Origin of the sequence: Maribacter luteus (genome assembly GCF_009674825.1) — a bacterium.
GTDB lineage: Bacteria > Bacteroidota > Bacteroidia > Flavobacteriales > Flavobacteriaceae > Maribacter_A > Maribacter_A luteus.
Genome location: NZ_WKJH01000006.1, coordinates 115,344 through 173,014 on the forward strand (window position 1 = coordinate 115,344; position 57,671 = coordinate 173,014).

51 protein-coding genes (2 of these 51 cut by a window edge) are annotated in these 57,671 nt (G+C 39.1%); 33 read left to right on the forward strand and 18 right to left on the reverse strand.

Translation table 11 applies throughout. The features are described from left to right. From GJ691_RS09900 to GJ691_RS09935, 8 genes are all read right to left on the reverse strand, one after another. Positions 1-1,664: the 5' portion of an ATP-binding protein gene (locus tag GJ691_RS09900; RefSeq protein WP_154366398.1), read on the reverse strand. Its footprint begins 901 nt before the window's first position; the window shows 1,664 of its 2,565 coding nt (coding positions 1-1,664); its start codon is at positions 1,662-1,664; its stop codon lies beyond the left edge, outside the window. A gap of 155 nt (positions 1,665-1,819) precedes the next feature. Then, a complete protein-coding gene (locus GJ691_RS09905; RefSeq protein ID WP_154366401.1) occupies positions 1,820-2,266 on the reverse strand; it encodes a response regulator in 447 nt (148 codons plus the stop codon). A 15-nt stretch (positions 2,267-2,281) separates the two neighbouring features. After that, positions 2,282-2,842: a helix-turn-helix domain-containing protein gene (locus GJ691_RS09910; protein ID WP_154366403.1), complete on the reverse strand. Its 561-nt coding sequence runs from the start codon at positions 2,840-2,842 to the stop codon at positions 2,282-2,284. Between the two features lie 264 nt (positions 2,843-3,106). After that, positions 3,107-3,556 (reverse strand): ferritin-like domain-containing protein, encoded by a 450-nt coding sequence (locus GJ691_RS09915; RefSeq protein WP_154366405.1) that lies wholly within the window; start codon positions 3,554-3,556, stop codon positions 3,107-3,109. A 178-nt stretch (positions 3,557-3,734) separates the two neighbouring features. Beyond that, positions 3,735-4,610: a mechanosensitive ion channel family protein gene (locus GJ691_RS09920; protein WP_154366408.1), complete on the reverse strand. Its 876-nt coding sequence runs from the start codon at positions 4,608-4,610 to the stop codon at positions 3,735-3,737. A 97-nt stretch (positions 4,611-4,707) separates the two neighbouring features. Beyond that, the gene (locus GJ691_RS09925; protein WP_154366410.1) at positions 4,708-4,914 is read right to left on the reverse strand and encodes a DUF6327 family protein; all 207 of its coding nucleotides are present in this window, start codon (positions 4,912-4,914) and stop codon (positions 4,708-4,710) included. After that, entirely contained in the window at positions 4,914-5,261 is a 348-nt protein-coding gene (locus tag GJ691_RS09930; RefSeq protein WP_154366412.1) for a hypothetical protein, read from the reverse strand. Before GJ691_RS09930 ends, GJ691_RS09925 begins: the two co-directional genes overlap by 1 nt. Further along, a complete protein-coding gene (locus GJ691_RS09935; protein ID WP_154366414.1) occupies positions 5,261-5,593 on the reverse strand; it encodes a YtxH domain-containing protein in 333 nt (110 codons plus the stop codon). The genes GJ691_RS09930 and GJ691_RS09935 overlap by 1 nt, the downstream gene beginning before the upstream one ends. A gap of 241 nt (positions 5,594-5,834) precedes the next feature. On the opposite strand from GJ691_RS09935, the gene GJ691_RS09940 reads away from it, so the two are divergent. The 6 genes from GJ691_RS09940 (at position 5,835) to GJ691_RS09965 (ending at position 12,496) form a co-directional block, all read left to right on the forward strand. Continuing rightward, positions 5,835-6,707, forward strand: a complete 873-nt coding sequence (locus tag GJ691_RS09940; RefSeq protein WP_154366416.1) for a hypothetical protein — start codon at positions 5,835-5,837, stop codon at positions 6,705-6,707. Between the two features lie 103 nt (positions 6,708-6,810). Next, positions 6,811-7,827 (forward strand): S66 peptidase family protein, encoded by a 1,017-nt coding sequence (locus tag GJ691_RS09945; RefSeq protein WP_154366418.1) that lies wholly within the window; start codon positions 6,811-6,813, stop codon positions 7,825-7,827. Between the two features lie 220 nt (positions 7,828-8,047). Continuing rightward, entirely contained in the window at positions 8,048-8,533 is a 486-nt protein-coding gene (locus tag GJ691_RS09950) for a hypothetical protein (RefSeq protein WP_154366420.1), read from the forward strand. Between the two features lie 132 nt (positions 8,534-8,665). Then, positions 8,666-9,565, forward strand: a complete 900-nt coding sequence (locus GJ691_RS09955; protein ID WP_154366422.1) for a PIG-L deacetylase family protein — start codon at positions 8,666-8,668, stop codon at positions 9,563-9,565. 206 nt (positions 9,566-9,771) lie between these two features. Further along, the gene (locus tag GJ691_RS09960; protein WP_154366424.1) at positions 9,772-10,962 is read left to right on the forward strand and encodes a TlpA family protein disulfide reductase; all 1,191 of its coding nucleotides are present in this window, start codon (positions 9,772-9,774) and stop codon (positions 10,960-10,962) included. Between the two features lie 175 nt (positions 10,963-11,137). After that, a complete protein-coding gene (locus GJ691_RS09965) occupies positions 11,138-12,496 on the forward strand; it encodes a DEAD/DEAH box helicase (RefSeq protein ID WP_154366426.1) in 1,359 nt (452 codons plus the stop codon). A gap of 189 nt (positions 12,497-12,685) precedes the next feature. Here GJ691_RS09965 and GJ691_RS09970 read toward each other — a convergent pair whose 3' ends face one another. From GJ691_RS09970 to GJ691_RS09985, 4 genes are all read right to left on the reverse strand, one after another. Beyond that, entirely contained in the window at positions 12,686-13,411 is a 726-nt protein-coding gene (locus GJ691_RS09970; RefSeq protein ID WP_154366428.1) for a LytR/AlgR family response regulator transcription factor, read from the reverse strand. Between the two features lie 4 nt (positions 13,412-13,415). Continuing rightward, positions 13,416-14,450: a sensor histidine kinase gene (locus tag GJ691_RS09975; RefSeq protein ID WP_154366430.1), complete on the reverse strand. Its 1,035-nt coding sequence runs from the start codon at positions 14,448-14,450 to the stop codon at positions 13,416-13,418. Further along, entirely contained in the window at positions 14,447-14,797 is a 351-nt protein-coding gene (locus GJ691_RS09980; protein ID WP_154366432.1) for a DUF4907 domain-containing protein, read from the reverse strand. The genes GJ691_RS09975 and GJ691_RS09980 overlap by 4 nt, the downstream gene beginning before the upstream one ends. A gap of 81 nt (positions 14,798-14,878) precedes the next feature. Beyond that, positions 14,879-15,874 carry a Kelch repeat-containing protein gene (locus tag GJ691_RS09985; protein ID WP_154366434.1) on the reverse strand — a complete coding sequence of 332 codons (996 nt, stop codon included), beginning with the start codon at positions 15,872-15,874 and terminating at the stop codon, positions 14,879-14,881. A 248-nt stretch (positions 15,875-16,122) separates the two neighbouring features. Between GJ691_RS09985 and GJ691_RS09990 the strand changes: the two genes are divergently transcribed. The 4 genes from GJ691_RS09990 to GJ691_RS10005 all read left to right on the forward strand — a co-directional run bounded on the left by GJ691_RS09990 (position 16,123) and on the right by GJ691_RS10005 (position 20,069). After that, positions 16,123-17,418, forward strand: a complete 1,296-nt coding sequence (locus GJ691_RS09990; protein ID WP_154366436.1) for a DUF4270 family protein — start codon at positions 16,123-16,125, stop codon at positions 17,416-17,418. After that, positions 17,402-18,658: a BamG family beta-barrel-assembly machinery protein gene (gene bamG, locus GJ691_RS09995; protein ID WP_154366439.1), complete on the forward strand. Its 1,257-nt coding sequence runs from the start codon at positions 17,402-17,404 to the stop codon at positions 18,656-18,658. The genes GJ691_RS09990 and bamG overlap by 17 nt, the downstream gene beginning before the upstream one ends. Positions 18,659-18,780: 122 nt before the next feature. Beyond that, positions 18,781-19,344, forward strand: coding sequence for a DUF6515 family protein (locus GJ691_RS10000; protein WP_154366441.1), 564 nt, complete (start codon positions 18,781-18,783; stop codon positions 19,342-19,344). A gap of 293 nt (positions 19,345-19,637) precedes the next feature. Next, positions 19,638-20,069, forward strand: coding sequence for a fused DSP-PTPase phosphatase/NAD kinase-like protein (locus GJ691_RS10005; RefSeq protein WP_179955082.1), 432 nt, complete (start codon positions 19,638-19,640; stop codon positions 20,067-20,069). Between the two features lie 36 nt (positions 20,070-20,105). On the opposite strand, the gene GJ691_RS10010 is transcribed toward GJ691_RS10005, so the two are convergent. From GJ691_RS10010 to GJ691_RS10035, 6 genes are read right to left on the reverse strand one after another with little or no spacing between them, the layout of a single operon-like run. After that, positions 20,106-20,837: a LytR/AlgR family response regulator transcription factor gene (locus tag GJ691_RS10010; protein ID WP_154366445.1), complete on the reverse strand. Its 732-nt coding sequence runs from the start codon at positions 20,835-20,837 to the stop codon at positions 20,106-20,108. 5 nt (positions 20,838-20,842) lie between these two features. After that, the gene (locus GJ691_RS10015) at positions 20,843-21,883 is read right to left on the reverse strand and encodes a sensor histidine kinase (protein ID WP_154366447.1); all 1,041 of its coding nucleotides are present in this window, start codon (positions 21,881-21,883) and stop codon (positions 20,843-20,845) included. Between the two features lie 10 nt (positions 21,884-21,893). Beyond that, on the reverse strand, positions 21,894-23,114 hold the full coding sequence (locus GJ691_RS10020) for an ABC transporter permease (RefSeq protein WP_154366448.1): 1,221 nt from the start codon (positions 23,112-23,114) through the stop codon (positions 21,894-21,896). A 1-nt stretch (position 23,115) separates the two neighbouring features. Beyond that, the gene (locus GJ691_RS10025) at positions 23,116-23,859 is read right to left on the reverse strand and encodes an ABC transporter ATP-binding protein (protein WP_154366450.1); all 744 of its coding nucleotides are present in this window, start codon (positions 23,857-23,859) and stop codon (positions 23,116-23,118) included. Between the two features lie 6 nt (positions 23,860-23,865). After that, entirely contained in the window at positions 23,866-25,092 is a 1,227-nt protein-coding gene (locus GJ691_RS10030) for an efflux RND transporter periplasmic adaptor subunit (RefSeq protein ID WP_154366452.1), read from the reverse strand. A 4-nt stretch (positions 25,093-25,096) separates the two neighbouring features. Then, positions 25,097-26,419, reverse strand: a complete 1,323-nt coding sequence (locus tag GJ691_RS10035; RefSeq protein ID WP_154366454.1) for a TolC family protein — start codon at positions 26,417-26,419, stop codon at positions 25,097-25,099. 487 nt (positions 26,420-26,906) lie between these two features. Between GJ691_RS10035 and GJ691_RS10040 the strand changes: the two genes are divergently transcribed. The 23 genes from GJ691_RS10040 to GJ691_RS10150 form a co-directional block, all read left to right on the forward strand. Further along, entirely contained in the window at positions 26,907-28,679 is a 1,773-nt protein-coding gene (locus tag GJ691_RS10040; protein WP_154366456.1) for a CRTAC1 family protein, read from the forward strand. A gap of 7 nt (positions 28,680-28,686) precedes the next feature. Continuing rightward, positions 28,687-30,123 carry an HzsA-related protein gene (locus GJ691_RS10045; RefSeq protein ID WP_154366457.1) on the forward strand — a complete coding sequence of 479 codons (1,437 nt, stop codon included), beginning with the start codon at positions 28,687-28,689 and terminating at the stop codon, positions 30,121-30,123. A 3-nt stretch (positions 30,124-30,126) separates the two neighbouring features. Continuing rightward, entirely contained in the window at positions 30,127-32,154 is a 2,028-nt protein-coding gene (locus tag GJ691_RS10050; RefSeq protein WP_154366459.1) for a YncE family protein, read from the forward strand. A 21-nt stretch (positions 32,155-32,175) separates the two neighbouring features. Next, positions 32,176-33,321 (forward strand): ligand-binding sensor domain-containing protein, encoded by a 1,146-nt coding sequence (locus GJ691_RS10055; protein WP_154366461.1) that lies wholly within the window; start codon positions 32,176-32,178, stop codon positions 33,319-33,321. 49 nt (positions 33,322-33,370) lie between these two features. Further along, a complete protein-coding gene (locus GJ691_RS10060) occupies positions 33,371-33,955 on the forward strand; it encodes a Rid family hydrolase (protein ID WP_218944429.1) in 585 nt (194 codons plus the stop codon). 10 nt (positions 33,956-33,965) lie between these two features. After that, the gene (locus GJ691_RS10065; RefSeq protein WP_154366463.1) at positions 33,966-35,273 is read left to right on the forward strand and encodes an ABC transporter substrate-binding protein; all 1,308 of its coding nucleotides are present in this window, start codon (positions 33,966-33,968) and stop codon (positions 35,271-35,273) included. Between the two features lie 19 nt (positions 35,274-35,292). After that, positions 35,293-36,372 (forward strand): ABC transporter substrate-binding protein, encoded by a 1,080-nt coding sequence (locus GJ691_RS10070; RefSeq protein WP_154366466.1) that lies wholly within the window; start codon positions 35,293-35,295, stop codon positions 36,370-36,372. A gap of 60 nt (positions 36,373-36,432) precedes the next feature. Then, positions 36,433-39,996 (forward strand): CRTAC1 family protein, encoded by a 3,564-nt coding sequence (locus GJ691_RS10075; protein ID WP_154366468.1) that lies wholly within the window; start codon positions 36,433-36,435, stop codon positions 39,994-39,996. Positions 39,997-39,999: 3 nt separating this feature from the next. Beyond that, complete coding sequence (locus GJ691_RS10080; RefSeq protein WP_154366471.1) at positions 40,000-41,661, forward strand: CRTAC1 family protein; 1,662 nt, start codon at positions 40,000-40,002, stop codon at positions 41,659-41,661. A 35-nt stretch (positions 41,662-41,696) separates the two neighbouring features. Beyond that, a complete protein-coding gene (locus tag GJ691_RS10085) occupies positions 41,697-43,025 on the forward strand; it encodes an asparagine synthase-related protein (protein WP_154366473.1) in 1,329 nt (442 codons plus the stop codon). Continuing rightward, positions 43,018-43,962, forward strand: coding sequence for an archaeosine biosynthesis radical SAM protein RaSEA (locus GJ691_RS10090; RefSeq protein WP_154366475.1), 945 nt, complete (start codon positions 43,018-43,020; stop codon positions 43,960-43,962). The genes GJ691_RS10085 and GJ691_RS10090 overlap by 8 nt, the downstream gene beginning before the upstream one ends. Positions 43,963-44,344: 382 nt before the next feature. Beyond that, positions 44,345-47,653 (forward strand): VCBS repeat-containing protein, encoded by a 3,309-nt coding sequence (locus GJ691_RS10095; RefSeq protein WP_154366477.1) that lies wholly within the window; start codon positions 44,345-44,347, stop codon positions 47,651-47,653. Positions 47,654-48,077: 424 nt separating this feature from the next. Then, positions 48,078-48,803: a C-type lectin-like domain-containing protein gene (locus GJ691_RS10100; RefSeq protein ID WP_154366479.1), complete on the forward strand. Its 726-nt coding sequence runs from the start codon at positions 48,078-48,080 to the stop codon at positions 48,801-48,803. A gap of 104 nt (positions 48,804-48,907) precedes the next feature. Further along, on the forward strand, positions 48,908-49,252 hold the full coding sequence (locus GJ691_RS10105) for a hypothetical protein (protein ID WP_154366481.1): 345 nt from the start codon (positions 48,908-48,910) through the stop codon (positions 49,250-49,252). Between the two features lie 276 nt (positions 49,253-49,528). Further along, positions 49,529-49,921 carry a hypothetical protein gene (locus GJ691_RS10110; RefSeq protein ID WP_154366483.1) on the forward strand — a complete coding sequence of 131 codons (393 nt, stop codon included), beginning with the start codon at positions 49,529-49,531 and terminating at the stop codon, positions 49,919-49,921. A gap of 43 nt (positions 49,922-49,964) precedes the next feature. Next, positions 49,965-51,206: an Lcl C-terminal domain-containing protein gene (locus GJ691_RS10115; protein ID WP_179955083.1), complete on the forward strand. Its 1,242-nt coding sequence runs from the start codon at positions 49,965-49,967 to the stop codon at positions 51,204-51,206. A gap of 46 nt (positions 51,207-51,252) precedes the next feature. Beyond that, positions 51,253-52,884: a carbohydrate-binding domain-containing protein gene (locus GJ691_RS10120; protein WP_154366487.1), complete on the forward strand. Its 1,632-nt coding sequence runs from the start codon at positions 51,253-51,255 to the stop codon at positions 52,882-52,884. A 36-nt stretch (positions 52,885-52,920) separates the two neighbouring features. Then, complete coding sequence (locus tag GJ691_RS10125) at positions 52,921-54,159, forward strand: Lcl C-terminal domain-containing protein (RefSeq protein ID WP_154366489.1); 1,239 nt, start codon at positions 52,921-52,923, stop codon at positions 54,157-54,159. 146 nt (positions 54,160-54,305) lie between these two features. Next, complete coding sequence (locus GJ691_RS10130) at positions 54,306-55,016, forward strand: hypothetical protein (protein WP_154366491.1); 711 nt, start codon at positions 54,306-54,308, stop codon at positions 55,014-55,016. 503 nt (positions 55,017-55,519) lie between these two features. Next, positions 55,520-56,257: a polyphosphate polymerase domain-containing protein gene (locus tag GJ691_RS10135; RefSeq protein ID WP_154366493.1), complete on the forward strand. Its 738-nt coding sequence runs from the start codon at positions 55,520-55,522 to the stop codon at positions 56,255-56,257. Between the two features lie 6 nt (positions 56,258-56,263). Continuing rightward, positions 56,264-56,866: a DUF4956 domain-containing protein gene (locus GJ691_RS10140; protein WP_154366495.1), complete on the forward strand. Its 603-nt coding sequence runs from the start codon at positions 56,264-56,266 to the stop codon at positions 56,864-56,866. Between the two features lie 19 nt (positions 56,867-56,885). Further along, a complete protein-coding gene (locus GJ691_RS10145; RefSeq protein WP_154366497.1) occupies positions 56,886-57,608 on the forward strand; it encodes a DUF2490 domain-containing protein in 723 nt (240 codons plus the stop codon). Continuing rightward, positions 57,605-57,671 carry the beginning of a carbohydrate-binding domain-containing protein gene (locus GJ691_RS10150; protein WP_154366499.1) on the forward strand. It continues 1,673 nt past the right edge of the window, so only the first 67 of its 1,740 coding nucleotides appear in the window; it begins with the start codon at positions 57,605-57,607; the stop codon falls past the right edge of the window. Before GJ691_RS10145 ends, GJ691_RS10150 begins: the two co-directional genes overlap by 4 nt.

Consider the following 57,671-nt stretch of genomic DNA (forward strand, 5'->3'; position numbering starts at 1 on the left):
GTGGTTTCCGAACCTAACCGATCATAAGCTTCCAGGTCATCGGGATGAACAAAATCTCGATACCCTTTAAAAGTAACTTTGAACGAATCGGGTTCGTGGCCAAGAATACGATAAAAATTATCGGAAATTAACGCTTCTCCCGTGTCTAGATACCAGACATAACTACCGATGTCCGCCACACCTTCCGCATCTTTGAATATGGAGTTCTGAACGGATAGTTGATCGTTCAAAAACTGTAGTCGTTCCGATTTGGATTTTTCTTCTGTAATGTCCCGGGTAGTTACGGTAACCCCATCATTCAACTTCCTTGCGGTTGCTTGGAACCACTTGGTCGTTCCGTCTTTTTCAAAATGGGTCTCATAATCTACCTGTTCCCCTTTCTCGATACAGGCGACCAGATTTTCAAAGACCTTGTTCTTGAAGATAGTGGGGAATATTTCCGATGCCTTCTTATGTTTTATTTCAACAGGAATGTCCCCTGTAACATTGTTAATGGCATCATTTACGAACAAAAGCTCAAAATCTATGATGGCCCCTTTGTCATCACGTACAGATTTTAAGTGCATCACCACATTGGATATACTTTTTAAGATGTTACCCAAAAAGGCACGGTTCTCCATTAACTCAAGGTTTCGTTTTTCTAGAAGTTTTTTTGAAATGGATAGGTTGTCCAGAGCGATCTTTTCCGCTGTGGTATCGCGTGAGGTGATCAATATACCCTTGTTCAGTTTTGTTGTAGTGGTATCGTACCAAAACCTTTTATCCCCAAAATCGTACTGTTTTTCAAAATTTTGGTTCTCGTCTTTTTCTATACATGTAACAAAATGCTCAAAAACACCATTTTCAAAATGTTGGGGGAAAGCTTTTGATAACAATTCGGTATCTCTTGGGCGTGTTGATTTCTCTAACACATCTTTTATGTTCTTATGATGATAGGCCATATTAAAATCAATGATCTTGCCCGATTGATCACGAACAGGCTCAAAATAACTGATGACATTTTTTGAAGTCTCCAAAATACTCTCCAAAAAATTCTGTGTTCTTTGGGTTTCTTTACGTTCATTGTTTAGTCGCCAAAACGCGATTAAAAAGATGCATAGGGCGAAAATCCCTAATAAAAGAGACATTAAAGGGGTAAGGAAGGCATTTGATTCGTATGTTTCCTTATGTTTTTTCAATAAGAGTTCTTCTTCATTCAACATCATCATTTTAACCTTTCTCAGTTCTTTCATCCTTTTACTAAAATCGTTCACGAGTGAACTTTCTATGCTGAGGTTGTCCGGGGAGTATGTTATTTTAGGTAGAAGGTCGTACAGTTCTGTTTGGATCACTTTTACCTTTTGAAGGTTTTGTTGGTTGATCGGGCTTGCGGAAGTTAATTCGGTCAATCGCTCAAAAGTGTTCGCAATACTGTCTTTTTGATTATCAAGATAACCTTCGGCAAGAGGGGTTTTACGAAGGTTGGTCTCGTATGCCATGGACTGCATTGCCGTGTATTGGGAGAACAAGGTGTTTATCTCATTCTCAAGATCAAGGGTGCGGGCTACCATTTCGGAAGATTCCCCCAATTGAATTATTTGGCGATACGTAGTGCTCCCGATGAACGTAAGAATGGCCACGGAAAAAATTAAGAGTGCAATGAAAACTTTGGATGACTTGCCCAAACCTTGATGTATTTTTAATGATTCGATACCTTAACTGCTAAGTTACGTAATGTTAGGGGCTTCTGGTAAACATTGTCTTTCATCAAAAGCAATCGGGGTAAGGATTTAATCTTTAGCGTTAAAAATTGATGTGATTCTATAATTAAGGATAAGGTTTATAGGCGAAGTAGAAAATTATCCCTGTTCAAGGCAGAAGTATGGTATTGCCAATTTAATCGTAGTACTTTGTCCACGGCTTTTTTCAATGCCCCGAAACTATTCGGCTTATTGATATAAATATTGGCACCATTTATAAAAGTTTCCTCAATATCCTGTTCTGAGGATGAGGTTGAGTAAATAGCAACGCAAAGGTGTGAAAGTGCTTTGTGCTGGCGAATTTCCTGTAAACACTGCATACCGTTTTTAACCGGCATGTTCAAATCTAAAAAAATGATCTCAGGAAGTTTGGTACTTGGATGGCCAAGATAATCCATCAATTGTTTTCCATCGGGAAAAAGGGAAAGTTCGGTCTTTATTTCTATTTCGTTAATAGCCTCTTCAAAAAGCATTCTGTCATCGGCATCGTCATCGGCCAACACTATGTTCATTTTGTTCAACGCCATTTTAGCAATGCATGATTATGGTGTAATTCCCTTTTCTTTCCGTTTTTTTATTATTCTCTGAAAAGATGAAGGGGTTAGACCAGTTGTTTTTTTGAATTGTGCGGACAGATGGGCTACACTGCTGTAATTTAACCTATGCGCAATTTCGGTCAAGGTAAGGTTTTTATCCATAATCAAATGCTTTACCACATCGATTTTTTTAAGGATGATGAAATTCTCAATCGAGGAATGGGTTACCTCCGAAAAAACGGAGGATAAGTGTGCGTAAGAATAGTTCAAGGTCTCTGATAAATAGGTAGATATGTTATATTTTCCAGCCTTGTCACTATCGTTTACCAACGTGGTGATGGCGTCTTTGATTCGTTGTACTAGGACATTTTGGGGGTTGTCCAATATTTCAATACCGTATTTTTCCAAAGCCTTCCGAAGTTCGTTTTTATGGTCGGCGCTAAGGTTGTCGCTGAACTTTATCTCACCTAAGGAATGTATGGTATATGCTACGCCCAATTTATCCAATTGCTCTTTTAGAATGGTCTTACAGATCGTATGGTAGTCGAATTTTATATTCAGTGTCATAGCTCAACGATATTTCATTTCAATTTCCATAATGCTCCGAGCTTTATTTGTTGCAATTTCCGGTTTCTGATCAATAGGGGGCTTTTGACCTCGAATACCCGTAAAGAAATAAAAAATATAATATTTTCCGCAATTATAAGGTAATAAACGTAATATCAAAACACCAGATACAGTTCAAAAAGGTGAAAAGGATGGCTTGGGTGGATGTTTTGCATAAAAAAAGGATGCCAACAGGCATCCTTTTTCTTTATTCGCGGGGGAATCTTAACTTAAATCCTCCAAGGTTTTAATATTGTTCAGGTCAAAGATGATCTGACTCAATTGTTTTCTAAGCAATATGGCCGTGGTAGGCGGTAAGCTGGTGTCTTCCAAAACTTCCTTGTAATCGGATACAGCCGCTTTTTCGCCACGTATCGATTCTTCTAGCATGGCTTCGGCATCGTCTGTAGAAAAGAAGGCCTTAGTGTCCATCCACGCCCGGTGTATGGCTCCGGTGATACTTCCGCTATTTTCGGCATCTTCCCCGAATTGCTCTATTTCTGATTTTAAGGTAAGGCCAAAATCATGGCGCTCTTTACTCCTTTTTTGAAAATAAGGTTTAAGCAATGGATGGTTCGTGTTTTCTGCCGCTTTTTTATATCCTTTTTCGGCATCGTTTAATTTTTCTAAAAGATCGTTCAGTTTTTCTGAAATAGTTTCTGTGTAAGTACTCATATTTTGTTTTTTTAGATTATCAAGGTATTTTTTGAGATGGGTCCTATGTAACATCTTTGGTTTGCCATTGTTATAGTCTTGTTCTGGTAATGTGACTATAGTATTAAGATTCTTTTTCAATTAACTTCTTCTTGTTCCGTTATCCAGGAAGAAAGAAGAAATGAAGGATTTTAACCCTTTATTCGGCCGTGATTTCAATAGGTTTAGGGAAATCCAAAGTGCGAATGGGGAAAGGTATGTTTATATCGTTGGCATCAAAAGCCTTCTTAATTGCGATAATGGCATTAGTCTTCGCCTTAAGGACTTCAAGTCCGGAGGTGGAATTGATCCAAAACCGTGTTTGAAAGTTGATGGAACTGTCACCAAATCCGGTATACAGGAAAATAACCTCATTCGTGGTCTCAACCGCCTCAAAATTTTCAACTATTGTTTTGATAACAAGTTCCCGAACAAATTCAAGGTCTGAGGAATAGCCCACACCACACTCTAGTATAACCCTGGATTGTGCGGTGGAGGAAAAGTTCTTAATGGGGTTTTCCAATACCAATTTATTGGGAATATAGACCAGATTGTTATCGATTTCCTTAATGGTCACCGAGCGAAGGTCAATATCCACGATTTCACCAGAGTAGTTGTTGGTTTGTATCCAATCCCCGAATTTCAAGTGTTTTATATAGGATAAGACGATTCCGGAATAGGTGTTTGCCAAAGCACCTTGTAAAGCTAGTCCCACTGCTAACCCGGCCACTCCGGCACCGGTAAGGATGGTGTTCAAGGTTTTGCTCAGATCCAGGATTCCCAAAATCAAAAACAGCCCCAATAAAATTACGAATACCGAAACCAACCTCGATATAACCTGCCTCATAGAAGGTTGTAATTTGCTTTTGCCCAATAATTTGAGCGTTAGTTTGCTAATATATTTAGATAGGATTATGGCCATAATGAACACCATGATCGCGATGATGATATTCGGTAGATTAATTATCAATTGGTCTACCCATCCTTCAATACGGTCGATCATTTTTTTCCAGGCTTCACCTATTTTTAAATTCATGGGTTGTATTTGTTTGTTTTATTATGAAGTATTTTTTTTAATAGTAGGATGACATTATCCCATATTCATGGGCATTCCGGCAATTGGTAATCTATATTCAGCGCAACATCTTTTTCAGTAGTAATAGGGCTCCGTATTTTTTCACCCCCTTGAATAGGGTCGCGATCCAATTGATCGGTTGCAGGTCTTCTTTGATCTGATGTTTGGTCAGCTTCAACTCTTCCATTTGTATTTTTCGCTCTAGATTCAAAGTTTGGAGTTCCAATTTAATTTCCTTTAAGGAGTTGTAGGGTCTTTTGTCCATTAGTCAAAAAAGTTTTCTGAGAGTTTAACGATTATCAATTTTTCAATTCGTTTCCTTGCCAAGTAAATTATACCGATTAGGGCAAAGAACACTACGGAGACTACGAGGTATCCTAAGGCTGCGTTATCAAAATAATCACCGATCGCCGATGCGCCTGCAACCGCTAAGAAGATGAGGCCCAAGATGCAAAGGCCAAAATAGACGGCCAGTTTGCACCCTGTAACCGAAAGGAGCGCCAGTTGCTGAAATACTTTAAGTTCGTAGTATTTCTTGGTGGTCTTTATATAGGCCTCTCCTTTATCCACGGCGGCAGTACTGGTGTTGTCCAATGCTTCGATAATACCCATTACGATGTTTTCTGTAATTTTTTGTTCTTTGTTTTAAGGTCTGCCAATTTTTTTTCCAAGGTGGTAATGACATCCTCGGTCTTATGGCTTACGTCTGAGACGATGTTTTCCAATTGGTGGTCTAGGGTCTCGCGTTTAGAGGCCACCGTACTGGCTGCTTTGTCCCTAAGATCCATGGTAGATTCCGCGATAGAATCCCTAGTGGCTTCCGCTTGTTCCGCTATTCTTTTTCGTGTTACCGAGCCTTTGTCGGGAGCAAAAAGAATTCCTAATGCGGCTCCTATTGCTGTTCCGGCCAAGACGCCCAATAATGTATTTCCATTGTCGTTCATATGATAATTTTTAAAGGTTAATACTCGATTTTCTTACTGCAAATATCCCCCGACATGCTGGATTCGATTGACGCAATACGACAAATTGTTGCCGTGGAAAATTGAGGCCTGCTAAAAAAAGAAAGGAAGCGGGATGTTTTTTATGGGTTTTCGGAGTCGAAAATTTTAAGAACGGATTACTTCTAAAAGGGAATTGTAGTAACTTGTAGCAACATATAATTGTGGTTAAACATTTAGAAATTTGAGTTCTGCCGGACATATTTTAGACATGATTAAGCGTTTAGGGCAAAACAGGTCTTTACGCGCATCTAACCGGCTAAAATTTAAAGGAGATAATAGAGAAACCATCTATAGCGGAACTGACAAGCATAATAAAGCGATATTTAAAGAGTTTCCAAAAGAACAAGTTGAGCAAGCTGTCAATCAAATAAAACAAGATTCAAAAGTAAAACGTAGAAAGGAATTAACTTTCTTAATTTCCATCATTAGTGTTACAAGTATCTTAATGATTTATTGGATCATATCTTCAACGGATTATTCAAAAAAGCCACAAGTTAAAGATATTGTCTTAAGTCCACCAAAAATATGGAGTGGTAAACAGTCCGATCCACTCAAAGTGCCGTTTTCAAATTATTTTTATTCTCCATTTACAGTGAATATGGAATTTGAAGTTCAAATAGACAAAAGTTATACCATGTATGATAATGACATGGTGGTTGACAATACAATAAATATCCTTTTTTTTGATAACGAGTGTAATTTTATTGGAAAACTTCTTCCAAAAAATGGATATATTTCATGGATGTTCGTCGGGCCAACTAAAGAGGGCTTAGGTCCAAAAAAAGTTCTCTATTCTTTATCAGAAATGGACACTAACAATGATGGATTTATCAATGAAAATGACCGTCCTAATTTATATATGTCAGAATTGAACGGTAAGAACTTGACAAGAATAACGGAACTAGGATTGAGCAGCATTCAATGGGTGGGCAAAGGGAATGAGATTCAAATAAAATTCAACCACGCAAAAGAAAGTAATGATAGTCTGTATGGTATCTTTAACACGGAAACGAAGGAAATAAAATTTACTAATACCCCATTTCAATCGGAATAAATCGTAGCCTATTAAAACCCGAGTCCAGTTCATTATGGTAAATCCATATTTTTTTGTTTACTTGAATCATTTTTTAGGTTAACCGGTTTCAAAATATATCCTCATGAAAAGAAGACCCTTTATCAAAAGCATTGCAATAGGCACAACGGCCATTTTTGCTACTTCCAATCTTAAAGCCAATACAACAAATACAGATAGAAAAGAGAAAACGATCAAACCTGAAAGACTTACTAAAGGCGATACCGTAACCTTAATCGCCCCAGGAGGTCCGGTGAATGACGAAAAGATAGAATTATCAGTAAAGAATCTTGAGGCTTTAGGGCTTAAAGTAAAACTCGCGAAAAATGTTAGGGCCAAAAGAGGCTATATGGCCGGGACCGATGCACAAAGGCTTGCAGACCTGCACAATGCCTTTCGGGACACAGACACAAAGGCCATTTGGTGTGTTCGGGGAGGTGATGGTTGCAATAGGTTGTTACCTCTTATCGATTATGGCTTGGTTAAGGAAAACCCGAAAATCTTGATCGGTTTTAGTGATATTACGGCCTTATTGAACGCCATATACCGTAAAACCGGATTGGTTGGTCTTCATGGCCCTATCGGCGCCTGGGATTTTACCGATTTTAATAAAGAACATGTCAATGCGATCGTGTTCGATGGAGGGGCGGGCCATAGCATTGACGGTACCGAAAAAACGATAACCCTTGCTGAAGGGAAGGCAACCGGAAAATTAATCGGCGGTAACCTTAGTTTGTTGGCTGCCTTGGCCGGAACGGGTTATGATAACGACTTTAAGGATAAAATAGTTTTTATTGAGGATGTTGGAGAAAAACCACGCAAGGTCGATAGAATGTTGACCCAACTTCGGCAAGCGAATAACCTTAAAAAGGCGAGTGGTATCATTTTGGGTGAATTTGCCGATTGTAATCCAGGGGAAGGCGATGTTTCTCTGAGCTTGATAGAGACATTGAAAGATCGGTTGTTAGACTTGAACATTCCTATTTTATATGATTTTCCATTTGGTCACGACAATAATTTATGCACATTGCCCGTGGGTATCGAAATAGAACTCGATGCTTCCAATAAAAGGGTAACGCTGAAAGAAAACGCTACCCTATAATTTTTCCCATACGATTTAGGGCGTAGTTCCCCAACCTTTGATAACCTTTCGCTGTTTTGTTAAACTGTATGGTTTGTGAAGGGGTAAAGGGAATAATTGGTTATATTTAAGTACATGTTCTTTTTTGTGGCATGCAAAAGTAAAGCACATTCTTCCCCCATATGTTTGATAGGTTGGCATTGTACGTAATACGTCATACCCTAAATTTAAATTGCACATTATGAAAAATCTGATTTTTGTCATTATGTTGGTTTTAAGTAGTCATACATATGCACAAAGTGCTTCGGAAAACACAAATATTTATCTGCGGGTATTTGATATGGAAGGCAAAAAGATAGGAAAAGGGAAAATGCTTTCTATGTTGAAAACATCCCTAATATTGAGCCGGAACGGGGAACCTGTGGAAATTCCGGTCAGTAATATCGGGTCTATTAAGACGAAACGTTCAGGTGGGAACAATATGCTTATTGGGGCATCGGTCGGTGCAGGGGCAATGGCAATCATAGGTGCGGCTACCGCAGATCCAGATGCCGCATTATTTGCATATAACGCCGGAGAAGGTGCAGCGATTGGGACTCTTTTTGGAGGAACTGTAGGGGCAATGGTCGGTGGGGTCACTACCCTATTTAAAAAATCCAAATCTTATGAAATAAACGGGAATCAGGAAAAATGGAAAGCCTTTTCAGAAATAATTATAAATGATTGATTTTGTAAATCATCCCTTATATACCACCTCCTGTATCGTTCGCCACTCATGATTTTCCTCGGGAAAAACCCTTGTTCCGGAACACTATTTTTAACTTTATGTGTTAACTTGGTCTTTGCGTAAAAACCAACCATGAATACGTTCAGATTCCTATTGAACCTAAGGTTATTAGTGAAAATAACGCAATCAAAAATCGATAAATTGAAAAAGCCTTTATTAATTTTTACTGCTATTCTTTTGTTGTTTTCCTGCAAGGAGCAAAACGGCACAGAACAGGAGATCGGGTTGGCAAGTAATAAGGATAAGTCCTTAATGGTCATATTTGCCCATCCGGATGACGAGATCGTTATTTCTCCCATTCTGTCAAAATATGCCAACGAAGATGTAACTATCCACTCGGTCATTGTAACAGACGGTTCTAAGGGAGCAACCCCACATGCCAATATCCCTGCGGGGGATGCACTGGCTAAGGTGCGATCAAAAGAGGCCTTGTGCGTTACAAAAAACTTGGGTATTGCTCCCCCGATTTTTTTGAATTATATGGATGGCGATTTAGCACTAAAGGAAAACATCTATACGTTGGATGACAAAATCGATAGCTTGTTTACAAAATACCAGCCCGATGTTGTAATTACCTTTGGACCCGGAGGGCAATATGGACATCCGGACCATCGTATTGTCAGTAATATCGTTACCGAAGTTTTTCAGAGGAAAGCATCCGAGTCCTTGCAACAACTCCTTTATTATGGCTTTCCCAATGAGGCTGTGGACAAGGGGCTGGATTTGAAAACGGATTTGGTCAAGTGGATGAATGATAATCTGAAAACTACACAAAAGAGATTTCTTACTTATAGAATACCTTTTGATGCGCAAAATTTGAAATTGGGAAAGGAAGCATCAAGTTGTCATAAATCCCAATACACCCCAGATGATATCGACGATCTATTCGCTATCATGGGGCAAACAGGCGGATTGATCTATTTTAGGCCTTGGAATGGATCCAGTGCTATCAAAGACAATATTTTTGATTGATAAAAAGGGCATTTGGAGAATTGTTCTAAATGAGGTTTTGGTTGGTTATGTGCTAATTGTTTCATTGTTCGGTATATTGTATTTTCGGTGGAAGAAAATAGAGGTTATGTCCAAGTCCCATCTTTTTAAATTTCTATAATTTGTTAATTTAAATACCAAAAGGGGAGTCGTAACCTTATACCTTTGTGGGTGTTAATCGAACAAAAATGAGAACCGACCCTATTAAGAACATTGCTGGCCTTATAATCTTGGCCTATACTTTAATGGCTTGTAATTCCCCATCGTATATATCAGGGAAATTGGAAGGCGTTCCAGAAGGGGACGCGAAGATTTATCTTATTCAACCCAATAACCTACGGGAGGTCGCTGCTTCCTATTTTGGTAAGGTCATAGATTCGGCAGTGGTAAATCCTGATGGTACATTTGAATTTGAGAACTTGCCAGAAGATGAAGAGCCCGTATTGTTGGAAATGGCCATACAACAACCCGGGAAGTTCCCTAATTATTTAAATACCGATGACCCTACCAGGTCAAACTTCATGCCTGTATTATGGCAATCGGGAGAACCTCTTAAAATCACGGCCAGCTTTGATGAATTCCAGAAAAGCTTTGTAATTGAAAACCCTTCAGAAATCAATAGGGCTCTGATAAGACTTAGGGATGTAAACCTTAAGGCTTATAAGACCTATCTGGAAGGTAAACAATGGCATGTAGAGGATGGGAAACAATTGATGGATAAAGAACATGCTGTTTTACAATATAGGAAAGAACTGATGAAGTACGCCGATAGTGCAAGGGATCTTATTCCTGCATTGGTAGCGTTACGTTTGGTGAGCCCCGAAGATGATTATGAACGTGTACCTGAATTCTTGGTGGACCAATGCCGAACATGGAAAAAAGAACAACCCGGACACCCGTGGGTAGAACAACTTTGTAAACAAAGTGAACCCTCCAATTTACCCGTATTGGTTGGGGATGAATTTCCAGATTTACAGTTACCCATGATAACAAAGGATACACTTTTACTCAAAGACCAATTGGGCCACAAACTTACGATTGTAGACTTATGGGCATCTTGGTGTGCTCCCTGTAGATTGGAAAATCGCGAGGTTTTGGTCCCTATTTGGAACCAATACCATGACAAGGGATTGCAGATTATCGCCTACGGATTGGAGAGCAACGAGTCAGGATGGAAACGTGCCGTAGAACGTGACGGTGCAGATCGTTGGTTACAGGCATCGGATTTAAAAGGTGACGAAACCCCTTTCTTAAAAAGAATACGTATTAATACCATACCGGCCAATTTTATCCTGGATGAAAAAGGGGTTGTCCTTGCTAAGAACGTTCATGGAAAGGCTCTACAGGATTGGGTGAAAACTTATATGGCTAAACCATAATCCCCTTTATTCATATAAATCCTAAAATTTAACTTAGGGGTTTGGTCAAAATCCTCGAAAGTGCTGTTGGGTCAAATTTTTCGGTTTTTCGAATTTATTGCCCCCAAAATGAGACTTTTACGTTTATTTCGTGCAAAAGCACCTTTAGTACGATTTTTCTTGATTACTTTACAAAATGGACAATTTCGAAGATTATAAAATCAAAAAACAATTAAAAAAGGCCTTGGCCGGTTTAGGGTTTGAGGAGCCAACACCCATTCAGGAGGCGTCCTATAGCACTATTTTGGGTGGCTCCGATTTTGTGGGAATCGCACAGACCGGAACCGGGAAAACAATTGCCTACTTACTACCGATTTTACAGGATTTGAATTTTTCCGATCAAACTCACCCTAGGGTATTGATATTAGCGCCTACAAGGGAGCTGGTCATTCAAATAGTTGAACAAATAGAGGAATTGTCGGTTTACATGAGTGTTAGGGTAGTAGGGGTTTATGGTGGCAGTAATAATATTAACCGCCAAAAAAGGGCTGTTGCCGAAGGACAGGATATCGTTGTCGGTACTCCCAGAAGGTTGTACGACCTAGCCCTTTCCAATGTCTTAAGATTAAAATCAATAAAAAAACTTGTTATTGATGAGGTCGATATTATGTTGGATTTTGGTTATAAAACCCAGTTAAAGAACATTTTTGAATACTTACCGAAAAAACGTCAGAACATATTATTCTCTGCTACGATGACGACCTATGTTGATGAATTGATGAACGATTTTTTGGTTAACCCAAATAAGAAAACCATCGCTGTCAGTGGCACCCCTTTGAAGACTATTAGTCAGGAAGCCTATGCCGTACCTAATTTTTATACCAAGGCGAATTTACTAAACCATCTATTGCAAGATAAAGATGAATACAGTAAAGTATTGATTTTCGTCGCGACCAAGATAATTGCCGATAGACTATTTGAAGTACTGGATTTTGAATCGGAAGTTTCGGTTATCCATGCAAGCAAGGAACAAAACCATCGTACCAAATCAATAGAAAAATTCGAAAAAGGAACGAGCAGGATCCTGATAGCGACCGATGTAATCGCCCGTGGGATCGATATAGAAAAGATAAGTACCGTAATCAGTTTTGATACGCCATTTTATCCTGAAAATTATATACATAGAATTGGAAGGACAGGAAGGGCCGGGGAACAAGGGAGGTCCATTCTTCTCTATAATGAAAAGGAAGAATCCCTAAAGGATGCGATTGAGAGTTTGATGAAATACAAAATACCGTTCATTGAATTACCAAAGGAAGTGGCGGTAAGTACCCAACTTACCCCTGAGGAAGAATTAAAACCGATAGGTCCAGAAGACGGAACCGATAAGGATCACGGTATTGAAAGTGGGGCTGCCTTTCATAGCAAATCGGCCAAGAACAGTAAAGAAAAAGGAGGGGTAAAAAGCTATGAACGAAAATTAAAAAAGAAGTACAAAAAACCACAAAAACGGGGTGATAAGATCCAAAATAAAAAAAGGAGGAATAAGCGGTAGTTTTCTAAGTAGATGTTCATTTCTGTTTAAGTCAGGGGACATCACCTTAGGTTATAAATTGCTTGTACTGCTTTAGCCGATACCATTGAAAATCATTGGTATATGAAAAGTAATCTCGAATAGAGGATTTTTCATTGGAAACGGAATTCTATTCGGATCCCTAAATGTTGAGCCTATGGTTTACTCCCATTAAATGCCCAAAATAGAAAAGAACTGCGCTTTATGGCTATCACCGATGGGTATGCGTATATCGTCGATTACGATGCGGTTACGTTGAACAGTACGTATGAAATTCACATTGACCACAAATGATTTATGAACGCGGATAAATTGGTTCGGGGGCAGTTTATCCATCAGTTCTTTAAAACTTAACAGAGTCAAAATAGTCTTGTTGGAGTCTACGATATGTATTTTGAGATAATCCTTTAAACCTTGGATGTATTGAATGTCATCAAGGTTGATCTTTACACTTTCATGTTCTGATTTTACGAAAATGAATTTTTGGTTTTCGGTAGTTTCCCCGTTAGAAGGAAAAACATTGGCCATGACCGGTTGTTCTTTTAGGGACATAAGCTCCTTTACCCTGGATACGGCTTTTATGAACCGGTGGTACGGAATGGGTTTTACCAGATAATCCGTGGCATTCAACTCAAAACCTTCAACAGCATATTGTGAATAGGCTGTCGTAAAAATGAAATAAGGGCGATTTTCCAAAGCGCTAATGAATTCGAGTCCGCTTATCTGTGGCATTTCTATATCACAGAAAATAAGATCCACCTGTTTTTCTTTAATAACCGAAATGGCATCCAAAGGATTGGTATAACTACCAACCTCCTCAAGGAAGCCTAATTTTTTGCAATAGCCGGACAATACTTCAATTGCCAAGGGCTCGTCATCGATAATTATACAGTTCATGGTTTCAGAGATTTATTATTAGATCAACTTCATAGATTTCCCCATCATCGGCTATTCGTAATTCATGTGAATTGGGGTAGAGGTATTTAAGTCTGTTCTTTACATTTTCGAGACCCAGACCACTACTTTTAGTTTTTGGCTTTTGGTTGCCTATACTGTTCACAATATTAAAGTGTATAGACTTATCTTGAATCAAAAAGTTTATTTTGATCATTGTTTTTCCATTATAATCCGTGCCATATTTAAAGGCGTTTTCGATAAAGGAAATAAAGAGGAGGGGCGGTATTTTTATGTTGCTGTCGTCACCTGAAACTTTCAGGTGTACATTTTCATTATTGGCAAGTCGTAGGCGCTGTAAGGCTACATAGCTTCTAATGTATTCAATTTCCTTGCTGATCGGTACGTTGCCCTTATCGGCCTCATACAGCATATAACGCATTAATTCCGATAGGTTGATTATAGCCTCAGAAGTGTCGTTCGATTTTTTTACCGACAAGGAATAGATCGTATTGAGGGAATTGAACAGAAAATGCGGATTCAATTGCGCCTTGAAAAATTGCAGTTCTGACTCTACCTTTTCTTTTTCTATTGATTTTCTTAGGCTTTCATTTTTTTGCCAGCCAACATAAACCCTTAACATTGTTGAGAATAAAAAAGGAACACCGAAATTTACAACGGGTATCAAGGGAAAACGAAAAGCCAGAAGGTCATTTTGATGAGGTTCCATACGATGAAGGGGATTGGCGAATTGGTTCATTTCCGGAGGACGGAAGAACTTATGCATTACATAGGAAATTATGCCAATAAGCGCTATGGAAACTACAAGATATATTATTTTTCTTCCGTTTAACAGAAGTTGGGGCACTAGAATGAAATAATTTAAATAGAACAGTAATGTTGCTGTAATCATTTTTAACCACATACCTCCGGGTACGGGTTGTGAGAGTGAAAAGAAGGGATATAAAAGCAGACCATAAAGGGCGCACCATAAAAATAGGTGAACCAATATTTGTGGTATGTTCTTTTTATAAAGGATCATTCATTTTTTATTTTGTCAGAAGGGATATCAATATGTAATCCCTTAATATCTGAAACCGATAATCTAGGATCTTCGCCGTTCAATAATTTATCGATAACCAAATCGGCCGTTTTTTTGGCGTCTTCTGCCGAGGTGAAGACTTGACTTCCTTGTATTGCCGGAATACTTCCTTGTTGGATCAAGATCCTTTTGTGGTCTAATATACGATAACCAAATCCGTTTCCAACTTTGAAAACCTCTGAATGCAAGGGTTTATTCTGGTTACCATTGTAGAAGTAGTAAAGGCCGCCTAGAATTAAGACACCAAGACCAACTAGAATCAATATTTTTTTCAGTGATATTTTCATCTATATACATTTATTAAATGGGGCGGTACTTATGAAAAATACCGCCCCATTACTCAACTAATTCAACAATCAATTATTAACTTAATCTTCATCGTCATATTCATCAAACGGAAATAACTCATATATATCGTCTAAATAAAGGCTACTGGTACGACCAAGGCCTACAACTGCCCGTGATCCATTGGAAAAGGCTATTGGGTCTTGTCTAGAGGTGCCCTCCAAACTTGTCCTATCATCCCAAGTATCATCACTTGGGTCGTATTGCCAAACAGAGGTCAAAGTACCTCCTGAAGTACCACAGGCGATATAACCATATCCATTGATCGTGAACCCTACGGCATTACTTCTTGCAATACTATAATCATCTTCTTCATCCAATGGCAATTTCTCGGTCCATGTTTCAGTACTAGGGTCAAATACCCAAAAATCATCAGGGTATGAACCATTGGAAACCCCTGTTCCAAGATAAACAAGGTCATTTAAGATAAAAGTTGTGGCAGACCTTCTCTTGTCCCCGCCAAAACCTACCATTTCGGACCATGTGTCGGTGCTAGGGTCATATTTCCAAAAATCCTTACGGTCGTTGTCACCATCGTAACCGGTTCCGAAATATCCATAACCGTTAATTCCAAAGGCTATCGCACTTCGTCTTGGGCTTGCAGGGGTAGAGGCGATCTGTGTCCATGTGTTCGAACTTGGGTCGTAAGCATAAAAATCATCAAGTTCATCCAATCCGTCATAGCCCGAACCAATATATCCAGTTCCGTTTATTTGAAAACCTACACCGGCATTTCTGGCGCTTCCGGGGAAATCGGCTTTTTGAGACCAATAATCACCATCCATATCATAGGCCCAAAAAGAGGTAAGGTAATCATCACCGTCATATCCGGTTCCCATATAGCCTATATTACCGATAGTAAAACCGGATACACCACTTCGGGCGCTGCCATCAAAAACCGATCTTTCTATCCAGTTACCTTCATATTCATCGTCATCACTAGAACAACTCGATAATGTAAAAAGTACAACGCCCATTATGGCTATATGTTTAAAGTGGTATTGTAGTAATTCTTTCATAATGTCTTTTTGTTTTGCCTTTGGCTTCATTTTAAATTTTATTCAAAACTAACCTACGACTGTTAGGCTTGAAACTGAAATAGATGAAGTTGGCTATTTAACATATGAAACCTGTAATTTCATCTACCAATTTGGTCCCATGGTTAATAGGTAAAATCGCCTAGTTCGTCTTGTAACTATCGGGTTTCGTCTATTGTGGTTTCCGACTATATACATAGCATATACTTTTATGGTCAAATCAAATTTTTATGAAGAATATACTTGGTATAGTTTGTTGTCTCGTGTTATGCGTTTCGTGTAGCGATGATATGTTGAACGATTCCGATTTTGTTGTAAGTGAAACCTTTACCGAAAGCAATATACGTGTACTACAAATAGATACCCTAACCACCAGATTGTCTACCATGAAGTTCGACAGTATAATTACCTCTCAAGGTTCTCGAATGTTGGTAGGTAAATACAATGACCCTATTTTCGGAAACATGAAAAGTTCAAGTTTCATTGAAATGGTGCCGTCTTCCTATAGTATTGATGAGGATGCGGTATACGATAGTATCGTTTTTATACTTAGGTACGACAATTACTATTACAACGATACCTTGGTACAGAATACCGTACATATAAAACCCTTGATCGAGGAACTTCAACCTGCTGACGATTCGGATTTCTATAATTCGAGCATCATTGGTTTCGATGAGGAAGATCTTGGTTCATTGACCTTTGTTCCCAGGCCTTTGGAAAAAGATTCCTTAGCGGTAAGGTTAAGTGATGCTTTTGGTTCGGAATTATTCGATAAGCTCCAGGATCAAACCTTGACCGATTACGATGAGTTCGTTAACTATTTTCATGGGTTGACCATACGACCCGATGATAGTATTAACGGTACGATTCTCGGTTTTTCACTATCCTCCGATATGCGTCTTTACTACAGTATTTCGGGTGAAACCGATGTAGAAGAGTATTATACCGATTTTACGATTAACACCAGTAGTTCCCCCATTCCTTTTTTTAATCAGATATCTGCCGATGGACCCAATGAATATCTATCGGTATTAACAGATAATGAGGTGAATCTCTATAGTGAGGATTCGGAGGACCAAAGTTTTGTGCAGTCAGGTATGGGTGTTACCACACGTATAGAGTTTCCCTATTTAAAATCTGTAGGTGATATCGAGGGCCAGGGGACTTTACTTGGTGCTACTTTAAGAATAAAGCCTAAAGAAAGTTCTTATAATGATAATTTGATTTTGAGGGATACCCTTTCGGTTTACGTTGTTGACCAAAACAATGACCTGTTGGGAGACCTTGGGTTATATGCTATTTTAAACAAGAACAATGAAGAATTCAACGATATCTATTACGAAGTGTCATTAAGTAGTTATTTGGAAGATTTATTGGAAACCGATGAGGAATCGTCCGATGCTTTGATCTTACTGCCTTCGAATTACAATTCTACCTTAGACCGGTTTGTACTGGATGCGGATTATGAGAATGAAGGTACACAACTAGAACTAATATATGCCATTTATGATGAAAATGAATAAAACCAAACTTATTACAATCGTTGTCATCCTTTTGGCATTAAATTCCATCTCGGCCCAATCCGAAGGGTTAACCAGCTCTCCTTATTCTTTATATGGGTTAGGGGTCATTAATCAAACAAGTATTGGTTTTACCAATGGTTTAGGGTTTACCGGGATAGGTATAAAGACAGATTCACAGATCAATAACCTGAATGCCGCCAATTACGCATTGATACCACAAAACTCCTTTTACTATGATATAGGTTTAAAAGGGGAGTATAATAGTTACAGTAATTCAACTGAAGACGAATCGAAAACCACCTTCAACTTTTCCAATTTGGCAGTTGCATTCCGTGTAGCCAAAGGATTGGGGGTAGGTATTTCCATGGTGCCCTATAGCGATGTTGGTTACTATTTGGTAGGGCTCGAAACGAACATCGAAGGTTCTAACGAAACTTTTGAAAGTAATGTTTCCGGAGTTGGTGGACTAAGTGACCTTAGGGTAAATATTGGTTACGCGGTATTGGATAACTTAAGGTTTGGATTAAGTACTTCCTTTTTATTCGGGAGTATAGAGGAAGAAGAATCATTTGTAATTAGTCAAAGTGCTTTAAGTACAGTAGAGGAAACAAATTATTCCGGTATTCGAATGGGATTAGGAATGCAGTTCGACATAACCGATAATATCACCATTGGTAGTACAATACAATTACCAACAAGCCTTGAAGGTAATGTTAAGCGTTCAGTGGTCAAGTATTTGGATGGTTCTGAAATTACCGTTGAGGATGACGATAGTAGTTCAACCGATGATTTTGATATGCCTTTGGAAGTCGGTATAGGTTTCAGTGCAAAATTCATGGAATCATTGACTGTAAGTGGGGATTACAAAAAGAACTATTGGAGTGAAACCGGACAAGAGGAAAACCTGGGCACCTATGAAGACCAGGATATCTATTCCATTGGTCTAGAATATATTAAAGACCCTAAGAGTTATAAATATGGCCAACGAATTAGATATAGGGCCGGTTTTAATTATGATAATGGATACCTTGCAATTAATGGAACGAAAGTGGACGGTTACAATATTACCGCAGGTATAGGATTGCCCATAGGTCAGGGGCTTAGGTCTATGTTGAACCTTTCGTACAGTTACGGCTCAAAAGGACAGATTCAAAATATACTCGTTAAGGAAAACTATCATATGCTTACCTTGAATTTAAGTTTGGCAGATCTATGGTTTCAAAAAAGAAAGATCAATTAGTGCTGTTTCTTAGGTGATCCATGTCTTTTAAAATTGTGTTAATTCGGAGCAGGGTACTAAACCATTTGTTTTAAAAAACATCAAAAGACAAAATATAGATAACAATTAAAAAATCCATTATTATGAAAAAAGTAGTTATAATGATGTTAGGTTTGTTACTGACAATGACTTTTACGAATGAAGTGAATGCGCAGAAAAGAACCGCAACAAAAAGAACGACTACCACTAAAGTAGTAAGAGTACCAAGATCTAAGGTAATTTATAAGAAACCAAGGGCAAAAGTAGTCGCAACAAGGTCTATTCCCAATAAGAGGGTGGTCGTTTCCCCAAGGGGCGTTAATTATTATTATGCCAACAACAGGTTTTATAGATCCTACAATGGGCGATATATAGCTGTTGCCCCCAAGGTAGGTCTACGAATAGGGTTTTTACCCAATGGTTATAGAACAATCGTGTTTGCGGGAAGAAACTATTTCTATTTCGACGGTATTTATTACGACCAGATCGGTGATGAATATGAAGTGGTGTATCCTGAGTTAGGAACCATTATTTATGAGTTGCCCGATGAGTATGAGAAAGTTGAGTACGATGGGCAATTGCTATATGAAGCCAATGGCGTTTTGTACGAAAGGGTACAAGTAGATGGTACCAGGGCCTATGAGGTCGTGGGTATCGTTGAGGATTAAAAGTGTAAAAGACTTTTTACCAGTAATATTAAAAAGTAGGGATAGGTGTAGAACGACCACATTCCTACTTTTTGATTTTGTATTTTTAATCATTGGATGAATTTTTTCATCCGGTTGTCCGTAAATTATTTCGGGCTAATATAGCAGGACATTTTATGTGGTACGGTGATTTTAAAAAGGTTGTGTGTAGGAGGTGGGTGGTCTATATATTTTTCTTTATAGGTTTAGCTTTATCTGCACAACAGGAAAAGTTTCAAAAGATCTCTTCCGGGAATTTTGAAAACCTTTATCGTTTGAACGATTCATTGTATAGATCGGAACAGCCAAGTAAAAAGGGGTTTAAAGATCTTGAGGCCTTGGATGTTAAAACCGTAATTAATCTTAGAAGGTGGGATAAAAACAGGAGAAAGGCCGATGGCACCGAACTACAACTGGTGAATTTACCTTTGAAAGCGGGTAAACTTACCGAGGATCAAATTATCATGGCTTTAAAGGCCATTCAGGTAGCAGAAAGTCCCGTATTGATTCATTGTTGGCATGGTTCAGATAGAACAGGGGCGGTAATTGCCGCATATAGAATAATATTTGAAGATTGGACCAAGGAAAAGGCCATTGAGGAACTTAGATATGGTTATTTCGGATATCATGAAAAAATGTACCCTAACATTGTAACATTACTGCAAAATCTTAATGTTGGGCATATTAAAGAAGATTTGGGGTTATAGAGGTCTATTCTATATAAAAGTCTTGAGGGTTGAAAATTAATCCAAGCTGTTTTTAGAGATATAGGCCAAGAAATCCGGTTTGTAATTTTCCGAAACGGTTATTCGTTGTTCCCGGATAATAATCTGACTTCGTTCAATAACATCCACAGCTTCTAACGCAACGATAAATGAGCGGTGAATACGCATGAATTTATCGGGCGGAAGTACTTCTTGTAGACTTTTTAGGCTCATTAAGGTCAATACGGGCCTAGGTTGGTTTTTAAGCCATATTTTAATATAGTCCTTAAGGCCCTCAAAATACAGGACATCATCTAGATTTATCTTCAATTGTTTATAATCGGACTTTACGAAAAGGAACTTTTTTTCGCTGATGGTGGGCATTTGCTTTTTTGCTTTTATCAAGGAAAACCATTCTTTGGCTTTTGTAGCTGCCGATAAAAATTCGGCATAATCAAAAGGTTTCAATAAATAATCCAAAGCTTCTACCTTATAACCTTCCAAGGCATATTCTGAAAAAGCGGTTGTGAAAATGACCCGGGTACTTTTAGGAATTAATTTAGAAAGTCCAATACCAGTAAGATCAGGCATCTGTATGTCAAGAAAAACGAGGTCAACTGGTTCATTTTCCATAAAGCTTAAAGCTTCTATGGCACTGTCACATTTTTTTTTAAGAACCAAAAAGGGGGTTTTCAGAACATACCCTTCTATCAGTTGTAAAGCCATGGGTTCATCATCTACAACAATACAGCTAATTTGTATAGGTTTCATCTATTTCAGATTTCTAAGGTTAGGATGGCCGTAAAGATACCATCTATAACCTTATAATCGAAATGATGTTTATTGGGATATAGTAGTTGTAATCGTTTTTCCAAATTTTCCAGACCAATTCCGGAACCACTTTTGTCACTTGTGCTCTTAGGGGTATTGGGATTCGATGCCGTAAAGGTCAATTTGGTTCCGTCAACTTTCAGCCCAAATGATAAATCTGACGATTTGCTTGCGGATACGCCATGTTTAAATGCATTCTCTACCAAAGTGATGAAAAGCAATGGTACAACCTCAATATTTGGCAAATCATTCGGAAAGTCGTGCGATATTTTGATCTTATCACTATATCGGAGCTTCATGAGCTCAATGTATTGGGTCATGAAATCTATTTCTTTCCGTAGGGGGACCTTTTCGGTCTCGGTATCATACAAAAGGTAACGCATTAATTTACCCAAACTATGAATGGTCTTTTTTGCCGTTTCGGGCTGGTAATCTACCAACGAATAAATATTATTGAGAGCATTGAAAAAGAAATGCGGTTGTAATTGGTACTTTAAATGTTGGATCTCGGACTGTAGTTTAACATTCTTTGCTTCTTTTTGTTCAGCCTCGGTCTTCAACCATCTTTCCGTTGTTTTTAAAGCGATTGAAAATGCCAAGGGTACAAGGGACGCGAAAAAATCAAGATACCAGAAAATCTTTCTTGGAGGTTTGTTTTCAGGATTGTCGGTTATTACGAATGATTGGGTAAGATATCCTTTGAGTTCATGGTTTGCCCAAACAAAAGTACCGATCAGGATCAAATTGATAAGAAAGAAAAGTATGGTCTTTTTCTCAAATAGGAACTTATTAATTAGAAGGAGGTAATTAACGTAGAAAATGAACGCATAGAAAAATAAAGGTACCCAAGTATGTATGAGTGTCCTGGTCACGACCTGTGAAATCTGATTTTGACCTTGGGACAGCAAGTAGGGCATGCTGAACAGAATCAACCATGCCAGAACATGAAGTACGGGGAATAAGTATTTTTTACGGTTCAATTCCATCTTTTCTTATTTACTCATATCGTAATGCCGTGATCGGATCCAAAGCAGCTGCTTTTCTTGCAGGGTACCAGCCAAAGAATATTCCTGTGATGGCACAAACTGCAAATGATATGATAATCGAGTACAAGGCAACACTTGTTGGCCAATGTAAGAATTTCTCAATAAATATTGTAGAACCAAGGCCTAAGGTTACACCGATAATTCCACCAGTGATACTAATTAATATTGCTTCTATCAAAAATTGCATCAATATATCGGAACCTTTGCCACCTACAGCCATTCTTAAACCGATCTCCTTGGTACGTTCTTTTACCGAAACATACATGATATTCATGATGCCTATACCACCGATCAATAAAGAAATTCCTGCAACGGCAACCAAAAGTACGGTCAACATTTCACTGGTAGAACTGAATGTTGAAATCAATTCTTCCATAGAACGTACCGTAAAATCATCATCTTCGTTATCCAGAAGTTTGTGTTGCTCACGTAAAATTTCGGTAACTTGCGTCACGGCTTCAGGAGCGTCGTTTTCACTTGTTGCCGATGCCATGATCTGGTTTAAATAATCGATGGCCAAAATACGTTTTTGGACCGTGGAAAAAGGTGCTATGACCACATCATCCTGGTCTTGGCCAAAGGTATTTTCCCCTTTTTCTTCCAACACCCCGATAACTTTGAACGGTATACTATTGAAACGGACTAGTTTACCAATAGGGTCTTCACCATCAGGGAATATATTATCTACAACCGTCTGGCCTAATAAAACAACCTTCGAAGCTGATTGAACTTCGGCATCGGTAAACATGCTTCCACTTTGAAGGCCTACTACTTTAATGTCCAGGTATTCGGGATATACACCATAAATGGTAGATGGCCAGTTGTTGGCCCCGTTGATTACTTGTCCGCCTCCATTTACAACAGGGGTAATGTAATTTAACAAAGTGGTTTTCTTTTTAATCACCTCATAGTCATTAAGGGTCAGTGTCTGCACATCGCCACCACTTCCTCTTGCGGGCCCTCTGTCATCTTCCCCGGGTCTAACGGTAATCATATTCGATCCCATGCTCGAAATGGTACTTCGAATACTTTCTTTTGAACCCTCACCAATGGCTAACATGGCAATTACGGCCGCTACCCCTATGATAATGCCCAACATGGTCAGTAGGGTCCTGATCTTGTTGAGAACAATGGCCTTAAAGGCGATTTTAAATAAATTCAATAGTCTCATATTAATGGGGTTCTAATGGTAATGAGGCTAATTCAGTAGCCGCTGATTGAATATCTTTATTGAGGTAATCCTTAATGATGTTGCCATCTTTCAGGACAATGGTTCTACTACTAAAAGTAGCTATGTCTGGCTCGTGGGTCACGAAGGTGATCGTGATGCCCTTTTCATTCAACTCTTGGAACAAGGACATTATTTCGTATGAGGTACGAGTGTCCAGGTTTCCCGTAGCTTCATCGGCCAAGATCATTACAGGGTTGTTTACCAAAGATCGTGCAATGGCCACCCTTTGTTGTTGCCCACCTGAGAGCTGTGAAGGTGTATGGCCCATACGATCTCCCAAGCCTACCATCTCCAGCGCCTTAAAGGCCCTTTCTTTGCGTTCCTCTGTAGAGACCTTACTATTGTATAATAGGGGTAATTCTACATTTTCCAAGGCAGATGTCCGTGCTAAGAGATTATAGGATTGAAAAATGAACCCTATCTTTTCATTTCTAATTGTCGCTAATTGGTTTCTGTTCAAATCTTTTACGCTAACACCGTCTATCTCGTATAATCCCGATGTTGGTTGATCTAAACATCCTAAGATATTTAGCATAGTACTTTTTCCAGACCCACTAGAACCCATAATGGTAACGAATTCACCTTCAGTTATGGAGAACGAAATACCTTTTAGGGCATGCACGATTTCATTGCCCATGGTAAACTCTCGTTTTAAATCCTTTATTTTAATGATTTCCTTGTTCATGGCTGTTTACTTTTTCTTGTTAGCTCCTGGTGGTTTGGGCATGAACGGACTTTCATCCGATCCTCCGGGACCAGATTGCTGTTCAAAGGGACTTTCGGATTTTAAACTATATACCAGTTTGTCTCCCTCGTCAACACCACTTAAAATCTGTACGTTGACGCCATCACTCGCCCCTAGGGTTACTTCTTTCGGGGATATAGCGCCATCGGATTCAAGGATCCAAACTTTGGTTGCGCCTTCTTCCATGGGTTCAGGGCCACCTTTTGGGGGGGCAACGGCTATATTGTGTTGCTCGTTGTAGGCCATTAATAAAGCTGGGGTAGGTTTAAAATTGATGGCTTTCGCTTCAGTACTCAGTACATCCTTTAACTCTAAAGTATATATAGATATGGTGGCAGTAAGACCTGGTTTAAGTTTTAGGTCGGGATTGTCTGCTTTTATAACTACTGTATAGGTAACAACATTGGATGTTTCCGTATAATCCAAACGAACTTGTGTTACGGTACCTTCAAAAGTTTCCCCGAGATAAGCATCAACGGTAAAGGTTACACGTTGTCCTTCCGTTACACCACCTATATCTGCTTCGTCCACATCGGCTTCAACTTGCATTTCCTTCAGATCTTGTGCAATGGTAAAGAGGGTAGGTGTGCTATAACTTGCGGCTACTGTTTGGCCTTCGTCTATGTCTCTTGAAAGTACGACACCGTTTATGGGTGAATAAATATTTGCATAGCCCAAATTGGTCCTCGCCTGTTGTAAATCGGATAACCGTTGGGTCACCGTACCCTTTGCTGTTTCATAATTATATAGGGCATCATCATAATCGGCTTTACTGATGACTTTGTTTTCAAATAAGGTTTTTTGTCGTTCGAAAATAGTTTGTGTGTAGTTCCTTTGGCTCAAGGCATTGTCATAGGAAGCTTGTGCTTGTGTAAGTGCGGCCCTTAGATTGGTTTTATCCAATTCCGCGATCAATTGTCCTTCTGTGACTATACTGTTGTAATCTACATATATTTTCTCGACCACACCGGACACCTGTGTACCTACATCTACTTGATTTATGGGCTCTATGGTTCCGGTAGCCGTTACCATAGTGGTAACGTCTCCTTTTTTGACGGTAAGGGTTTCTGCTTCGATAACCACATCATCATTATCCTTTAAAAAGCTATAAGCCGTGAAAGCAAGGATAAGGATAACAATACTGCCTATTACTATGTTTCTTTTATTTTTCATTTGATTAAAGTTTAATGTCGTTTCCTTGATAAAATTGAAGTAATTGGGTATATAAAAGACTTAGATATTTTGCCTGAATGTAGTTTTGCTGGGCATTGGTGTATGTGTTTTGGCTTACTACAAGATCGGTGGTACTCAAAGCACCCAGTTCATATTGTTTCTGAGCCAATCGGTACGACTCACTTGCGGCATTTTGTGCAACATCGGCAGCTACCATTTGGCTTTGTGCCGCAGTGGCATTATGCCAGGCGGTTTCAATTTTTTGATATAGATCTTTTTCTTCTTGAGCCAATTGCAGTTGGGCTATGTCAATATTTATCTTGGCGTTTTCAACTTCGGTTTTCGTTTTGTTCCGGTTGAAAATAGGAACGTTCAAAGAGAGTCCGACCCTTTGGTTGAAGTTCAAATCAAGTTGGTCGGAAAAATTAAAGTCCTGGGTTGAGGTATAACCGGATCCAAGGCTTCCTGTTAATGAAAGTGTAGGTAGATACCCTCCTTTGGCAATATCCAATTCCTTTTCTGAGACGGATATATTTATTTTACTTGCATTTATTTCGGGAAGTTTTTCCAAAGCTTGGCTATAGACTTGGTTCAAATCAGGTATTAGATCCTCACCGGTACCGGCCGGATCGGCAATTTGAAACGAGGCGCCGTTAGGAAGTTCTAATAGTTGTTTTAGGGTCAATAACTGCTGGGCGTAATCATTTTTAGCGGTAATTAAGTTATAGGTGTTCGTGGCCGTATTTGATTGTGCATCTGAATAATCCTTTAAGGCAATGGATCCCGCTTCAAAACGGGCCTTGGCCTGTTCTTCTTCTTTTTGTGATGCAACCAGGTTGTTTTCGGCTATCGCTATGTTTTCTTTGCTATAAAGCAGTTGAATATAGCTATCTGTTATACTCAGGACGATATTGTTTTTGGCCTGTTCCTCATAAAAGGAATACTGGTCAACCAGAAGTTTGTTTTGCTTTATTTCATTATTGATTTGATTCCCTTGGAAAAGGGTAACCTGGGTGTTCAGTCCTAAACTAGTGGCATTGATCTGCTGGGAAACAAAATCACTTGTTATAGGGTCAATCGAATTACCATTCGTAAAGTTCTGTGAGGCAGAACCGGTTAAATTGGGCAATCTTGACGATTTTGCTGCTTTATAGTCCTGAAGCGTGCTGTTTTTTTCCAAAACTGCCTGTTTTACGGTAATGTTGTGCTCCAAGGCATAGGAGATGCAATCCTCTAAGGACCAAATTTTTTTCGTATCGCTTGAGGTTTGTTGACTCTGCACAAACTGACCGAGTAATACCAGAAATATGATGATTGTTTTTTTCATGTCGTTGTAAACAATTTTAGTTGAAATACGAATCAAATATCCAAAGGAACCCAAGAGATACATATTGAAATAGATGAAGAAGGGAATTGACTGGATTAAAGCCTTGATTTTATCGACGGTTTTTTTTTGGAAATATGGAAGGGGACCAGGATTATGGGATTTTTTAAAAAGGAAAGTCTGATCAGAAGGATGAAATTCTTAAGGTTATATCAACATTGAACAATAATTGATTGTTTGATTATTGAATTGGGAGATTTGATGATTAAAATTAAATATTACTTAAAAAAATCTTAAAAAAATTAGCATTATATGATTTTTGTCATCTTTCCTGCCCATGTAGAAATGTATTTTTGACTTTGGAGCACGAGGGGGATGATTCTTTATTATAAACCATTTAGGGTTTGTAAAAAATTGATTGTCATAGCATTGTGTTTTTTTAAGTTAATGTATTTTGATTTTCTTTTTGATTCTAGATGAATCATACAAGATGTTCAGATTCAATCTTATAGCAAAAAGTAATATGATTGACCATCAAAAACGATTTTTCCTTGGTTCTTTGAGTACGGCCAAATGGGGTAGCTTTGTCAATATAGCTGCGATGAAGAAATGTTTTAAATCAACTATTGTATTGTTCTTGGTTTTTGGCTGCAATTCTGAGCCGAAATCATCTAAATCAAACCAAGATGCCATAAAAGAGCCTCCAGCAGCCAATACAGAGTTCTTTCAATCCATAGCTCAAGAAATCGGGCTGGATTTTAAACATTCCATCGGGGCCGATCATATGGAGAATATTATAGAATCCGTTGGTGGGGGTGCCGCTTTTTTGGATTATGACCAGGATGGGTATATGGATATCTATGTGTGCAGTGGAACGTGGGTCAAAGGATTCAGTAAAAGTGAGAAGCCGAAGGTAATGCCGACCAACCATCTATACAGGAATAAACAGAACGGTACTTTTGAGGATGTTACCAAAAAAGCAAAGGTCGGTGGCCCTTGGTATAGTATGGGTGTTACCGTTGGGGATTATAATAATGACGGATTTCCTGATATTTACTTAAGTAATAACGGGCCTAATACTTTATATAAGAATAATGGTGACGGAACATTCACCAATGTAACCGAAAAAGCCGCTATTGGTGGTGGCAAATATTGCAGTGTAGGTGCCGTTTGGATGGATTATGATAATGATAGCCATTTAGACCTTTATGTTGGTAATTATCTCAATTTTGATCCAGACTATAAATATTATTATGCCCCGGATGGCTTTCCTGGTCCTTTGGCTTATGATAGTCAGCCTGATATTTTATACCATAACAACGGCGATGGTACTTTCGAGGATGTAACCCAAAAAATGGGAATAGTCGATATTGATGGTAGGGCCATGGGAGTTGGTGCCGCTGACTATGATGATGATGGGTATGTTGATATTTATGTGGCCAACGATCACACCGTAAATTATCTTTGGCATAATGATCAAGGTAAGGGTTTTACCGACAAGGGAACCATGTCTGGCACAGGTTTTAGTCAGTCAGGTGAGGCTACGGTAAGTATGTCTGTAGATTTTGCCGATTTTAATGGGGATGAGTTATTGGACCTTTTCATTTCGGATGATAATTATTGCTCGCTATATGAAAATATGGGGAATGGGGTCTTTAGTGATCAATCCTATGCCTCGGGTATATCGGTGGCCTCAGGACAATTCGTGGGTTGGTCATCGTCCTTTTTTGATTATGACAATGACGGCGATGTAGACATTTTTAAATCCAATGGGGAGTTAAAACACCTATACGGGCAAGAGGATCAGTTGTTCGAAAATATTCAAGAGGGAAAATTCAAGGATGTTTCCATAGACCTTAGTTCATATTTCAAGGAAGAGCATGTGGGAAGAGGCGCCTGTTTGGGCGACTACGATAATGATGGGGATACCGATATTTTTATCGTTAACCTGGATAGTATAGGGGTTTTTCTAAGAAACAATAAAGGAAATAATAATAATTGGCTTTCCTTGAATTTGATCGGGGAATCCAGTAATCGCGATGGTGTTGGGAGCAGGGTTAGGATCACGGCCGATGGTAAGGTTCAAACGGCCCAGAAAAAAAGTACGACAGGTTACCTTTCACAAAACGACCCCAGAATTTACTTTGGTCTTGCCAAAAGTACTATAGTCGATAGTATAGAAATCAAATGGCCTTCGGGCAAACATCAGGTTTTGGAGAAAATCGATGCCAACCAAATTTTAACCGTACGTGAACCCCAATAAGTGAATTATGTTCCCAAAAAACACTTTTAATTCATATCTGATCGTATTGGCCATGTGCTTTGGAGCCATAGGAATGCATTCTTGCAAGCAAAAGCCTCTTACGCACATGATCGTAATGACCCAGAACAAGGGAGATGTAGAGTCAAGGGATTATTCAAAAGGTGATAAGTTGCAGTATATGTCCGGATCAAGGATAGTTGCAATGAATACAACAACTCCAAATGAACCCTTGGATGAATTGACCTCTGATTTTTATTCAGCCTGTTCCCCTAAGATATCCTATGACGGTAATTTTATGCTGTTCGCTGCCCAAAAGAACCAAGATGATGTGTGGCAAATATGGGAAATGAATCTGCACAATAAGAAAAAGAAGCAAATTACATCTTCCGATCATAATTGTATAGATCCGGACTACTTGCCTGGCGAAAGGTTGGTCTTTAGTAAGGAGGTAAAAAATAAAGACCCCAAAGTTGATACAGAATTCACCCTTTTTTCTTGCAATTTAGATGGTTCCAACCTAGCTCAGGTAACTTATGATCCCAGTACGTATTTCGCATCAACGGTTCTAAGTGAGGGGCGGGTAATTGCAATTGGTAAAGAACTATGGCCAGAAGAAAAGCCCGCTAATTTTATGATTATGCGACCAGATGGAACAAAAAAGGAATTGTTCTATCAAATGGAACAGGACCATTATATAACCAGTGGTGCAACCGAAATGAATAATGGAAGAATTCTGTTTGTTGAAGCAAATTCGAACAACCAAAAAGACTTGATATCCTTATCCTATAATCGCCCTTTGCATTCCGAAGAAAACCTCACTTCGGAAATAAAAGGGGATTTCCACGCCATTAGCCCATATCACGATAACAAGGTGTTGTCCAGTTATCGTCCTGAAAATGCGTTGCACTTCGCTCTTTATGAATTTGATGTTGAAAGCCGTGAGTTGGGTCGGCCTATTTATGAAGATGGGGAGAATAATATTTTAGAAGCGGTATTTGTCCAAAAAAAGCAACGCCCCCGTAAATTACCTAGCGAAGTTGATTTGAACGTAAAGACCGCATTATTGGTCTGTCAAGATATAAATTTCCAATATTCCCAACCAACGGATTCCACCATACCGGCATTTAAAGCGAGTAAAATGGAGGTCTTGGGAATAGACTCTACGATGGCCGTTTTCAAAACGGAAAAAGATGGTTCCTTTTATATAAAAATACAGGCCGATACACCGTTCAGGTTACAAACGCTAGATGACAATAATAATGTGGTGAAGGGACCCAGCAGTTGGATGTATTTACGTCCCAATGAAAGGCGTGGGTGTATTGGGTGTCATGAAAACAGGGAATTGGTACCAGGCAATGTTCAACCTTTGGCGGTTACAAAAGAACCCATTCCGGTACCAACGCCAAAGCAGATGGATGCTCCTAAACGAGAATTAAAAATGTAGGCCATGAAGAGTAAAAAAGTCAAGATTTTTTTCTTTGTAATAGCATTTCTAGGACTGATTATCTTCATTCCTGGGCGCATGTTCGTAAGACATCATGTGAACCAAAAAACGGCGGTAACGGATCACCCGTTAAAATGTACATCGTGCCACTTGTACACTTCCAAGAACAAGATTGTCTCGAATTTAATAAATGAGGATTATTATTCCCCTTTCAATATTGCGGTTAGCAATGATGGCAAGCGTTTATTCGTGGTTGCCCAGGATACAGGTGAACTTCTTATTGTCGATGCAGAAAGTAAAACGGTCGTTCAAAAGGTAAAAGTAGGTGTTCATCCGCATAGTGTAATTTTGGATAAAACCAATGCATTTGCTTATGTAAGTAATCAATGGTCAGACAATATCTCTGTAGTAAATCTTGCCACCTCCAAAGTGCTGGATACACTGATAACGGGCAATGGACCTTCAGGTTTGGCCCTAAGTGCAGATGGGGCTAAATTACTGGTAGTGGATACATATGGTTCGGATCTTTCGGTAATAGATTTGGATACCAAAGAAGAAATGAAAAGGTTGAGAACAGGCAGTGATCCAACCGGGACTGCATTGTCACCCGATGGTAAAAAACTTTACGTGACCAGCAGACGCTCTAAAATAGTTCCTTATGGAGAACCTCTGGTTAGTGACCTTACCCAAATAGATGCAACTACCTTACGGGTCGATGAGCATAAAGATGTTGAGGAAGCTTATATGATGGAGAATATAACCTTTACTCCCTCTGGAGATCTTGCATTAATGACATTGATAAGGCCTAAGAACCTGATACCTTCCATACAAGTTGAAGGAGGTTGGATGATGACCCATGGTATCGGGGTAATTGACCAGAATAACGAGGGGCGAATAATACAATTATTGACCGATCAACCCAATGCCTACTATTCCGATTCTTTCGATATCGTTGTTTCCCCCGATGGAAAAAGAGCGTACGTATCAAATGCGGGTGCAGATAAGATTACGGTTATGTCCGTCGATTCGATTAGGGCCATTATCAAAGAAACCCCAAAGGAACAACTTAAGAACATCGCGAACAACCTAGGTGTCAGTAGCAGGTTTGTTATCGACAGAATTAGTACGGGTGCCAACCCTAAAGGTTTGGCCCTTTCCCCTGATGGTAAAAAACTCTATATAGCGGAACAGCTCGAGGATAAAATCGGAGTACTTAACACCGAAACCCTAAAAATGGAAACGGCCATTGACCTTGGTGGCCCAACTAGGATTACCGTAGCCAGGCAAGGGAGAAGGCTTTTCAACAATGCTGGGCATACCTTTCAAAACCAATATGCATGTTATACTTGTCATCCTGATAACCATGAAGACGGCCTCGTTTACAATATGGCAGGGAAAGATATGGGCCGTAATGTAACCAATACACAATCTTTAAGGGAAATCGGTGATACCCCACCTTTCAAGTGGAACGGAAAGAACCAAACCATATATAAGCAAGATGGCATGCGGTTTTCAACCGTTCTTACCCGTACCGAACAATTCAGTTATGACGACTTGGATGCCATTACGGCTTACATAAAAAGGGGTATAAAATATCCTCCTAATTTAATGTACAATCCACATGGCAAATTAACCGAATCACAATTACGGGGAAAAGAAATTTATAATAGGACAAAAGATAATTCGGGAAATGTGATTCCTGAGAATAATCGGTGCTATACATGTCACCCAGCACCATTGTATTCGAATTTACAACCGGCCGATGTCAGTACCTTGGCCGTAAGTGATGACTCTATTTTGTTCGATACGCCACATTTGGGCAACATATATGCTTCTCCACCTTATTTACATGACGGTAGGGCTGCAACCTTGGAGGAGATATGGACGATTTATGGGGAAGATAATAAACACGGTTATGTTAATGACCTGACCAAAATGCAATTGAACGACCTTATTGATTACTTGAAATCGCTCGGAGGTCCGGAACAGGAAGATGAGGGTTATCAAGAACAACAAACCGCAAGTTTTTAAGTGTTTAAAAAACTAACAACGATGAATATACAAACCAAACATTTCAAAATAATCGTCCCCATGGCGATTCTTGTGATAGCTTCTTTAGGTTTTGTTCGGCCCGAAGAACGCTCACCCGTGTTAAATGATAGTTCTGATATTAACACGACAAATAATAGTAAGGAAGCCGAAAAACCAATGCCTATTTATGGTAATTGGAAAAATTACGACTCCAAGAACGGATTGCCCGGAGATAAGGCATATTGTGTAAAGATAGATGGTGAAAGGATATTAGTGGGTACACATGAAGGACTTGCTGTTTTGGAAAACGGGAAATGGAAGACCTATACTACGGATGACGGACTTGCACATAACGGGGTTTTGGCAATCGATGTTGATCAGGCGACTGGTGATGTTTGGTTGGGTACCATGGGCGGATTGTCAAGGTGGTCTACCGGTAAGTTCGAGAATTTCAATCAAATGAACAGCGGTATGCCCAATGATCTGATCTATGCGGTAACCTGTGACGAAAAATTTGTTTGGGTCGCCACTGGTGGTGGGGCCGGGAGCTATAATACGTATACCAGAAAATGGGAGATATTCACAGAAGAAAACGCACCAATGCACGAACCTTGGACCTATGGGGTATGTGCCAGTAAGGACAAGATTTTTATTGCCGCTTGGGGCGGTGGAGTCATTGAATATACCAAGAAGACAAAAAAATTCAGGGATTATGTAGATCCAGATGGTAATATGGAGATTGACCTTTTTCCAGATGATGGTGTTGTTCATGATATTACGACAGGAACTTCCTGGGCCAACGATATACTTTGGGTCGCCACCTATTTTGGTTTAAGCAGATATGACGGGGTGCATTGGAAAGGTTACTTTGATCACGACAGTGGTTTGGCGAGTAATTTCATCAATTTCATTAAGGCCAAGGATGATTATGCATTTATCTGTACAGACCAAGGATTAAGTTGTACAGATGGCAATAATTGGGTTACCTATACCACAAATGAAAAAACAAATAAGGGCAAGACCATCATATTGAACGGTACCAACAAAAAGGAATTGGGGGAATCCACATCACTGGCCCATAATTTTATTTTGGGGGTTGATATTGTAGGAAATGATATCTGGGTAGCAACCGCAGAAGGCGTAAGTCATGGTCAGTTAAAGCATTGAAAATTTAAAACTAGAATACTTATTACTAACAACTTTAATAATACATAAAATGGAAATAAAAGAAAGGGAAAGGATTTTGATAGATTTATCAAAACTTACAGAAGGAGAGATTATAGAAATGAAGAAATTGGGAATCTTAACAGATGATCATAAAATAAGTGATACCGTATTTCCTCCAATTCATGTAGAAAGACCTCCAATAGAAAAGCATGTGGTTCATGCTCCGCATACCATTAATGAAGCTTATGATTATCAAAAACCTTCCTCTTTTTCCCGGGCTTTGCGATTGGATTTAGGGGATTATAAAGTCTTGGTCATTTCGGGTACAGCAAGTGTTAACGAAGAAGGAAATCCAGAACACATTGGGGATTTTAAGGCCCAATTGTGGAGAACCTATTATAACATTACCAATTTGCTTGAAGCAGAGGGAATGACCTGGCACGATGTGGTTCGTACAACCAATTATCTTAGGGATATAGAACGTGATTATGGCGAATTCAATAAGATCAGAACTTCTTTTTACAACTGGTTGGGGCTAGACCCATTACCAGCGGCTACAGGTATTCAGGCTAGATTGTGCTGGGAAACCTTACTCGTAGAGATCGAGGCATATGCAGTATGTAAAGTACGTTAAAAAGTAGGTTATGATAAAACGTAGTGATTGCGTCATTAAAACTATTTGTCTTGCTTTGTTCTTAGTGTGCAATTTCATGAACGGGCAAGAAGACAAGACCATGTATGGTAATACAACCGAGGAGTTGTTCCCGTATCATAAATTCCAAAAGGCCTATAAGTATCATTTTATAGAACCTGTTCAGTTTTATGGCGCAGGTCGTGATAAACAAGCCCCGAAAGACCTGACCGAAGTTCGTATCGGGTTTTTGGGTCCACTTGAAGGCTCGCCGATTGTTTCATTAGGAAAACAAATGTTGAATGGCTCCATATTGGCCATAGAACAGGCCAATGAAAATGGTGGTTATAACAACCTCCCTTTTAAATTAATGGTTCATAATGACGTTGGACTATGGGGTGCGGCAGCCAACGAAGTGGTTGAAATGGATGAGGAGAAGGTTTGGGCCTGGCTCGGTTCAATAGATGATATTGTTTCCCATGTTGCTTTAAGGGCGACCTTGAAAATGGAAATAATGATGGTCAATACAGGAGATCCAGATCCTACTTTTACAGAAACCAATATACCATGGGTGATCAGGGTTATCGGTGATGACAGACAAAGTGGTTATGCACTCGCCTCGTACATTTTTGACGTAATGAATCACGAGCGGGTTGCGGTAATAAGGTCAAATGAGAGATATGGACGAGTTGGGATTATGGAATATTCAGGGTTTGCCGTACGTAAAGGGCATCCGATGATGATCGAAGAACGGTTCAATTTGGATGAAACCGATTTCACCATGCAATTGGAGAATATAAAAAGGGTCTCTCCCGATGCCATACTTATTTGGGGTAACGCTAAGGAATCCGCATTGATATTAAAACAGATTCGTTCTATGGGTATGACACAGCCCGTCTATGCTTCCGATAGGTCGGTTTCAGAAGAATTCCTTGAAATCGCGGGTGATGCCGCTGAAGGATTGGTGAGTACTTGCCCCTATAACCCTGAAGCGGACAATCCTAAATTGAAAAAGTTTCAAAAAGCGTATGCCGATCGATTCGGGATAAAACCTGATGTTTTCGCGGCGCATGCTTTTGACGGAATGAACTTGATTATCGAAGCGATTAAAAAAGAAGGACTAAATAGAGTGCTTATCCGGGATGTATTATCCGATCTGGAAACCTTTCAAGGTTATGAGGGTGTTACCGGAAAAATTATCTTTGATGGTAGTTGGAATGATATCGGGAAAATTTGGATGGCTAAAGTCAAACAAGGAAAATTCGAATATTCACCAGTTCCCGTCTTGAAGGCTACCAGTGATGGTAAAGCGATGGAATAATTGGGTAATTTAAAAGCGTATGAATAAAACCGTTCTGATTGTTCTTTGTGTTAATGTCTTGCTATTCCAATTCAGTATCGCCCAACAAGGGGAGAAAGACGAGAACATTATCACAATTGGTTTATTGGTAAATGATCAAACGGCTGTATCCGCTACAAGAGCCGCCGAAAGGGCCATAGCTTCTGCCAATAAGAACAAAAAACTGAACGGCAGACAGTTCAAATTGGTAACACGTTCCATGGAAGGGCCATGGGGAACCGGGTCTAAAGAAGCTGTTAATCTGGTTTTTAAAGAACGGGTTTGGGCGCTATTGGGTTCGCACGATGGCAGAAATGCGCATTTGGCCGAACAGGTAATTGCCAAGACACAAGTGGTTTTTTTATCTGCATGGGCAACCGACCCGACGCTTTCACAAGCATATATTCCTTGGTTTTATAACTGTGTCCCAAATGACATACAGCAGGCCGAAATGCTCGTTTCTGAAATAAAGAAAAATCATAAGCTGAATAACCTAGCTGTACTTGTACAGGGAAATTACGATGCCGAAAATGCTTTGAAATATTTAAATGACCGGATAATGGCAGAAGGCGGTCAAAAACCTTTGGTTTTTAAATTTGACCAGAACGTAAATGATCGAGCTAATTTGATTGTACGATTAAAAGAGCAGGGTACTAAAGCGATCATGGTCATTGCAAGTGGGAAACAAGCTTGGGAAATTGTAGGTGTGTTACGAAAGAATGGTGTTGAGACTCCGGTATATGGTACTTTGGCTATGCTTGGTACGTTCGGTTCATCTTTTTCAAATGTGGAAAATCTATCAAATTTAACAGTTTTGGATTCGGGAAACTGGATGAAATCAAATACCTTACATTCCGAAAATGGAAAAGACGTTGACAGGTCTTTTTCAAATGCTATCGAGGCTTACGCTTTTGACGGGGTCAACATACTTTTGAACGCTATAGAAGCTTCAGGATTCGATAGGGGAAAATTAAATGAAACCATATCTAAAACTAACTATAATGGCACTACGGGAAAAATTCAATTTGATGAAAACGGTAATCGTGTCAGTGATATGAAATTAGTGAAAATTGCCTATTAAGGCCCAACTTTCCGTAAAGGATAAATTCCCGTGTATTCAAATTTACAAAACCCTAGTTCGATGAAAAGTACTCTTCCTTTCCTCTTGCTATCCTTTCTTCTGGTTTCCACCTTTTATGGGTGTAAGGAGACTGCAGAGGAAAAAAAGCAAAAAACCGTAGAATTGATTTCGACCCAAACCATGGGTCTCGCCTTTTTGGAAGCATTTAAGTTAGAAGAAGCAGAGGAAACCTTTAAAAAGTACATAGAACTGGCCCCGGATAAAAAAATGGGATATGCCAATTTAGGTTTGGTGTATTTGCGTATGGGCAAGTATGAAGAAGCTAAAAAGCAACTATCAAAAGCCATTGATATAGATGGGAAAGATGCTGATATCAATTTGATATTGGCTACGGTGTATCAAATGAACGATGAGAAGGACAAGGCCGTTGAGGTATTGCTGAATTCACTGCAATTTGCCCCTGACCATGAGAAGACCTTATATATGTTGGCCGAATTATATGCGCCACAGACTGATAGTGGGGCCCAAAACAATAGAAAAAAACATCTCATCCAATTAGTTAAAAAGGCTCCTGATAATATTGTCCCTGCTTTGGAATTGACCGGACTCTATATCAAAGAAGGTGAAGTGGATAAAGCTATAGAGCAGTTAGAGGTCATTCAAAAACAGTATCCTGAATTTCCCAAGGAAGCTATAGAATATTATAACAATACCCTTGATTTTCTTCAGTTGCCCGATGCTGATAAAGCATTTACTTCCTTCAGTATCTTCCACAATTACTTAAAAGTGACTTTTCCCTATCAGGCAGGTATCAAAGAATTGAAAGGTACACGGGGTTCCGTAATAGGGTTTCCCTTGGTAACCTATGATCTTAAACATTCTGCGTTGACAGATGAAAACGAATCTACCTTAGACCTTGTTAAATTTACCGATGTTACCAATAGCGTAGGTCTTGATGCTGTTCCTGTTTTTGAAGATTTGGATCTGGAGGAAGATATGTCCACACATCTTACCATGGCCGATTATGATTCGGATGGGGATGTAGATATGTATGTTGGCTCTTATGACCCATCAAGTTCAACTTATAAACATTACCTATTTAATAATGATTCCAATTGGTTTTGGGATATATCCAAAGATGCCGGTATAAAGCATTCTGGAAAGGAATCGGATGCACTTTTTGCCGATTATGATAACGATGGTTTCCTTGATCTATATGTGGTTAGGCCAGAAGGGGATGTTTTATACAGGAATGCGGGGAACGGCATTTACGAAAATGTTACCACTGAGGCAGGTATAGGGGCTAAAAATGAAAGCTCAAAGGTGTTGTTTTTGGATTTGGACCATGATGGCGATCTGGATATTTTCGAGATAGGCTCAACCACTAATTTGGTGTACAGGAACAATGGGGACCTAACCTTTCCCGAACAAGCCGAAAAAATGGGGCTTTTGGATAATGAAGTAAAAAGTAATGATGCGGCCTTCGGGGATTTTGATGATGATGGCGATATTGATCTTTTCGTTACCAACCAAAACGCTGGCAATAAATTGTATAGTAATCAAAGACAGGGTGTTTACAAGGATGTTCTGAAAAACAATGAATTGAAAAACCAAAGTGGTAGTAATACCGTCGCCGTCGCCGATTGGAACAATGATGGCTTTTTGGATCTATTCACTACAGGGGAAAACTTTGAAAGTAATGGTCTTTTCAGTAATGAGGGGGACGGTACTTTTACAAAGGTTTCGGCCAATGATAAAATGAACTCTGCCATACGGGGTATGTCTGTTTTGGATACTGAATTCTTTGATTTTGATAATGATGGATTTTTAGATTTGGTAATTGTAGGTAAACCCAAAAATGACAATAACAGGGGTGTTTTACTATTTCATAATGAAGGGGACGGTAAATTCACCGATGTTAGTCATATGTTCCCGGAAAGAACCAAATCGGGCAGTGAAATAGAACTTTTTGATTTTGAAGGCGATGGAGACCTTGATTTGGTCATTGCCGGTTTAAAAGGGGGTGTGGTTCTTTTACGTAATGACGGTGGTAACCTGAACCATTATGTAAACGTGAAATTGGTAGGTTTAAGAACGGGAAGTGCAAAGAACAATTATTTCGGAATCGGGGCAAAAGTGGAAATGCGCTCCGGTGACCTCTATCAGACCAAAGTGGTGACCGATCCGAGTATTTATTTTGGATTAGGTAATAGAACCAAAGCGGATATTATTCGTATTACATGGACCAATGGTGTTCCCCAGAATATTTTACTGCCAGAAAGTGATCAATCCCTAATTGAGACCCAAACCTTGAAAGGTTCATGTCCGTTTATATATACATGGAATGGTGAGGAATTTACCTTTGTCAAGGATATTACATGGCGGAGCGCATTAGGTATGCCATTGGGTATTATGGGGGGTACCGCCAAATATTCTTTTGCGGATGCCTCTGATGATTATATAAAGATCCCGGGTGAAATGCTGCTGGAAAAAGAAGGTGAATATATAATGCAAATGACCTCTGAATTATGGGAGACCATCTATATGGATCAAATGCAATTGGTGGCCATAGATCATCCCATTTCTACCGATGTTTTTGTTCCTGAACAGTTTTCGCCCCCACCGTTCCCCGGTTTAAAGGTTATTCAGGTAGAAGGGAAATATTTCCCCACTTCCGCAAAGGATCAGGATGGGAATGATTTATTGTCATTGATTACAGAAAAGGATGATCGTTATATATCCAACTTTATGCCCGATAAATTCCAAGGGGTAACGGAAATGCATGATTTGATTTTGGGGTTTGATGAGGAAATCCCTACCGAGAACTTGATCATGGTACTTAATGGATGGATTTTCCCCACCGATGCCAGTATTAATGTGGCATTGTCCCAGTCAGAAGCCTTGTTGGTAAAATCCCCGGTGGTTCAGGTAAAGGATAAAAAAGGCCATTGGCAAACGGTTGTCCCCAATGTAGGATTTCCCATGGGGAAAGATAAAAACGTCATTGTAGACCTCTCAGGTAAATTCTTGAGTGAGGATCATAGCATCAGGATACGCACGAATATGGAGATTTATTGGGATCAAATATTTTTGGCCCAAGACAGTGCCAAAAAAGATTTTTCGACCAATGTATTAGATCCGATTGCCGCCGATCTGCATTATCGTGGTTTTTCGGAAACTTATAAAAAAGGGGGTAGGTACGGTCCACATTGGTTCGATTACGATTCTGTGGATACAACGACAAAATGGAGGGATCTTACAGGTAATTATACGCGATATGGCGATGTTTTGCCATTACTTACGGCATCGGATAATGCTTATATAATTTCCAATGCTGGTGATGAAACGACCATAAAGTTCAATGCAGCGAAATTACCGAAATTGAAGGAAGGATATAAGAGGGACTTCCTGATTCACAGTGTAGGCTGGGTAAAGGATGGTGATTTGAACACTGCCCATGGCAACACGGTTCTTCCTTTGCCATTTCATGGGATGAGCAGTTATCCACCTTCAGAAAATGACGTATACCCGAATACTCCGGAATTACAAATATACCATGCTGAGTATAACACCAGAAAGGTAACCAATGATGGTTATCGCAATCAAATAAAAACAGATAAGTAAAGAATGAAGAAAGGTTCAAGGAGAGTTTTTTATATCCTTTTATGTAGTTGTTTCCCAATACTTTTAGGGGCTCAAAACCAAAATGTAAAGTTTAAGGACGTAACCAAAAAAGTAGGGATAGATTTTAAGTATACCTTTGGTGACAGGCATTACGAGAACATTCTGGAAAGCAGTGGTTCCGGTATTACCGTTTTTGATTATAATAACGATGGTCTCATGGACCTATATATGATGAACGGTACGTACCTCGAAGGTATATCTCAGAAAGATGGTGCTGAAAATAAGGGTACGGCCAATGAATTATATAAGAACAATGGCGACGGTTCTTTTACCGAAGTTGCCGAATTGGCCGGGGTAGATGATAAAAATTGGAGTATGGCTGCCGGTGCAATAGACCTTGATAATGACGGTTTCCAAGACCTTTACCTATTGAATTATGGCCCGAATGTATTTTATCACAATAATGGGGACGGTACCTTTACTGAACAGACCCGGAAATTAGGTCTTGTAGGGCCCGAAAAGTTGAACGGTTTTACAAAATGGAGTATTGGGGTTTCTTTTTGGGACTATAATGAGGATGGAAGGTTAGATGCCATGGTGGGTAACTTTCTGGCATTCGATCCTGAATATATATCAACCCAGACACCTGGAATGATGCCTCACCCTTCGGAATATAAGGGGCAAGCTTCAATGCTCTACCAACAACAGCCGAACGGTACGTTTAAAGATGTCACTGAGGAGGAAAACTTGTTTTACCCGGACTCAAAATGTATGGGATTAACCGTGTATGATTATGATGGGGATGGGGATATGGATATTATTCAAGCGAATGATCATCAGGCGAATTTCCTGTTCAAAAATGAAAATGGTAGTTTTAAGGAAGTTGGTGTTCCTAGTGGTATTGCCGTTAACAGTCATGGGCAGGTAACAGGGTCTATGCATGCGACTATTGGGGATATTGATGGGGACGGATTGGTAGATATGCTCGTTGCCGACCTAAAATACGGGGCGGTATACCGTAATATGGGTAATGGCTTGTTCCAAGATGTTACCGAATCTAGTGGAGTGGCCAAGTCGTTCTTGGGAAAAGGGAGTTGGGGTACCGCTTTGTTCGATTATGATAATGACGGTGATCTTGATATTATTTCCGCCAATGGTAACGCTGAGGAACTGATTTTACAATATCCGGTCTTGTTAGAGAACGATGGGAAAGGAAATTTCAAGGATGTTGGTAAAAGCGTTAGTCCTTATTTTGCTACCAAACGCTCAGGAAGGGGATTAGTAATTTGGGATTATGATAATGATGGGCATTTAGATGTTATGATTTCCCATGTTGATCTAATGGCTACTTCGACTTTGTTACATAACGAAGGGGGTAATGGTAACAACTGGTTGGGAGTTACCCTTAAGGGAAAAAATGGCTTGGCATCCGGTATAGGGGCAAAGATTACCGTTAAAACTGCAGGAAAGGAGTTGGTTCGTATAAACCAATGGACTACAGGGTATTTGTCTAATAATGAGCCAAGAACACATTTTGGATTAGGTAAGGCTGGTATGGTAAACCAGCTGGAAGTTAAATGGCCCAATGGGGAATTGGAAATTTACAAGAATATTAAACCAAATCAATATCTTATCTTAGAGCAAGGAAAAGGTATTTTAAAATAAAATAGGGTAAAAGTAAATACATAAAAATCTAGAATATGAACAGTATGTATGTAAGTAAGGTGATCGATCTCACCGATCATGATAAGAACATAATTTATAACATGTCCCATGAAGAAGCTGTTGAAGTTGTAAAATCTGGCGATGTTGAAGCGGTTCGCCAAATTGATGGGCAGTTTGCCTTGGTTTCAGTAGAAGGGAAAACGATTCAAATGGCAAGGTCCATAGGGCGACCATTACGTTATTTTATTGCGAAACGGGCCGTTGGGCCACAATTGGTCATTGCCGAACGAATAGATACCATTTTTGATTATCTGAAGGAAGAAGGCATGGACGATCAATTTCACCCTTCATACACTCGAATGGTTCCTGCACACTATATAACCAGAATAGAGCTTTTGGGATGTCCGGATCCGAATCCGATCTATACTCGATTCTTTACTCCGGAACGCAATAAATTTAAATCCGGAAGTTTGGAACAGATCGGTGCGGATTATATCACTGCCGTTTACAATGAGATAAAAAAGTGGTTGCAATATAGGGCGAAATCGGGTCCGATCGGGGTTACTTTTTCTGCGGGAATTGACAGTGGTTCGGTATTCGTACTTATTTATCATGCCTTGAAAGAACTTGGTGAGAGTCCGTCAAGATTAAAGGCCTTTACCTTATCGGTTGATGGTGATGGGGCAGATTTGGTTCAAGCCCGGCAGTTTTTGAAAACCCTTGATCTGGAGCTTTTCTTGGAACCGATAGAGTTGGATTATAATGCATTGGATTGGAAAGAGGCGATTAAGGTCGTTGAGGATTACAAACCCCTGGATATTCAATCGGCAACAATGAACTTGGCTCTTTTGAAAGGGATAAGGAACCGTTACCCTGATTGGAAATATATTATTGATGGTGACGGAGGGGACGAGAACCTAAAGGATTATCCGATTGAGGAAAATCCGGAATTGACCATCCGTAGTGTATTGAATAATTTAATGTTGTATCATGAAGGTTGGGGAGTAGAATCGATTAAACATTCACTAACCTATTCTGGTGGTCTTAGTAGAGGGTATATGAGGACCAGCTCTCCTGCAGATCAGTTGAATTTTGAAGGCTTTAGTCCGTATACTTTACCGAATGTCATTGAGATTTCGGAAGGAATCCCATATATAGATATGACCGATTGGGACCATAAAAAGCTATATGACCTAAAAGGTCAGATCGTATTTGAAGGTGTGAAGGCCGTAACCGGAATTGAAATGCCGATCTTTGAGAAGCGAAGGTTTCAACATGGTGCCGCATCGAAAAGTGATTTTGACAAACATTTTCCAGAAAAGGAAATAACCTATAGAAGACAGTTTTTATCTAAATATGAATAAGGACACCGGGACTATTTCATCCAATAAATGGATAGTTTCCGAACGGGGCAAAAAAAATACGGTCGATTTTAATCGGCCGTATGCTTGGTTGGTGGAAAAAGAACGTAGTAGATCGGGTAAAGTTGAGGATACCGCGATTATTTTCCTGACCAATAAAGAATGTCCTTTTAAATGCCTAATGTGCGATCTTTGGAAAAACACCACGGATCAACCCGTGCCAACAGGTGCTATTCCTGAACAAATTAAATGGGCGCTGAACCAAATGCCCAGTGCGAAGCATATCAAACTATATAATAGTGGGAGTTTTTTCGATGAAAAGGCGATACCTGTAGGGGATTATGAGGAAATAGCGGTACTGCTCCAAGGTTTTGAAACGGTAATCGTTGAAGCTCACCCGAAGTTGATTTCTGAAAAGTGCTTAAGTTTTAGGGATATGCTTAAGCCAAGATTGGAGGTGGCTTTAGGTCTGGAGACCATACACCCAGAGGTGTTGCCTAAACTTAATAAAGGCATGACGTTGGAAGATTTTGAAAAGGCAGTTGGTTTTTTGTCACAAAACAATATATCGTCAAGGGCGTTCATTCTTTTAAGACCTCCATTTTTATCCGAGGAAGAAGGAATCCTTTGGGCAGAAAAATCGATTGATTTCGCTTTCGAAACGGGAATAGAATGTTGTACGGTAATACCGGTCAGGGTAGGTAATGGGGCTATGGAACGCCTAGAGGAAATGGGACATTTTCAGATTCCGAAAATCACATCTTTGGAAAAAGTTTTGGAATATGGTATTCAACTTCAAAAAGGGCGGGTTTTTGCCGATTTATGGGATGTTTCCCTTTTTTCTAACTGTGAACGTTGCTTGGAGGCCAGGACAAATAGGATGAATATGATGAATTTAAACCAGACCATAGGTGAAATGATTTCTTGTGATTGCGAATGATCGAGTAATGTCATTTTTAAGGAAAACCGAATTTTGCGTACATTGTTGTCAGGTTAATACTATATCGGTCAAAATACCCCTTTTTATAAGTGATATAAGTGTTTCTCCAAAGCAGGGCTTACCATTTGAATCTTACGGCGAGTGTTGCTTTGCTGTAAATGCAATAGGGAATCGTTCTCTAGGGAATTAATTATCGACAGGCTATCATCAATTCTTTTGTCTATTTTCTTGCAGCCAAGGGATTTTACGTCTTTTTCTGGACAACAAGGATTAACGCATTCTTCATGTGAAAGGTTCTATAACGCTTTCGTACTATCCGAAGAAAATTTGAAGGAATAAATCATTAAATCGTAAATTTAAAATCTTAAAAGAGACTTTGGCAATGAAGGAAAACCGTATACTTCTAATATTAATCAGTTTACTTGTTTTTAATTATTCCTGCACTGGGGAAAGGGATGATAATAAGATTTTTAAGAATTTAAAGCCTTCAACCACGGGTGTTGAATTCAATAATACGCTTATCGAGAACGATTCATTGAACTATTTTACTTTTCCCTATATGTATGAAGGTGGTGGTGTGGCCGCTGGGGATATAAATAATGATGGTCTTATAGATCTATATTTTACGGGAAATCAAGTTTCCAATAAGTTATATCTGAATAAAGGAAACCTCAAGTTTGAGGATATTACTGAAAAAGCGGGTGTATCCGGTGATGATAGATGGTATACGGGCGTAACCATGGCAGATGTTAATAGCGATGGTTTTTTGGATATTTATTGTTCTGTTGGTGGTAAGTTCGAGCCTAGGATCAACCAATTATTCATTAACAACGGAGATGGTACTTTTGTAGAGAAGGGAGCTGAATTAGGCCTGAATGATGGAGGTGATACGGTTCAAGGAACATTCTTCGATTATGATAAAGATGGGGATTTGGATTTATATGTAGCCAATTATCCGCCCACACCGTTTACAACCCCTCCTTTTATTTATGTTCATTTAATGAAAAACTTAGAACACATTCAAAGTGATCACCTGTATCGAAACGATGGTGAAACCTTTACCGATGTCACCAATGAATCTAAATTGAGAAGTTACGGATTGTCCCTTAGTGCAACGGTGGGTGACCTTAACAATGATTCCTGGCCGGATATTTACGTTTCCAATGATTTCAACTCACCTGATTTTATGTATCTGAACAACCAAGATGGCACATTTAGGGAAGTTGTTAAAAATGCCGTTGGCCAAACGGCTTACTACGGGATGGGTGCCGATATTTCGGATATAAACAACGATGGTTTTCTCGATATTTCCCAAGCGGACATGGATGGGGAATCGAACCAACGTAGAAAAGCGAATATGGGGAATACCATGCGTAACCTCTTTCAGGAGAATGTTGAAGCCGGTTTTCATTACCAGTATGTACAAAACGCATTGCAGTTAAATTCAGGGGCAATGCACGATGGCATTCCATATTTTTCAAATGTTTCAAGGTTTACGGGAACTTCATCGACCGATTGGAGTTGGGGTCCCTTGGTTGCCGATTTTGACAATGATGGGAACAAAGACCTTTATATTGCCAATGGTACAAGAAGGGAAGTAAACAATAACGATTATTTCGATAACCTCAGGACAGCTAAATTTACACAAGCCGATTTGCTCGGAGGTAGTTTAAAGATACCATCGGTGAGGTTAGACAATTATATGTTCAAGAATAACGGAAATCTTGATTTTGAACATGTTACCAAAGAATGGGGTCTAAGTTTCGCCGGGTTTACCAATGGTGCCACCTTTGCGGACTTGGACAATGACGGAGATTTGGAAGTCATTACCAATAATATTGATGATCCAGCCTCGATTTTTGAGAATAAAAGTGCTGATTTGAACAATTATATCACCATAAGGTTCAAGGGTACATCTAAAAATAAGTTCGGCTTGGGAAACCGGGTTTATATAAAAATAGGGGAACAAACGCAAATGCAAGAATTGACCTTGACACGGGGTTTTCAATCCGCTGTGGCCCCAGAGGTACATTTTGGGTTGGGTAAAGCCCAAAAAATTGATGAATTGAAAGTGGTATGGACCAATGATACACAACAAGTCTTAAAAGATGTAGTGGTCAACCAAACCTTGGTTCTGGATTTTGAAAATGCTTTGCCTCTTGAAGAAGAAGCGCCTCTGGAGTCCATCACTTTGTTCACAGATGCTACAGCCGATTTTCCAGAGTTTAAGCATGAAGAAAATTATTATGATGATTATGTAAGACAGGTTTTACTACCCCATAATATGTCAGCCTATGGGCCTGCACTTGCTGTTGGGGATTTAAATAATGATGGATTGGATGATTATTTTGTCGGCGGTGCCAAAACTTTCCCTAGCGCAATTTTTATACAAACCAAGGATGGTTTTATAAAACAAGATCAGGAAGTATTCGTCGAAGATCAGGAAGGGGAAGATCTAGGTGCGGTCATTTTTGATGTTGATCAGGACGGGGACAATGACCTCTATGTTGTAAAAGGAGGTTATGAGTTTGAGTTTAAGCCCGAAATGCTTCAAGATAAATTGTATCTGAACAATGGTGAAGGTGTTTTTTCAAAAGCGGATGGCAATGCCTTGCCCAAAATGTTGGTGAGTGGTTCCAGGGCCTATAATGCTGATTTCGATAAAGATGGAAAAGAAGATCTTTTGGTCTTGGGTCGGCAGGTTCCAGGAAAATACCCCTTGCCGGCAAAAAGCTTTATCCTTAAGAATTCGAGTAAGGATGGCAAGGTGAAGTTTGAAGAGTACCCAACATCCTTAGAAAATCAATTGGATTCTTTGGGTATGGCCACAAGCGCGGTTATTACCGATTTCAATAATGATGATCGGTTAGATATCATGATCGTTGGGGAATGGATGCCCATTAAGGTCTTTGAAAATACCAAGACGGGTTTTAAGGATGTTTCGGCAAAAATGGGATTGGCAGATACCGAAGGATGGTGGTGGAGTATAAATGAAGGGGATTTCGATGGTGATGGTGATATGGACTATCTCGTTGGGAACAACGGATTGAATTATGAGCACAAAGCAACGAAAAAGGAAACTTTTGATGTTTATACTTTGGATTTTGATGAAAATGGTAAAATGGATATTGTTTTGGGTTATTATGAAGATGGGGTACAGTATCCTGTTCGAGGAAGAATGCCATCGTCCCAACAAATTCCGGCCATAAAATTCAAATTCGAAACCTCGGAAGCTTTTTCACATGCCACTTTAGCCGATGTATATACCAAAAAGAGTTTGGACGAAGCCTTACATTATCAGGTAAAAACCTTTGCCAGTATTTATTTGGAAAATAAAGGGGGAACTTTTGAGATTCACGAATTGCCTTATCAGGCTCAACTTTCGAACATCAACCAAATTTTGATTGATGATTATGATCAAGATGGTAATTTAGATGCATTGATTGCAGGAAACCTTTATGGTTCAGAGATAGAGACCGCTAGGATAGATTCTGGTTATGGTTTATTCCTGAAAGGAAATGGTAAAGGTGGCTTTATCCCGGTTCCGGTATACGAAAGTGGTTTCTTTACCCCAGGAGATGTTAAGGACATGCGGTCTATCGAATTTAAAAATGACACCTATGTCATTTCGGCTAAGAACAACGATTACTTACAGTTTACAAAACTTAACAAGAATTTGAAGACTGAATAGCTTGGGGTTGTAACTCAATATCAGCACAGTGTAGCTGTTTTGTTTTTTAATGCTTCATTATCCTGTTGTAAGGTTTTGTCTATGGCCATATTCTCTATGGTGTTAACTTAAAGAAGCGCTACATAGGGTAAATCTCCTAATCCGTAGATAAGAATTTCCTCTTTGTTGAATTGATTTTCGTTTGTATGTTTTATTAAGGTTCTTTGAATAAGTTTTAAAGAAAAAAATTAAATGCCTATGGTTTCATTATAATTGTTTGGTTGAGTTAGTTTAGTTGAAAAAGCACTTTGGTTCGAATAAAACCGGCGTGCTTTTTTTGTGAGCTTAAATGAGCGATTCGTTATGATGATCAATGTGTTCGTAGATTTTGATTCTTAATGATGGCCTAACGTTGTTCCTTTGAAAATAATCAAAGATTAATATCATGAAAACAATAATGTACGGCGTAAGGGGAGTTTTATTATTAACTTTTTTAGTATTAAATACATCCTGCAAGCTTCAAACAAAACAAGATGATGGTCCACAAAAAACGCCTCCATCCCTTAATTCAAAGGGCGAATCCAAGGGAGAGGCTATTTACACATTTAAAGACGCCCCGGTTCCTATAGAAAGAGGTGAATCCATAGCATTCAAATTGCCAAATGGGGAAACGCATTGGTATGAAGTGGTGTACCTGCCAGAAATGGGAATCAATTGGGTACAGGCAAAATCCCTAGCGGAGTTGGCAGGTGGTTACCTTGTTACGATTCATTCCGATTTGGAAAACGAATTTGTGTTCAATCTTATAAAGGACAAAAAATATTGGTACCAATGGGACGATTCCCATAATGGTGTTATGAGTGGTCCCTTTATTGGGGCTTTTCAGCCCTTGGGGGCCAAAGAGCCAGATGGAGGTTGGCAATGGGTCAGCGGTGAAGAATGGACCTATACCAATTGGTGTAAGGACGGGGTTAAAGAAGATCATGACCCTAGACCAAACGATCAGCCGAATGATGCTACAGGAAATCAAAACGTGGGGGCATTTGGTGAGGTAAACGAACCAGTTGGTTATTGGGGGGATTTTCCTCAAAGATTTGGGTCGTTCAATGATTCGCACCCTGGTGGTGTATATGCATTCATTATTGAATATAACACCAAGAAAACCCAATAGATAAGAGTAATCCTGCTCATAAAAAATACAAACCTTTAAAGAAGTTTAAAACAAGGTTCACCCAATGATTGGAAATAAAGAAATGAGTTTAAAATGCTATAAAAATGGTACATATAAAAAGTAGTTTCACTCCAACTAACATAGGAAACAAAATATCGGTAACCTATTTAGAACGAAATTTAAAAGATGTACAACAGTTGGGTTGTAAACTGAATTCATACCTATGTGAGCCCCAAACCTATGGTATGTTCGAGCGAATAGAATCTTTGAAAAATGATCTAGAGACTCTAAAAAGGTCTGAGCAAGAAATCATTTCCGAGCTTAAGGGTCTAAAAAAGCCGACTAAGGCTTATGATGAAATCATAAAACAGCAATACTCTGAATTCCATACACTACAACATGGTATAAGCGAGTATATCTTCTATTGCGAAGAACATAGCCATAAATGAATTTTGGCATAAGGTTATAATTTCAGGAAAGTGAATGGGGTAGGTTGATTATCGGTATTCTGGACTAAATGTTTACCTAACCTGCCATTTGGTTTAAAATATTGATTTTGTATTGAAAGCTGGGCAATTTCTAATGAATTGCCCAGCTTTTTTCATCCACCTATGTAATAACCTGTATTGGTAGATAAAAAAGCCCGGTTTGTTGATTTTGATTTCTAATGGGGTAGAACAACTGTTTCTTTGGATAAATATTTAAAAATAAAAAAACTGAATATCATGAAAACAACGATTAAAAAAATTTTGAATGCAGCACTTCTGTTAGGTGCGATAATGATTACAGGAACAACCCTAGCTCAAAGAGGAGGACAAGGCGGAGGACAACAAGGCCCACCACCTTTACCAACATCCGATGAAATAGAGGAAATGGTGAGTGATATGGCCAAAGAGGTTTCCCTTGATGAAACCCAGGAAGCGGAAATTTTGGTGCTTTATAAAGCCCATTTTGAAGAAGTTGAGGATTTGACATCTTCAGGTAGGCCTGATAGGGATAAAATGGAGGCACTAAAAAGTGACTTTGAAGATGAGGTTAACGCCGTGTTGACCGAAGAGCAACAGAAATTGTTCAAGGCTTATCAAAAGAAGAATAGCCGACAAAAGGGCAAAAGGTAGTACACGGGTAATTCTAATTAATAATACCTAAATAACGATGATTATGGACCATAGTGCGTTTTATAAGATAACTAGACTTTCAGGGATTTACGTAATTCTCTTGGCTTTTTTAACTGTTCCGATAGCATGTAGTGATGATGACGATACAACGGATTCAACGGATTCAACGGAAACTGAAACTTCAGAAACACCGACCGTAACTTTTGTTTTAACGGATACAGGACAAGATGTGTTTTATGATGCCGATGGAAACGAAATTTCGGAACCAAGTGAGGAGGATGACTATTACGGTCAAGATGCACAGTATACTGGTAGGCAATCTTCGTTTCAAGATAACGGGGACGGTACGGTAACCGATTTAAATACGGGATTGGTTTGGCAACAAACTCCGGATTATAGTAGATACAATTATTACGATGCTTTTGATTATGTAGATCAATTGGAAGTAGGAGGATATGATGATTGGAGATTGCCCACGATTAAAGAATTGTATTCACTTTTGTATTCTAATGGAGAATTGGATGCAACGAGTACATCAAACTCCCAGCCCTATCTCTATGATGAGTATTTTGATTTTGAATATGATTCCGGGGCATCTTATGCCGGGCAATATTGGTCGAGTACAAAGTATGTAAAAGGAGGATTGCAGACAGATAACATCGAAGGTGCGTTTGGATTTAATTTTGCTGACGGACATATAAAATCGTATGAAACAGGTTTGTATTTTGATGGTACATCAGGTGTATTCGATCCAGGTTGTTTTGTTAGGGCCGTTCGCGGGGAAGAGGGTGTATATGGTGTAAATGACTTTATCGATAATGGAGATGGTACCGTTACGGACAATGCTACAGGGTTGATGTGGCAACAAGTTGATGATGGTAATACTTATGATTGGGCAAATGCCTTAGCATATGCGAAAAACAGTGAGTTGGCCGGGTACACAGATTGGCGCTTACCCAATACCAAAGAATTACAGAGTATTGTCGACTACGAAAAAACCACGATTCCGGCTATTGATGAAACCTATTTTACCTGCACCGATAGCGATAGTTGGTTTTGGACGAGTACAACACAAGGTGATTTTAAATACACAGCTTGTTATATAGCTTTTGGGTATGCATATAGTAGGGAAAATAGTTCTGCAACCGAATATTACGATTGGCATGGTTCAGGGGCGCAACGTTCCGATCCTAAAGCCGGTGACCCCGAAGATTACCTTCTTGAATCTGAAAATGCCGACGATTTATTACGGATAGAAAACTATGTACGCTTAGTGCGAAATTAAGTAACTCTAAGTAACTCTTTGAGAAATTCATTTTAAGATTAAATCTATGAGAAATTTAGCAATAAAAAAGTCAATCAGCCTTTACGGTATGTTCATTTTGCTTTCTTCATTAATGATATTGGCCGTTGGTTGTAGCAATGACGATGATGATGTCGTGATTGATGATGACTCATCAGTTGTCGATGATGATACCACAGCATCAGGGGAAATCGTAATAACGGATACGAACACATCAGGAACGGCCGAAGGGGATACTGATAACACTGGTGCCGATGAAGACGATCTTGTAGAAAACGCAACTTTTGAAAATACAGTGCAAATTGTATTTTCCGATGCCTCGGCTACCATTACCAACCCTGTTCCTGATGATGTGGTAATTACACAAGACGGGGCCGATGTTACCATTAGTTCCTCTATTTCAGAAGTGGCTTACGAGGTGTCGGGTACAACGACAGACGGGATGTTAAAAATTTATAGCGATAAAAAATTCAAATTATCGTTAAGTGATTTAAGTATTACGAATACCGAAGGTCCTGCGATTAACATCCAATCATCGAAAACCATTTTTGTGATATTGGAAGGTACCAATAGCCTTACCGATGCATCAAGTTATAGCGATATCCCTGATGACGAAGACGCAAAAGCCGCATTTTTTAGTGAAGGGCAATTGGTTTTTAGCGGTTCGGGAGAACTTAATGTTGCAGGAAACTATAAGCATGGTATCGCAAGTGATGACTATGTTAGGGTAATTAGTGGTACGATAACAGTTACCGAAGCTTCATCCGATGCCATACACACCAATGATTACATAATTGTGGATGGGGGAACGCTCAATTTAACGGCAGATAGCGATGGAATGGATTGTGAAGAAGGCTATATTATTATCAACGACGGAACCTTTACTATAAATGCCGTTGATGATGGAATCGTGGCTTCCTATGACATTGACGAAGAGGAAGAACCTGATGATTCCATTACGCCATATGTGACTATAAACGGTGGCGATTTTGTGATAAACAATTCCGAAGGGGAAGGGTTGGAATCTAAAGGGGCCATGACCATTAATGACGGTACCATAAATTTAAATTCCTATGATGATTGTATCAATGCCAATGGAATTTTATACATCAATGGAGGAAACATTTATGCGTATAGTACACGTAATGATGCTATCGATAGTAATGCAGGGATCACCGTTACAGGAGGTACTACCATTGCCATAGCTACAAGGGTTGATGAACCGGACGGTAGTTTTGACTGCGATGATGATTCATTCAAAATAACTGGTGGGACAATTTTAGGATTGGGATTGAATACCTCATTTCCGACAGAAAGCCAAAGCACCCAAAATTCTGTGATTTTTGATGGGGTGAGTGCAAACCAGCTATTGAATATTCAATCAGAAGATGGTACCGAAGCCCTTACTTATGAAGTTCCGAATAGCGTAATTACGATAATTTATTCCAATGCGAAATTGGAAACAGGTGAAACGTATAATATCTATACGGGAGGAAGTGTAAGCAATGGTACTGAAATTAACGGATTATACACCTCTGGTACTTACAGTGGTGGAACGGATTCAGGTGATTCGTTTACTGTCAACAGTATAGTTACACAAATTGGTGGAGAAATGGGCCCTACAGGTGAGGGTGGTGCTGGTGCTGGTGGCCGACCTTAACGTAGAATAGTTTTAAAAAATGATAAAACAAGAAAGATGAAAAAATCAGTTACAAAGAATACAATTGATTTACTGAGCATGTTCATACTACTGTTTTCATTAATGACATTTGTTGTTGGATGCAGTGACGAAGATGATGTCGTAGATGATACCGATGAGGTTACAGATGATGATAGTACTTCAAATGAAAATGAATTGGAAATCAATGATTTTCTACAAATAGCAACTGGGCAAATTACACTGTATGATGATGATGGAGAAGTCTTGGCGAGTGTGATTGAAGGTGAAGATTTCTATGGTCAAGATGCGACTTATTTAAAAGGGTCCGCCATGTCTTATACGGATAACGGAGATGGCACGGTTACGGATAATAATACCGGGTTAATGTGGCAACAAGTACCTTCCTCTGATGATTATTCCTGGGCCGATGCTGTAACCTATTGCGATAATTTGGAGCTTTCCGGTTATGATGATTGGCGTATGCCCACTTTAAAAGAGCTTTTTTCAATTAGTGAATTTAGTTCGGGATGGCCATATTTAGATACCGGGTATTTTAATTTGGCAAGTGGTGAGGTAACCAAAGATGAACAGTTTTGGGCCAATAACTATTATGTGGGTACAACTGTGGAAGGCGGTAGTAATGCTGCTTTTGGTGTAAACCATGTCACTGGGCACATTAAGGCATATTCTGCGACGGCCAGTGGTCCCGTTGGTGGTAAATATGTAAGGGCCGTTCGAGGTGGGGATTACGGTACCAATGCCTATACCGATAATGGGGATGGTACTATTAGTGATGCTAATACCGGTTTAATGTGGGCACAAGATGATGATGGGGTTATCATGGACTGGAAAGATGCTTTGGCCTATGCCGAAAGTTCAGAATTGGCAGGATATTCCGATTGGCGACTACCAAATGTGAAAGAACTTCAAGGTATTGTGGATTATTCATATTCCCCTACAGCCACTGATAGTGAGAATGTTGGTCCGGCCATTGACCCATTATTTACTTGTTCACAATTACCGAGTGATGTTCAAGAAGCGGGTTATGATGATGATTATGGATATTACTGGACAGGTACCTCGGCCCCGTTTACAAGTGGTGAACCTTATTACTATGCTTGGTATGTGGCCTTTGGTAGGGCGGTAAATGGCGAAGGAGAGGATTTTCATGGTGCAGGGGCCGTTCGGTTCGATACCAAGGATGAAGATGGGCCTGCAGGTGAAGATGCCGAGCGTTATTATAATTATGTAAGATTGGTAAGAAATATAAATTGATCACCTATGGTTGAATGATTGTTTGGTTGGGTTAGTTTAGTAAAAGGCACGTTAGTTTGGTTAGGACTGGCGTGCCTTTTTTAGCCAAAGCAAAAAGTTTAAACCACCTTATTATTCAGGTTATTTAAAGACAACGAAAACGAGCTATGTTAAAATTTTTTCGAAAACAGTTCAGAATCAATTCTTTGGGTGAAGGGAATCTAAAAAAGTATTTTTTATACGCCTTTGGTGAAATAGTACTTATAGTCATCAGTATTTTGTTGGCATGGAAAATCAATGACCTAAACGAGATTCGAAAAAACAAGATTATCGAGCTTAAAATTTATGATAGCCTTTACGAAGAGCTGGAGTTAAATATGAAATCCCTTAATGGTGCTATTGAACAATATGCCAGTGATATCGTGAGATTGGAAGCTATCCTTAATTATGTAGGGCAATCTCCGGAACAAATTACACAGGGGGCCAAAGATACGATCGTCCATATTACGTATAGTGAATTGAACATACTGGATGGGGCTTTGAATTCCGTAATCAATACTACAAAATTTGAAATGATCGAAAGCACTTCGTTAAAAAGGTTGATTACGAATTACCCTACAGAAATTGGGGTTTTGGATACCGAGGATGCAAAAGTGAAAAAGATCGTTGTCGATGATGTGCAAACGGTTATTGAAAAATACCTGTCCTTGGCCGATATGCTTCCCAAAGGAAAAACCGAATACAGCGCTATTAAAAAGTTTGGGGCAAAGCCTGATTATCATCAATTACTTCAAGATAAAAAATACCAGAACAGTATCGTGGCTTGGTTGCTGCATACAGAAAACCTTTTGTCACTGACAAAAAAAATTAAGAAGTAGAACCAACGACATTTCCGTAAAATTAAGTCGGGAACTGGGTTATGACTTAGATGGTTAATACAAACCTTATAGAACTGAAATCCATTGCTACATCTTTTATGAAGGTAATACATAGGCGTATACGGTTTCTTTCATCGATAAAATCATGTAATTGATTGATAAGCTGGTTGAGTTGGTCGATTCCTTTTCTGGGTTGAAGGGTGTATCCTTAAATTTATACTGTATTAGTTTAGGAAGCTGGGAGAAACTGATAATCGATTCTACGAGCTCCGTATCTTAAATTGAAAATATAAATAGAGCGCCTATGGTTGAATAAATGTTTGGTTGAGTTAGTTTAGTAAAAGGCATGCTGTTTTCGAAAGAAATACAGCGTGCCTTTATTATTCTCATTAAAATCCTCTTTTGAAGACGATTCAATTTCGTTGATGAAATCTGCCAGTTCGTTGATTTTGATTTAACCTTAGCTTAACCTTGACTTAATTTGGACAATAATAAATCTACTTATGAGACATATTATTAGTGCCTTTGAGAGTATTACACTAGAAGAGATGAATAACGTTTCCTTAATGAAAAGGACCGATACGAAATTCATTATCCATGAAAAGGATTTGAAAGAGGTTTTAAAAAAAATCAGGGACGATTACAGGGTCCTTGAGATAGATGGCCACAGAATCATGACCTACTCTTCGCTTTATTTTGATACACCTACCAAGAAGTTCTATTATGACCATCACAATGGTAAGGTAAATAGGACCAAGGTAAGGATGCGGAAATATGTTGAATCCGATATCTGTTTTCTCGAAGTAAAACAAAAAGATGGCAAAGGCAAGACAAACAAGACCAGGACATCGATTAATGATTTTGAAACGGAATTATCCAAAGAATCTGTTGGTTTTATCCAAGACGTTACCAGTAAATCTTATGATCTGGAACCTATTATCTGGAATAAGTTCAACCGTATTACACTGGTGAACAAAACCGCTATGGAACGTTTGACCATAGATTTGAACCTTTCCTTTAAAATCAACAACTCTTTTAAGACCTACAATAACCTCGTAATTATCGAGGTGAAACAAGAAAGGTTCAATAGAACATCACCCGTTGTTCGGCAATTGAAAGAGAAACAGACAAATCCTTACGGACTTAGTAAATATTGTATCGGTATGATCAGTGTTTATGATGATATAAAATACAACCGCTTTAAAAAGAAACTATTGAAAATCAATAAAATAACTGCCTAATTACTTATGGAATTTTTAGACATCCCCCTTTTCGACGACGATTTTTTTAAAATGATGTTCAGGTTCATCCTGAACTTCACTTTCTTGACCGTAATCATACGTTTTGTTTATTACCCCTCTTCAAAGCGTAAAGATTATGTCTTTACTTACTATCTCATTAGTCTTATTGTCTTTTTTCTCTGCTTCACATTAAAGAAATATAATCTGGATATAGGTATGGCCCTTGGGTTGTTCGCTATTTTCGGAATTATACGTTATAGGACCGATCCCATCGATATTAAGGAAATGACCTATCTGTTCGTGGTCATAGGCGTTTCTGTAATCAATTCATTGGCGAACAAGAAAATGAGCTATGCCGAGATTTTAGCCGCAAATGCACTGATTATTTTCATTTTGATCATTATCGAGAGGTATTGGGCCTTGAAACAAGAAGAATCAAAATTCATTGTGTACGAGAATATCGAGAACATAAAACCTGAAAATTATGAAATACTTAAGAGTGATCTTGAGCATAGGACAGGTTTGACCATAAACAAGGTCAATATCGGTAAGGTTGATTTCTTAAAGGATACCGCTGAAGTGACCATATTCTATTTCAAAAACAACTAATAACCCAATATAGATCAATATGAAATCAATCAACAAGTTGCAATCGGGTTATATGGTATTGATAGCCACGCTAATGATGGGAACTTCGGGAATTTCCCAAAGCGTGGATACCGATGACCTTGAAAGCTGGACATCCATTGGCCTTAAATACAAATTGAACAAAAAATGGTCGTTCACTTTAGAGGAACAACTGAGATTGGATGAGAACATTTCGGAAATAAGCAAGTATTTCACTGAACTTGATGCCGAATATTCCATTTCAAAAAGTTTCGATATCGGGGGTGGTCTCAGATATATCAGGAATAATGATAATGAAGGTAATATACAAGGGTATGAAAACCACCTGCGATTTCATGTTGATGCAACTTACAAGCACAAAATAAATGCCTTTTCACTTAAATATAGGCTGCGTTATCAAAATAAGAATGAATTGGGTGTAGACAATTCCGAAGGTGATTATGCGAATCAGAATATTCGATTCAAAACTTCGGTGGAATATGATTTTAAGAATTGGAAGTTAGATCCGGAGTTTTCCGCGGAAATATTCAATCACTTTGAAGAAGGCGACGACAATGGTTTCAGCAAATATAGATTCACCTTAGGAACCGATTATAAAATAAAAGATTATGGAAAAATCGGCTTGTTCTATAGAATGGAGAAAGAATTGAATGTCGATTTGCCCGAAACGACGCATATAATCGGATTTAAGTACACATATACCATTAAAAACAATCAAAAATGAAAACAAGAAACCTATCGGTCCTATCCTACATAGGAATGTTATTGTTCGCAATATTTACTTTCA

Bases quoted from the DNA above. Each gene is read 5' to 3' on its own strand.
- GJ691_RS09905 (WP_154366401.1), bottom strand. From the start codon at position 2,266: ATGGCGTTGAACAAAATGAACATAGTGTTGGCCGATGACGATGCCGAT.
- GJ691_RS09910 (WP_154366403.1), bottom strand. From the start codon at position 2,842: ATGACACTGAATATAAAATTCGACTACCATACGATCTGTAAGACCATT.
- GJ691_RS09915 (WP_154366405.1), bottom strand. From the start codon at position 3,556: ATGAGTACTTACACAGAAACTATTTCAGAAAAACTGAACGATCTTTTA.
- GJ691_RS09920 (WP_154366408.1), bottom strand. From the start codon at position 4,610: ATGAATTTAAAAATAGGTGAAGCCTGGAAAAAAATGATCGACCGTATT.
- GJ691_RS09925 (WP_154366410.1), bottom strand. From the start codon at position 4,914: ATGGACAAAAGACCCTACAACTCCTTAAAGGAAATTAAATTGGAACTC.
- GJ691_RS09930 (WP_154366412.1), bottom strand. From the start codon at position 5,261: ATGGGTATTATCGAAGCATTGGACAACACCAGTACTGCCGCCGTGGAT.
- GJ691_RS09935 (WP_154366414.1), bottom strand. From the start codon at position 5,593: ATGAACGACAATGGAAATACATTATTGGGCGTCTTGGCCGGAACAGCA.
- GJ691_RS09945 (WP_154366418.1), top strand. From the start codon at position 6,811: ATGAAAAGAAGACCCTTTATCAAAAGCATTGCAATAGGCACAACGGCC.
- GJ691_RS09950 (WP_154366420.1), top strand. From the start codon at position 8,048: ATGAAAAATCTGATTTTTGTCATTATGTTGGTTTTAAGTAGTCATACA.
- GJ691_RS09955 (WP_154366422.1), top strand. From the start codon at position 8,666: ATGAATACGTTCAGATTCCTATTGAACCTAAGGTTATTAGTGAAAATA.
- GJ691_RS09960 (WP_154366424.1), top strand. From the start codon at position 9,772: ATGAGAACCGACCCTATTAAGAACATTGCTGGCCTTATAATCTTGGCC.
- GJ691_RS09965 (WP_154366426.1), top strand. From the start codon at position 11,138: ATGGACAATTTCGAAGATTATAAAATCAAAAAACAATTAAAAAAGGCC.
- GJ691_RS09970 (WP_154366428.1), bottom strand. From the start codon at position 13,411: ATGAACTGTATAATTATCGATGACGAGCCCTTGGCAATTGAAGTATTG.
- GJ691_RS09975 (WP_154366430.1), bottom strand. From the start codon at position 14,450: ATGATCCTTTATAAAAAGAACATACCACAAATATTGGTTCACCTATTT.
- GJ691_RS09980 (WP_154366432.1), bottom strand. From the start codon at position 14,797: ATGAAAATATCACTGAAAAAAATATTGATTCTAGTTGGTCTTGGTGTC.
- GJ691_RS09985 (WP_154366434.1), bottom strand. From the start codon at position 15,874: ATGAAAGAATTACTACAATACCACTTTAAACATATAGCCATAATGGGC.
- GJ691_RS09990 (WP_154366436.1), top strand. From the start codon at position 16,123: ATGAAGAATATACTTGGTATAGTTTGTTGTCTCGTGTTATGCGTTTCG.
- bamG (WP_154366439.1), top strand. From the start codon at position 17,402: ATGATGAAAATGAATAAAACCAAACTTATTACAATCGTTGTCATCCTT.
- GJ691_RS10000 (WP_154366441.1), top strand. From the start codon at position 18,781: ATGAAAAAAGTAGTTATAATGATGTTAGGTTTGTTACTGACAATGACT.
- GJ691_RS10010 (WP_154366445.1), bottom strand. From the start codon at position 20,837: ATGAAACCTATACAAATTAGCTGTATTGTTGTAGATGATGAACCCATG.
- GJ691_RS10015 (WP_154366447.1), bottom strand. From the start codon at position 21,883: ATGGAATTGAACCGTAAAAAATACTTATTCCCCGTACTTCATGTTCTG.
- GJ691_RS10020 (WP_154366448.1), bottom strand. From the start codon at position 23,114: ATGAGACTATTGAATTTATTTAAAATCGCCTTTAAGGCCATTGTTCTC.
- GJ691_RS10025 (WP_154366450.1), bottom strand. From the start codon at position 23,859: ATGAACAAGGAAATCATTAAAATAAAGGATTTAAAACGAGAGTTTACC.
- GJ691_RS10030 (WP_154366452.1), bottom strand. From the start codon at position 25,092: ATGAAAAATAAAAGAAACATAGTAATAGGCAGTATTGTTATCCTTATC.
- GJ691_RS10035 (WP_154366454.1), bottom strand. From the start codon at position 26,419: ATGAAAAAAACAATCATCATATTTCTGGTATTACTCGGTCAGTTTGTG.
- GJ691_RS10040 (WP_154366456.1), top strand. From the start codon at position 26,907: ATGTTCAGATTCAATCTTATAGCAAAAAGTAATATGATTGACCATCAA.
- GJ691_RS10045 (WP_154366457.1), top strand. From the start codon at position 28,687: ATGTTCCCAAAAAACACTTTTAATTCATATCTGATCGTATTGGCCATG.
- GJ691_RS10050 (WP_154366459.1), top strand. From the start codon at position 30,127: ATGAAGAGTAAAAAAGTCAAGATTTTTTTCTTTGTAATAGCATTTCTA.
- GJ691_RS10055 (WP_154366461.1), top strand. From the start codon at position 32,176: ATGAATATACAAACCAAACATTTCAAAATAATCGTCCCCATGGCGATT.
- GJ691_RS10060 (WP_218944429.1), top strand. From the start codon at position 33,371: ATGGAAATAAAAGAAAGGGAAAGGATTTTGATAGATTTATCAAAACTT.
- GJ691_RS10065 (WP_154366463.1), top strand. From the start codon at position 33,966: ATGATAAAACGTAGTGATTGCGTCATTAAAACTATTTGTCTTGCTTTG.
- GJ691_RS10070 (WP_154366466.1), top strand. From the start codon at position 35,293: ATGAATAAAACCGTTCTGATTGTTCTTTGTGTTAATGTCTTGCTATTC.
- GJ691_RS10075 (WP_154366468.1), top strand. From the start codon at position 36,433: ATGAAAAGTACTCTTCCTTTCCTCTTGCTATCCTTTCTTCTGGTTTCC.
- GJ691_RS10080 (WP_154366471.1), top strand. From the start codon at position 40,000: ATGAAGAAAGGTTCAAGGAGAGTTTTTTATATCCTTTTATGTAGTTGT.
- GJ691_RS10085 (WP_154366473.1), top strand. From the start codon at position 41,697: ATGAACAGTATGTATGTAAGTAAGGTGATCGATCTCACCGATCATGAT.
- GJ691_RS10090 (WP_154366475.1), top strand. From the start codon at position 43,018: ATGAATAAGGACACCGGGACTATTTCATCCAATAAATGGATAGTTTCC.
- GJ691_RS10095 (WP_154366477.1), top strand. From the start codon at position 44,345: ATGAAGGAAAACCGTATACTTCTAATATTAATCAGTTTACTTGTTTTT.
- GJ691_RS10100 (WP_154366479.1), top strand. From the start codon at position 48,078: ATGAAAACAATAATGTACGGCGTAAGGGGAGTTTTATTATTAACTTTT.
- GJ691_RS10105 (WP_154366481.1), top strand. From the start codon at position 48,908: ATGGTACATATAAAAAGTAGTTTCACTCCAACTAACATAGGAAACAAA.
- GJ691_RS10110 (WP_154366483.1), top strand. From the start codon at position 49,529: ATGAAAACAACGATTAAAAAAATTTTGAATGCAGCACTTCTGTTAGGT.
- GJ691_RS10115 (WP_179955083.1), top strand. From the start codon at position 49,965: ATGGACCATAGTGCGTTTTATAAGATAACTAGACTTTCAGGGATTTAC.
- GJ691_RS10120 (WP_154366487.1), top strand. From the start codon at position 51,253: ATGAGAAATTTAGCAATAAAAAAGTCAATCAGCCTTTACGGTATGTTC.
- GJ691_RS10125 (WP_154366489.1), top strand. From the start codon at position 52,921: ATGAAAAAATCAGTTACAAAGAATACAATTGATTTACTGAGCATGTTC.
- GJ691_RS10130 (WP_154366491.1), top strand. From the start codon at position 54,306: ATGTTAAAATTTTTTCGAAAACAGTTCAGAATCAATTCTTTGGGTGAA.
- GJ691_RS10135 (WP_154366493.1), top strand. From the start codon at position 55,520: ATGAGACATATTATTAGTGCCTTTGAGAGTATTACACTAGAAGAGATG.
- GJ691_RS10140 (WP_154366495.1), top strand. From the start codon at position 56,264: ATGGAATTTTTAGACATCCCCCTTTTCGACGACGATTTTTTTAAAATG.
- GJ691_RS10145 (WP_154366497.1), top strand. From the start codon at position 56,886: ATGAAATCAATCAACAAGTTGCAATCGGGTTATATGGTATTGATAGCC.